At 34.2% G+C, this 57,671-nt stretch carries 59 protein-coding genes, 1 other RNA gene and 3 pseudogenes (2 of these 63 only partly in view); 10 read left to right on the top strand and 53 right to left on the bottom strand.

Annotation, left to right across the window (positions count from 1 at the left end):
• On the bottom strand, positions 1-188 hold the start of the coding sequence (locus AAE962_RS04680; RefSeq protein WP_343288766.1) for an alanine:cation symporter family protein. Its footprint begins 1,138 nt before the window's first position; the window shows 188 of its 1,326 coding nt (coding positions 1-188); it begins with the start codon at positions 186-188; the stop codon falls past the left edge of the window.
• Between the two features lie 654 nt (positions 189-842).
• Here AAE962_RS04680 and AAE962_RS04685 point away from each other — a divergent pair.
• The gene (locus AAE962_RS04685) at positions 843-1,016 is read left to right on the top strand and encodes a hypothetical protein (protein WP_343288767.1); all 174 of its coding nucleotides are present in this window, start codon (positions 843-845) and stop codon (positions 1,014-1,016) included.
• Between the two features lie 18 nt (positions 1,017-1,034).
• Positions 1,035-1,730 carry a hypothetical protein gene (locus tag AAE962_RS04690; RefSeq protein ID WP_343288768.1) on the top strand — a complete coding sequence of 232 codons (696 nt, stop codon included), beginning with the start codon at positions 1,035-1,037 and terminating at the stop codon, positions 1,728-1,730.
• A 144-nt stretch (positions 1,731-1,874) separates the two neighbouring features.
• Here the strand turns inward: AAE962_RS04690 and AAE962_RS04695 are convergent, their stop codons facing one another.
• From AAE962_RS04695 to AAE962_RS04705, 3 genes are all read right to left on the bottom strand, one after another.
• Positions 1,875-2,378 (bottom strand): protein-disulfide reductase DsbD domain-containing protein, encoded by a 504-nt coding sequence (locus AAE962_RS04695; protein WP_343288769.1) that lies wholly within the window; start codon positions 2,376-2,378, stop codon positions 1,875-1,877.
• Positions 2,379-2,665: 287 nt separating this feature from the next.
• Positions 2,666-4,324 carry a chaperonin GroEL gene (gene groL / locus AAE962_RS04700; protein WP_343288770.1) on the bottom strand — a complete coding sequence of 553 codons (1,659 nt, stop codon included), beginning with the start codon at positions 4,322-4,324 and terminating at the stop codon, positions 2,666-2,668.
• Positions 4,325-4,413: 89 nt separating this feature from the next.
• The gene (locus AAE962_RS04705; RefSeq protein WP_343288771.1) at positions 4,414-4,704 is read right to left on the bottom strand and encodes a co-chaperone GroES; all 291 of its coding nucleotides are present in this window, start codon (positions 4,702-4,704) and stop codon (positions 4,414-4,416) included.
• A 113-nt stretch (positions 4,705-4,817) separates the two neighbouring features.
• Here AAE962_RS04705 and AAE962_RS04710 point away from each other — a divergent pair, with 113 nt between their 5' ends.
• Positions 4,818-5,615 carry a folate-binding protein gene (locus AAE962_RS04710; RefSeq protein WP_343288772.1) on the top strand — a complete coding sequence of 266 codons (798 nt, stop codon included), beginning with the start codon at positions 4,818-4,820 and terminating at the stop codon, positions 5,613-5,615.
• Between the two features lie 879 nt (positions 5,616-6,494).
• Here AAE962_RS04710 and AAE962_RS04715 read toward each other — a convergent pair.
• From AAE962_RS04715 to typA, 21 genes are all read right to left on the bottom strand, one after another.
• Complete coding sequence (locus AAE962_RS04715; protein ID WP_343288773.1) at positions 6,495-7,343, bottom strand: ankyrin repeat domain-containing protein; 849 nt, start codon at positions 7,341-7,343, stop codon at positions 6,495-6,497.
• A 72-nt stretch (positions 7,344-7,415) separates the two neighbouring features.
• Positions 7,416-8,948, bottom strand: coding sequence for a hypothetical protein (locus tag AAE962_RS04720; protein WP_343288774.1), 1,533 nt, complete (start codon positions 8,946-8,948; stop codon positions 7,416-7,418).
• An 8-nt stretch (positions 8,949-8,956) separates the two neighbouring features.
• Entirely contained in the window at positions 8,957-9,508 is a 552-nt protein-coding gene (locus tag AAE962_RS04725; RefSeq protein WP_343288775.1) for a hypothetical protein, read from the bottom strand.
• A 49-nt stretch (positions 9,509-9,557) separates the two neighbouring features.
• Positions 9,558-10,100 (bottom strand): hypothetical protein, encoded by a 543-nt coding sequence (locus AAE962_RS04730; protein WP_343288776.1) that lies wholly within the window; start codon positions 10,098-10,100, stop codon positions 9,558-9,560.
• Positions 10,058-10,618, bottom strand: a complete 561-nt coding sequence (locus AAE962_RS04735) for a hypothetical protein (protein ID WP_343288777.1) — start codon at positions 10,616-10,618, stop codon at positions 10,058-10,060. Before AAE962_RS04735 ends, AAE962_RS04730 begins: the two co-directional genes overlap by 43 nt.
• Complete coding sequence (locus tag AAE962_RS04740; RefSeq protein ID WP_343288778.1) at positions 10,605-12,278, bottom strand: hypothetical protein; 1,674 nt, start codon at positions 12,276-12,278, stop codon at positions 10,605-10,607. The genes AAE962_RS04735 and AAE962_RS04740 overlap by 14 nt, the downstream gene beginning before the upstream one ends.
• Positions 12,263-14,074: a hypothetical protein gene (locus AAE962_RS04745; protein WP_343288779.1), complete on the bottom strand. Its 1,812-nt coding sequence runs from the start codon at positions 14,072-14,074 to the stop codon at positions 12,263-12,265. Before AAE962_RS04745 ends, AAE962_RS04740 begins: the two co-directional genes overlap by 16 nt.
• Positions 14,068-14,340, bottom strand: a complete 273-nt coding sequence (locus tag AAE962_RS04750; protein WP_343288780.1) for a hypothetical protein — start codon at positions 14,338-14,340, stop codon at positions 14,068-14,070. Before AAE962_RS04750 ends, AAE962_RS04745 begins: the two co-directional genes overlap by 7 nt.
• Complete coding sequence (locus AAE962_RS04755; protein WP_343288781.1) at positions 14,297-14,458, bottom strand: hypothetical protein; 162 nt, start codon at positions 14,456-14,458, stop codon at positions 14,297-14,299. Before AAE962_RS04755 ends, AAE962_RS04750 begins: the two co-directional genes overlap by 44 nt.
• A 292-nt stretch (positions 14,459-14,750) precedes the next feature.
• A complete protein-coding gene (locus AAE962_RS04760; RefSeq protein WP_343288782.1) occupies positions 14,751-15,404 on the bottom strand; it encodes a hypothetical protein in 654 nt (217 codons plus the stop codon).
• Positions 15,405-15,565: 161 nt separating this feature from the next.
• Positions 15,566-15,817, bottom strand: a complete 252-nt coding sequence (locus AAE962_RS04765) for a hypothetical protein (RefSeq protein ID WP_343288783.1) — start codon at positions 15,815-15,817, stop codon at positions 15,566-15,568.
• A 13-nt stretch (positions 15,818-15,830) separates the two neighbouring features.
• Positions 15,831-16,508, bottom strand: coding sequence for a hypothetical protein (locus tag AAE962_RS04770; protein WP_343288784.1), 678 nt, complete (start codon positions 16,506-16,508; stop codon positions 15,831-15,833).
• On the bottom strand, positions 16,505-17,902 hold the full coding sequence (locus AAE962_RS04775) for a hypothetical protein (RefSeq protein WP_343288785.1): 1,398 nt from the start codon (positions 17,900-17,902) through the stop codon (positions 16,505-16,507). Before AAE962_RS04775 ends, AAE962_RS04770 begins: the two co-directional genes overlap by 4 nt.
• Entirely contained in the window at positions 17,902-18,126 is a 225-nt protein-coding gene (locus tag AAE962_RS04780) for a hypothetical protein (RefSeq protein ID WP_343288786.1), read from the bottom strand. Before AAE962_RS04780 ends, AAE962_RS04775 begins: the two co-directional genes overlap by 1 nt.
• Before the next feature lie 30 nt (positions 18,127-18,156).
• Positions 18,157-18,330 carry a hypothetical protein gene (locus AAE962_RS04785; protein ID WP_343288787.1) on the bottom strand — a complete coding sequence of 58 codons (174 nt, stop codon included), beginning with the start codon at positions 18,328-18,330 and terminating at the stop codon, positions 18,157-18,159.
• 95 nt (positions 18,331-18,425) lie between these two features.
• Positions 18,426-18,737 carry an integrase core domain-containing protein gene (locus AAE962_RS04790; RefSeq protein WP_343288788.1) on the bottom strand — a complete coding sequence of 104 codons (312 nt, stop codon included), beginning with the start codon at positions 18,735-18,737 and terminating at the stop codon, positions 18,426-18,428.
• Between the two features lie 320 nt (positions 18,738-19,057).
• Positions 19,058-19,300, bottom strand: a complete 243-nt coding sequence (locus AAE962_RS04795) for a helix-turn-helix domain-containing protein (RefSeq protein WP_343288789.1) — start codon at positions 19,298-19,300, stop codon at positions 19,058-19,060.
• 243 nt (positions 19,301-19,543) lie between these two features.
• A complete protein-coding gene (locus AAE962_RS04800) occupies positions 19,544-19,846 on the bottom strand; it encodes a transposase (RefSeq protein ID WP_343288749.1) in 303 nt (100 codons plus the stop codon).
• A gap of 9 nt (positions 19,847-19,855) precedes the next feature.
• Positions 19,856-20,014, bottom strand: a complete 159-nt coding sequence (locus AAE962_RS04805; protein ID WP_264336959.1) for a hypothetical protein — start codon at positions 20,012-20,014, stop codon at positions 19,856-19,858.
• Between the two features lie 99 nt (positions 20,015-20,113).
• On the bottom strand, positions 20,114-20,389 hold the full coding sequence (locus AAE962_RS04810; RefSeq protein WP_343288748.1) for a transposase: 276 nt from the start codon (positions 20,387-20,389) through the stop codon (positions 20,114-20,116).
• A 121-nt stretch (positions 20,390-20,510) separates the two neighbouring features.
• Positions 20,511-22,340, bottom strand: a complete 1,830-nt coding sequence (typA, locus tag AAE962_RS04815) for a translational GTPase TypA (RefSeq protein ID WP_343288790.1) — start codon at positions 22,338-22,340, stop codon at positions 20,511-20,513.
• 222 nt (positions 22,341-22,562) lie between these two features.
• On the opposite strand from typA, the gene gltX reads away from it, so the two are divergent.
• The gene (gene gltX / locus AAE962_RS04820; RefSeq protein WP_343288791.1) at positions 22,563-23,912 is read left to right on the top strand and encodes a glutamate--tRNA ligase; all 1,350 of its coding nucleotides are present in this window, start codon (positions 22,563-22,565) and stop codon (positions 23,910-23,912) included.
• Between the two features lie 207 nt (positions 23,913-24,119).
• Here the strand turns inward: gltX and holA are convergent, their stop codons facing one another.
• The 5 genes from holA to AAE962_RS04845 form a co-directional block, all read right to left on the bottom strand.
• Positions 24,120-25,139: a DNA polymerase III subunit delta gene (holA, locus tag AAE962_RS04825; RefSeq protein WP_343288792.1), complete on the bottom strand. Its 1,020-nt coding sequence runs from the start codon at positions 25,137-25,139 to the stop codon at positions 24,120-24,122.
• A 5-nt stretch (positions 25,140-25,144) separates the two neighbouring features.
• A complete protein-coding gene (locus AAE962_RS04830; RefSeq protein WP_343288793.1) occupies positions 25,145-25,327 on the bottom strand; it encodes a hypothetical protein in 183 nt (60 codons plus the stop codon).
• 114 nt (positions 25,328-25,441) lie between these two features.
• Positions 25,442-26,251 (bottom strand): metal ABC transporter permease, encoded by an 810-nt coding sequence (locus AAE962_RS04835; protein WP_343288794.1) that lies wholly within the window; start codon positions 26,249-26,251, stop codon positions 25,442-25,444.
• The gene (locus tag AAE962_RS04840) at positions 26,245-26,592 is read right to left on the bottom strand and encodes an Mth938-like domain-containing protein (protein WP_017532635.1); all 348 of its coding nucleotides are present in this window, start codon (positions 26,590-26,592) and stop codon (positions 26,245-26,247) included. The genes AAE962_RS04835 and AAE962_RS04840 overlap by 7 nt, the downstream gene beginning before the upstream one ends.
• 3 nt (positions 26,593-26,595) lie before the next feature.
• Entirely contained in the window at positions 26,596-27,462 is an 867-nt protein-coding gene (locus AAE962_RS04845) for a 4-(cytidine 5'-diphospho)-2-C-methyl-D-erythritol kinase (protein WP_343288795.1), read from the bottom strand.
• Between the two features lie 74 nt (positions 27,463-27,536).
• Between AAE962_RS04845 and AAE962_RS04850 the strand changes: the two genes are divergently transcribed.
• Entirely contained in the window at positions 27,537-30,401 is a 2,865-nt protein-coding gene (locus tag AAE962_RS04850; protein ID WP_343288796.1) for a UvrD-helicase domain-containing protein, read from the top strand.
• A 51-nt stretch (positions 30,402-30,452) separates the two neighbouring features.
• Here the strand turns inward: AAE962_RS04850 and AAE962_RS04855 are convergent.
• From AAE962_RS04855 to dnaG, 8 genes and pseudogenes are all read right to left on the bottom strand, one after another.
• Positions 30,453-31,776: pseudogene (locus AAE962_RS04855) on the bottom strand (IS4 family transposase).
• A 172-nt stretch (positions 31,777-31,948) separates the two neighbouring features.
• Complete coding sequence (locus AAE962_RS04860) at positions 31,949-32,350, bottom strand: cytochrome c-type biogenesis protein CcmH (protein ID WP_264337199.1); 402 nt, start codon at positions 32,348-32,350, stop codon at positions 31,949-31,951.
• A complete protein-coding gene (locus AAE962_RS04865) occupies positions 32,334-33,347 on the bottom strand; it encodes a hypothetical protein (protein ID WP_343288797.1) in 1,014 nt (337 codons plus the stop codon). Before AAE962_RS04865 ends, AAE962_RS04860 begins: the two co-directional genes overlap by 17 nt.
• A 6-nt stretch (positions 33,348-33,353) precedes the next feature.
• Positions 33,354-33,701 carry a ferredoxin family 2Fe-2S iron-sulfur cluster binding protein gene (locus AAE962_RS04870; RefSeq protein WP_007302681.1) on the bottom strand — a complete coding sequence of 116 codons (348 nt, stop codon included), beginning with the start codon at positions 33,699-33,701 and terminating at the stop codon, positions 33,354-33,356.
• Positions 33,702-33,926: 225 nt separating this feature from the next.
• Positions 33,927-34,067, bottom strand: coding sequence for a hypothetical protein (locus AAE962_RS04875; RefSeq protein ID WP_343288798.1), 141 nt, complete (start codon positions 34,065-34,067; stop codon positions 33,927-33,929).
• Complete coding sequence (locus AAE962_RS04880; protein WP_410543824.1) at positions 34,061-36,160, bottom strand: DnaJ domain-containing protein; 2,100 nt, start codon at positions 36,158-36,160, stop codon at positions 34,061-34,063. Before AAE962_RS04880 ends, AAE962_RS04875 begins: the two co-directional genes overlap by 7 nt.
• A 267-nt stretch (positions 36,161-36,427) precedes the next feature.
• Entirely contained in the window at positions 36,428-37,732 is a 1,305-nt protein-coding gene (locus tag AAE962_RS04890; RefSeq protein ID WP_343288799.1) for a Na+/H+ antiporter NhaC family protein, read from the bottom strand.
• A gap of 98 nt (positions 37,733-37,830) precedes the next feature.
• Positions 37,831-39,564 carry a DNA primase gene (gene dnaG / locus AAE962_RS04895; RefSeq protein ID WP_343288800.1) on the bottom strand — a complete coding sequence of 578 codons (1,734 nt, stop codon included), beginning with the start codon at positions 39,562-39,564 and terminating at the stop codon, positions 37,831-37,833.
• 145 nt (positions 39,565-39,709) lie between these two features.
• Between dnaG and ubiG the strand changes: the two genes are divergently transcribed.
• The 3 genes from ubiG to tsaB all read left to right on the top strand — a co-directional run bounded on the left by ubiG (position 39,710) and on the right by tsaB (position 42,692).
• The gene (gene ubiG, locus AAE962_RS04900; RefSeq protein WP_343288801.1) at positions 39,710-40,876 is read left to right on the top strand and encodes a bifunctional 2-polyprenyl-6-hydroxyphenol methylase/3-demethylubiquinol 3-O-methyltransferase UbiG; all 1,167 of its coding nucleotides are present in this window, start codon (positions 39,710-39,712) and stop codon (positions 40,874-40,876) included.
• 107 nt (positions 40,877-40,983) lie between these two features.
• On the top strand, positions 40,984-42,114 hold the full coding sequence (locus AAE962_RS04905; RefSeq protein ID WP_343288802.1) for a cation:dicarboxylate symporter family transporter: 1,131 nt from the start codon (positions 40,984-40,986) through the stop codon (positions 42,112-42,114).
• Positions 42,114-42,692, top strand: coding sequence for a tRNA (adenosine(37)-N6)-threonylcarbamoyltransferase complex dimerization subunit type 1 TsaB (tsaB, locus tag AAE962_RS04910; protein WP_343288803.1), 579 nt, complete (start codon positions 42,114-42,116; stop codon positions 42,690-42,692). The genes AAE962_RS04905 and tsaB overlap by 1 nt, the downstream gene beginning before the upstream one ends.
• Here the strand turns inward: tsaB and AAE962_RS04915 are convergent.
• A pseudogene (locus tag AAE962_RS04915) lies at positions 42,689-43,272 on the bottom strand (AAA family ATPase). The gene tsaB and the pseudogene AAE962_RS04915 overlap by 4 nt on opposite strands.
• 235 nt (positions 43,273-43,507) lie before the next feature.
• Between AAE962_RS04915 and AAE962_RS04920 the strand changes: the two are divergent.
• A complete protein-coding gene (locus AAE962_RS04920; protein WP_343288804.1) occupies positions 43,508-44,218 on the top strand; it encodes a class II aldolase/adducin family protein in 711 nt (236 codons plus the stop codon).
• A gap of 168 nt (positions 44,219-44,386) precedes the next feature.
• Here the strand turns inward: AAE962_RS04920 and AAE962_RS04925 are convergent, their stop codons facing one another.
• Positions 44,387-45,031 (bottom strand): heme exporter protein CcmB, encoded by a 645-nt coding sequence (locus AAE962_RS04925; protein ID WP_343288805.1) that lies wholly within the window; start codon positions 45,029-45,031, stop codon positions 44,387-44,389.
• A 108-nt stretch (positions 45,032-45,139) separates the two neighbouring features.
• On the opposite strand from AAE962_RS04925, the gene AAE962_RS04930 reads away from it, so the two are divergent.
• A complete protein-coding gene (locus AAE962_RS04930; RefSeq protein WP_343288806.1) occupies positions 45,140-45,523 on the top strand; it encodes a TraR/DksA family transcriptional regulator in 384 nt (127 codons plus the stop codon).
• Here the strand turns inward: AAE962_RS04930 and AAE962_RS04935 are convergent.
• The 13 genes and pseudogenes from AAE962_RS04935 to AAE962_RS04995 all read right to left on the bottom strand — a co-directional run.
• A pseudogene (locus AAE962_RS04935) lies at positions 45,513-45,847 on the bottom strand (IS5 family transposase); the annotation flags it as partial. The gene AAE962_RS04930 and the pseudogene AAE962_RS04935 overlap by 11 nt on opposite strands.
• Before the next feature lie 104 nt (positions 45,848-45,951).
• A complete protein-coding gene (locus AAE962_RS04940) occupies positions 45,952-47,166 on the bottom strand; it encodes an ankyrin repeat domain-containing protein (protein WP_410543825.1) in 1,215 nt (404 codons plus the stop codon).
• A 257-nt stretch (positions 47,167-47,423) separates the two neighbouring features.
• A complete protein-coding gene (gene ispG / locus AAE962_RS04945; RefSeq protein WP_343288807.1) occupies positions 47,424-48,704 on the bottom strand; it encodes a flavodoxin-dependent (E)-4-hydroxy-3-methylbut-2-enyl-diphosphate synthase in 1,281 nt (426 codons plus the stop codon).
• A 16-nt stretch (positions 48,705-48,720) separates the two neighbouring features.
• Positions 48,721-49,347 carry a TRP75-related protein gene (locus tag AAE962_RS04950; protein ID WP_343288808.1) on the bottom strand — a complete coding sequence of 209 codons (627 nt, stop codon included), beginning with the start codon at positions 49,345-49,347 and terminating at the stop codon, positions 48,721-48,723.
• A 173-nt stretch (positions 49,348-49,520) separates the two neighbouring features.
• Positions 49,521-50,036 carry a hypothetical protein gene (locus AAE962_RS04955; RefSeq protein WP_343288809.1) on the bottom strand — a complete coding sequence of 172 codons (516 nt, stop codon included), beginning with the start codon at positions 50,034-50,036 and terminating at the stop codon, positions 49,521-49,523.
• Positions 50,037-50,155: 119 nt separating this feature from the next.
• Positions 50,156-52,267: a DNA translocase FtsK gene (locus AAE962_RS04960; RefSeq protein ID WP_343288810.1), complete on the bottom strand. Its 2,112-nt coding sequence runs from the start codon at positions 52,265-52,267 to the stop codon at positions 50,156-50,158.
• Complete coding sequence (locus AAE962_RS04965; protein ID WP_343288811.1) at positions 52,268-52,546, bottom strand: YggT family protein; 279 nt, start codon at positions 52,544-52,546, stop codon at positions 52,268-52,270. It abuts the gene before it with no gap.
• A 72-nt stretch (positions 52,547-52,618) separates the two neighbouring features.
• Positions 52,619-53,761 (bottom strand): hypothetical protein, encoded by a 1,143-nt coding sequence (locus tag AAE962_RS04970; protein WP_343288812.1) that lies wholly within the window; start codon positions 53,759-53,761, stop codon positions 52,619-52,621.
• Positions 53,762-54,274: 513 nt separating this feature from the next.
• A complete protein-coding gene (locus AAE962_RS04975) occupies positions 54,275-54,703 on the bottom strand; it encodes a ClpXP protease specificity-enhancing factor SspB (RefSeq protein WP_343288813.1) in 429 nt (142 codons plus the stop codon).
• A 14-nt stretch (positions 54,704-54,717) separates the two neighbouring features.
• Positions 54,718-55,052, bottom strand: a transfer-messenger RNA (tmRNA) gene (gene ssrA / locus AAE962_RS04980).
• Between the two features lie 333 nt (positions 55,053-55,385).
• Positions 55,386-56,399 (bottom strand): Obg family GTPase CgtA, encoded by a 1,014-nt coding sequence (gene cgtA / locus AAE962_RS04985; RefSeq protein ID WP_343288814.1) that lies wholly within the window; start codon positions 56,397-56,399, stop codon positions 55,386-55,388.
• Complete coding sequence (eno, locus tag AAE962_RS04990; protein ID WP_343288815.1) at positions 56,387-57,661, bottom strand: phosphopyruvate hydratase; 1,275 nt, start codon at positions 57,659-57,661, stop codon at positions 56,387-56,389. Before eno ends, cgtA begins: the two co-directional genes overlap by 13 nt.
• Positions 57,658-57,671, bottom strand: the 3' end of a protein-coding gene (locus tag AAE962_RS04995) for a WPE palindromic element domain-containing protein (RefSeq protein ID WP_064085314.1). The gene runs 304 nt beyond the window's last position; 14 of the gene's 318 nt are visible here — the last part of the coding sequence; its start codon lies beyond the right edge, outside the window; its stop codon occupies positions 57,658-57,660. The genes eno and AAE962_RS04995 overlap by 4 nt, the downstream gene beginning before the upstream one ends.

A 57,671-nucleotide genomic window follows, 5' to 3' on the forward strand; every position in this document is an offset into this window, starting at 1 on the left:
CCCCCTAAGATTGTAAACAGAGCAGCTATAGAAGAAAACTTATTTTCTCCTCTTTTAGGTCCAATAAGTGAAAGGGCATACGGTAATCTAAATATCTGCAACCATTTTAGCTTAACCGATAGGTAAACACCAGCAACTAGTATGAGTAGTATTGTTGGCAGTAATAAAACAAACTTTACTGTATCCATCTGTAAAAGAGAGATTTTTACTTGAGTATATAGAAAAAGTTGAAAATACCTAACCTATTTTCTATGTATGATTTCGGTTCCATTATTCTAGCACCTCTTATTTTGTCATCCCAATCACAACTGATTGTAATATGGTATACAATGTTCATACAATGTCATTCCAGTCTGAAATCCAGCTTTTAATTCAACCATCACAAAAAATATTGTGTTTTTACATAATACTTTTATACTTACCAACTTAGTGTCTAATCTGGATGCCAGAGTTCTTTGTTGCATAGCAGGAGAAAAAGTAGCGATTACTGACAAAATTCATTATAAAATAGCCATTTAGCCGCTTAAGGATAAATATATCATAAAAAATGAGAGTCAGTAACCAAGGTGAATATAACAAATTTTTCCAAGAAAGAGGAATATTTTCATTTAGGCAAGGTGTTGATAAGAAGTTTAAGCTACAAGAGCATTAAATATAGTGATGAAGCACGAGAATATCTAAATCACACATATTGAGAAGCAACCTTCAACAAGTGTAGATGGAGCACAAGCACAATCTTTAGCAGGTGAAAAGAAACAACTATAGTTTTCGTTATTTTTTAGTGTTGACCTTCTAGGTCAACACTAATATATACTTCTATATAGTTAATGTGTGGAGGTAATGTGGTAGTAGATAATACAAAAGCAGTTGATAATCACGATTATTTTGATAAAAGTAATCGTTTTTATTTGCGCTTAAAAGATGCATTTTTTGAAAATGTGAGCCCAGGTAGTAAAGTACCTATATACTCTGAAGATAAGAACGAAGAAGTTAGTACTGATGACGATGAAGTGTAGTTTAAACACTTTTCTACTGTGCTTCCTAATGAAGAAGGGCAGGAAAAGTATAGATATGAAGTTAATGGCAGGTATGAATACAAACATGCTAATAAGTACGATAGCAAAAATATTATAGGCAAAATTGCTCAGAAAATTGCAAAAGATGTAAAGGAAAGTATAAAAGACAATACTTTAGAATATATAGGAATTAAAGAAAGTAGAAAGAAAGGTAAAATTAAGCCTGCACTGAGAATTATACTCGGCGATCTTACAAAACCAGTAAATGTAGTTGATATTCTAAATAGTGATGCATGCACGAAATATGGTGTAGATGGAATTACATTATTACTGCCTAGTAAAAGCAAGTGTGAAACAAGAGGAATACGCTGCAGAGTTGATGAAAATGGAGTAAGAATTTATGAAGTAGCTAATGGCTCATATTATATGACTTTAAATTGGTATGCTGAAGGAAAAGAGTGTAAGATGAAAATCAGCATTAGTGATGATGGTTCTGTAGAGTTTATTGAAAGCAATGATGTCACTTGGGATCAAATAGCTGTACATAAAGAGGTAAAAGTAGGTAGGCAATACGAAGCAAAAACTTTATATGAAGCATTGTCATATTTAAGGCGAGAAGACTCTGAAATAATCAAAGGATTTTATCCTCGAACAAGTGTGGAAAGTATACAAATTACTACAGGAGTTAATCAAGCAGCTCTTTCAGAGTTATAATTTTCGTTATTGATTGAAATGAAGTCTTTTGGGCCCAAAAAGGCTTCATGGTCGAAATTTTTGGAGAGGTCTTTATTGAAAAATTCAGGGACAAGAATAACATTTTTAAGATATTGTATAACTATCACTTGCCCGCTGGGAGCTCTATTTTTCATACCATTCATTGATGAGTTTATTGATATCGTAATCCATAAAATCCTTTAGTGGTTGACTGGTTTTTATCTCGGCATTTTTAGGGATACACCTATCTTTACATATTGCGTACTTTATATGAAAGTTAATATCAACGTATTCCTGATTTGGAATGATATTAGTTTTAAAGGGAAATAACACCATATCTTCATATATGTTACTAACAAATGTAACTTCCCTAACTTTATCTTCATGTTCCTTGGGAGTAGGCCAATGAATATCTATATTTGATATGTTACCCTGACAGTCAAAGGAAGTAGGAAGGCCGAAATCTCCAGGATCTTTGTAATATATATGCCAACCTGGTTTTATTGTAACCTTTATTGCGCCTTCAATGGTAAGGTTTGCTTTATTTACCTTACCAATGAGCAGATCAAATTTTGCAACTTCTTCTTCAGCGCACAATTGAGTGCAAGAAAAAAGTAAAAGTAGGATTGAGTATATACGTATTTTCATAAATACTCTATTTATAAAGAAAATAATTTAAGTTCTATCTATTATAATAAAAATATTATATAAATCATTTGTTAATATAATATTATGCTAATACAAATATAATAGCAATTATAACTTTCATATATTATTTTTTTATTTTTAAGCAGTTATAATATTAAAGAGACGTAACAAATATAAATAGTAGTGGTTTTGCATAGAAAATCACAAATTTATTTCCTTTATAAATGTAAGACTTTTTAGAACTAGAAAGATACCTTGGAGCAAGTTGCTCCAAGGCTCTTGTTTACTTAGAATCCACCCATTCCGCCCATTGCTCCTGCACCCATAGGTGATGAAGCATTTTCTTCTTTATTTGGTAGATCAACTATCATAGATTCAGTAGTAATAAGTGCGCTTGCTACAGACACTGCCGTTTCAAAAGCAATACGAACTACTTTTGCAGGATCAATTACACCAGCTGTTGATGCATTAGCGTAGTTCATAGCCTCAACGTTGTATATAAGCTCTTTATCATTCTGCTTAATCAAATAGTCAATTATAACAGCAGATTCAAGACCAGCATTTTTAACCAATCTTTTGATTGGAGCACTGAGAACTTTTTTGACAATGTTGATACCTATTTGCTCTTCATAGCTTGAAGCTTTTAGCTTATCAAGAGCAGATGCAGCGTAAAGAAGTGCAACTCCTCCACCTGGAACTATCCCTTCTTCAATTGCAGCTCTTGTTGCATGAAGTGCATCTTCTACTCTATCTCTACGTTCTTTTACCTCTACTTCAGTTGCTCCACCAACTTTGAGTACAGCAACACCGCCTGATAATTTTGCTAAACGCTCTCTTAGCTTTTCTTTGTCATAATCAGAGGTTGAAGTTTCAATCTGAGATTTAATCTGGTTAATTCTAGCATTTACTCTGTTTTGTTTGTCACAGTCGCTGTCTTCACTAACAATTGTGGTATTGTCTTTAGTGATTTTAACATTTTTAGCAGTACCAAGATCTTCAAGAGTCAAATCTTCCATCTTGATTCCAAGCTCATCTTTTATGACATACTTAGCACCTGTTAAAGCTGCTATATCTTCGAGCATCTCCTTTCTCCTATCACCAAAACCTGGAGCTTTTACTGCAGCAACTTTTAGACCACGTAATTTGTTGATCACTAAAGTGCTTAATGCTTCACCTTCAACATCTTCTGCAATGATAAACAAAGGTTTACCAGACTTAAAAATAGCCTCAAGAATAGGAAGTAAAGGTTGAATAATATTAAGTTTTTTTTCTGTAATCAGCAAATATGGATCATCAAGCTCCACGCTCATCTTTTCATTATTTGTAACAAAGTATGGAGAGAGATAACCACGATCAAACTGCATACCAGTTGTAAGTTCAACTTCTAATTCTTTTGAACCCTTACTCTCTTCAACAGTGATGACGCCTTCTTTTCCAACTTTTTTAACAGCATCAGCAATGCTATTACCAATATCTTTATCACCATTTGCAGAAATTATTGCAACTTGTGCAACTTCATCCATTTTCTCTAAAGAAATTGTGCGAGACATTGATGTAATTTCCTTTAATATCACATCTTTTGCCTTCTGTATTCCATTTTTGATACAAATACGATCATTTCCAGCTGCAATTGACTTTGAAGCTTCCATTATCATATTGCTAGTCAGTATTGAGCATGTTGTGGTACCATCACCAACTTTGTCATTACACTGAGAAGCACTTTGAGCAATGGTGCTTACTATCGCAGAGTGTAATGGTTTTTCAGGCTTTATACCTTTCATTACCTTATAGCCATCCTTTGTGACCTCTGGTCCACCATATGGCTTACTAATTCCTATTGTATTTCCCCTAGGCCCTGCAGTTGCTCCCACCGTTGAGTCAACCATTGCTGCAACTTCACGAAAGGCTTCTTGCAAATGTTCGCCTGATACTACTATGTTAGCCATTTTTATCACTCCTTAAATTAATAAAAAATTTAGAATATTAAAATACATAATGCACTATATAGCGCATTAGTTTAGTAAAATAGGGATACCTACTTGATAACAGCAAGTAGGTCTGACTCCTTCATCACGACATACTTTTCATTGTCATGCTCTACTTCTGTGCCAGCCCACTGCCTGTAGAAAACCTTATCACCAGTTTTTACAGTTAAAGCTATACGCTCTCCGCTTGAGTTGCGTGAACCACTACCAATTGCTATAACTTCACCTTTATTAGGCTTCTTTTCAGCACTTGATGGTAGTACAATTCCACCTTGTTTTTCTTCAGTAATAGGCTTTATTAGCACATTATCATCTAATACATTCAAATTTACACTTGACATTTATGTTTCCTCATTAATAGATTAACCTACAATTCTATGTAGTCATCTAAAGGTTACATTTCAAGGGCTGGAGTTAGTAAAAGTGTATAATTTAAGGTTTGAACAGAAGTTTTATGGGTTACATACCGCTAGCAAACCGTAGTGTAATATCTTTATACGGACCAGATACGAGAGATTTTCTTCAGGGTATTATAACAAATGACATTAATAAACTAAGTAGCCAGCAGGCAATTTACTCTTTATTACTCAACCCTCAAGGAAAATATATGTACGATTTTTTTCTCATTGAATATGGTGGATATATTTTCTTAGAGTGCGAAAATGTGCACTTACAGCAAATTATCGAGAAACTAGATTTACTTAAAACTTATTTGAGAGTGAAAATTAAAGACATTAGTGCACTATATAAGGTTGGAGTTTTGTTTGATGCTAAGTTGGCGGAGTGTAGTAGTAAGTCACAAGTTATTTTTCAAGATCCAAGGCACAAGCTGCTAGGAATGAGGATCATACATAAAGATGAAATAAAAGAACCGGTTGGAGATTTTATTCAGTATGAAAAAGTTAGAATTACAAACCTTGTCCCAGATGGAGCAAAAGATATGGTGCAAAATTCATCATTTCCGCTGCAATATTTAATCGATAAGATAAATGGTATAAGTTTTAATAAAGGGTGCTATATAGGTCAGGAAGTTGTAAATCGAATGAGCAGACAAGAAAAATTCAGAAGGAAACTTTACCTTGTTGAGGGAAAAAATGCACTTCCAAATATTGGCACTAAAGTAATCAATGAACATAATGAAGAAGTAGGAGAACTACGCTCTAGTGTTGACAATATTGGACTTGTATTGCTTAATACTGGAAAAAGCCACGCAAATTTATATGTCGGTGGAGTTAGCATTAAGACGTTATAAAATATCTATTCGAGTTTGAAAGAAAAGAAACAAACAATGAAGCAACCAAGCTGATATAGTTATGCAAAAACTAGTATAATTAATTGCTATTTTAACACTTTTTTGATAATAGACAATAAGAAGGTAAGGAATGGTATTTAAATTAAAATTTTAAACATTCTTAAAGTAATGCTTTAGATACTTCAAGGTAAAACTTTTAAAGTAATACTTGAGTATTTTTAGATATTAATCTGGAGGTTCAACAGGCACTTTTTTATGCTGTTTAAGAAGAGCAAAAATTGCATTTTCTCTTGCTGAAAGCTTGTGTTTCTTATATTTTCCATAATATACATTATGTAATTTTTGATGCTAATAAAAATATCTGCCAATCTTTTAAACACAACCTATCGAATCTCCGGATTAGTACTTAAAAGGAACTATTAAAGTACCTCTTTAAGTATTAAGAAGCACTTAAAATTTCAACTACGACCCTCTATTTGTCTTTTCTTAAAAAGCGTTAAGATATTTATCAATTGAGTAAGTTTTTCTGTAAATATTTCAATCTAATCATACTCTTTTTGATGTCTTTTTTGATCTTTTTCAGAGTTATCCACAGTTTTTTTATTCTCAATTATATATATATTAGTATTTGGAGATCATATTTATTATAGATCTCCAAAGTACTCAGAAATGTAAAATTATATACTCTACTAGGTTATCAACTTAGTTATTAACAATTCTGTGAATAACTACAACACTTAAACAAGAGAAAGGTGCCTTTGCTCGAGCATGTTATGTATATCGTAAGACAAGGTATCTAAATACCCTTAACAAGATTTTAGATACCTCAAAAAATTTGGAGAAAAAAGGAAGAAGAAACTTCTTCCTTTTTTTACTTAACTACACTACCATACTTGCCGCTATATTAGCTTCTTGTTTTATAGTGTCAAACCCTTTACAAACGTAAACGGTATCTACACAACTCTTAGGCTTTAAAACATCATATGTAATAGAACAAATCGTAGCTCCAACTAATAATGCAGCGACTAAAGCTATACCAATTATAGTCGGCAATACCGTTAATGCAGCGCTAGTACCAAAATACAATCCTAACCCAATTGCTAATCCAGCTATAACACCACCATTAGCTTCTTGTTGTGCAATATCGTTTGTAGTTTTGCCATTCTTATCTCCTAATGTAGGATCAGCACCTGCTTCTAATAGAACTTGTGCCGCTTTTTTGTTGAAAAGCTTATCTTTATATAAAGGGGTCCTTCCATGGATATCTTGACTATTAACATCAGCACCTGCTTTTAATAGAGCTTTTACTACCTCTAAAGAGCCGTGTACAGCACGATGTAAAGGAATTTCTCCACATCTATTTTGCTTATTAACATCAGCACCTGCTTTTAATAAAGCTTTTACTACCTCTAAAGAGCTGCGTACAGAACGATGTAAAGGAGTGTTTCCATATCTATCTTGATTATTAACATCAGCACCTGCTTCTAATAGAGCTTCTACTACCTTTTCGTTACTATATTCAGCTGCTATCTGCAATAATGTTAATTCATTAATATTATATTGATCTAACTGGTAGAAGATAAATCGGTGATTTATGTCAAATCCTTCCTCTTTCCACTTTTGATATGCGCCACAATCTTCTGTGTGTAACCACTTTTTCAGTTGTTCAAGTAAATCACTTCCATCTGAGTGATTTAACACACGTTTAAAATCTTTAAGCTCCAGCATATCAACTCTCCTACTAAAAATAATAATATACTTTAATTATTATATATTTAAATAATAAAGTCAACAATTTAACTAAGTATCACAAATACTCAAGCAAGAAAAAGGTGCCTTTGCTTGAACAGACATGCTGTTATTCTTTAAAACTGCATAATTATACATATTATCAGGAAAAGGTATTCCCAGGCGATTTCTCTCAGGAAACCACATGATAAACTCACTGAGGACATCAGCGATATCATCGGTAAATTCAGTTTCAGTATGAATCTTTTCAAACTCATCAAATATCAAATAATGAAAATCTCTTTCCGCTTTCTCAAGAAAGATATGACCTTGCTCAACAAACTGACTGCAAGACTGAAACACTTCCATCTTTGACCTCGTTCTTCTTGAGCCTAAAATAAGTGTGTTTGGCAGTAGTGCTCGGAGATCTGCAATAACCTTAAATCCGATCCCATGTTCTTCCACAACTACTCCATGCAGTCTATTTTCATATTTACTGAGAAACTCATGAATATCGTGTTCAACTGTGCTTGGATCAAGTTTTTTTGCCAACAAGTCTACCCACACTCCACATCTTTTTGGCTGAAACTCACTTTTCGTAAAGAACGGCTGAAACACTCCCACTGCTGTTCTATCAAGTGTTTTCAGCGAACCACTATTTAGGTCAATAAATGCTACCAGATCTTTTTCACCAATCTTTTCATAAGCAAAATCAATTTTCTTAAAATATTTTTCATTAAATATTTGCCATTTTGGTTCTGGAGGATCTTGCATGTATTGCGACTGATAGACATAAGGCTCTGCTTTTTCCTTAATTCTTAGCTCCTGCATCGGTAGTCTGTTTTCATCAATGCTGGTGCCATCTTCTAGCACTGCTGGAATGATGATCTTTTCAAAGTATCGTTCTGACTTCTTATCCAAATAACCAAAGATGTCGTAAACACTGATTCTCTGCCCAATCACCAAAAATGGTGTGTCAGCAGTGTTACGCCTTGAAGTAATACATTGCTCAAACTTCTGACAAGCACTGATCAGTGACACTCGACTATAAGCGCAGCTTGCATCGTGTAGATCATCAAGAATAATGCAGCCACCATATCTGCGACCTTCATCAAAATCAAGTGAGCTGTACCCTGCTCCAGTACCGGTAACGTAACCTGAGATTGAAAAGCCATTAACAAAACCTCCTTCCTTAGTTCTGATCACTCTTGTGCTTCTGCGCCCAATTATTTTCACGTTGGGAAAGACTTGTCGATAAAATGAAGATTCAAGAACAATGTGCAGTTCGTTCATCTTCTCACGCATTAAATCCAGTTGATGAGTGATGTACATAAATTTTGCCCTAGGATTATTGCCAAGGGCAAAAGCTACATGAAAGATAAAACCGAGCGTCGTCTTAGCGCAACGTGGCGGTATGTTCCACCACTGGCTATGTGCATTTTCAAACACCAAGCGATTAATGCTGCTAAACAGCAACCACAGATAGTTTTTGCTACCATTCTCCCTCTTTAAATTAAGCCGAATATTAAATACTAGTAGCATGCCTTGAAACGCAAAGAAACCAAAGTCTTTGCGGCATAAAATAGTATCTTCTTGATTTAACATCTTTGCCTTTACTTTTCAAAGTAAATAAACCACCTATAATGAAAGCTGCCATAATAACTAGGTAAATACATTTTGACGGCGTTATCTAAATTTGGGCTATCTTGTACTTCATCCATTTTAGAATCAGGTTGTACATTGACATCCTTTTTTTGTATTTTCTCAACTATAACATTTGTAAATTTATTCATTAAACCAAATTCAAATGCAGCTGTTATTAAGGATGAACCAATTGTAACAGCACCTGTAGCTAATAAAAGCGGTATAGAAAAGCAAGTAATACATCCTACAGCAAGACCAACTGATATTGAAGAGAAAAAAACAGCAAGTACGGGAATAATTTTATCATTTCTCTTATTCGCTGATAATTCTGATATAAAATAATAAGAGAAAACAAATCCTAAAGCTATTGCGAGATGTACAACATTAACTGACGGCCCTACCAATCCATAAAAAAGGCCAACTTTATAACCTTCGATTCCAGAGAGGACACAGAAAGAAATATTAATTGCTATATAAGATACAACTTTTTTATAGGATCTATTTTCTTGTGAAGATAACATAGTTCAACTCGATAAATAATAATAACATATTAATACAAATAGAAAAAAATCAAACCAAATTCCTACCAATACCCTGACCAAGTCCACCGAGCATCTGATTCATAGCTAGCCAGCGATCATTTATAGATTTTCCATAGGAAGTGGAACTGCCGCCTAAGTTCTGACCAATCTGTGCACCAAGACCATGCGCGCCAATCAGGCTCTGCATTCCCCCTAAAGATGAACTGATAAAATCATTTAACCCTTTAGAAGCAAGATCAGAGTTTAAACTTGCAACTTTCGATAAACCATAGCTTGAGCGATCAAGTCCACTGGCACGTAAGTTGTTACCAAGCGCAGTGTTCATTTGATTGCTGACGAAACGGTGATAAGGACTTTCTTTATACTGCGAAGCTATTTGGTTAATAAATCCTCCAGGTCCACCTTTCCCAAGGCCCCCAATGAATTCATTGTATCTGCCATACAAATCCTTTTGCATCGCAATGTTATTTTCAAACTGGCGATTAGCTTTAGAGCTACCAAAAAGCAAGTCAAACAAATCTCCAAACATTATTCCTCCTTTTCTGCCGCCACGTTTGTTGGCATTATACACGGCGGTTCCGCAGCAAAGAGTCCCGCAACGCTATCTGCTGTATGATCACATAGCCGCGAAACATTAAGCATTTTTTTAATACGTTCTTTTACAATCTCCTTACGCGCTGAACCAAAACATCTCACTTTAAGTGAGCCACCAAGATAACGTTTAACTTTGCCCGGCCAATGCATACAAAACAGTCCTTCTGCTATTATTTGCAGCTTTTTGTAATACGACATATGGCTACCTTTGATGTATTTCTGCTGAAAAAAATACTGATTGTCCTCAAGTAGTACTAAATCGAGCTCTGGACTCTCGTGAAGTAAAAGCGCAATCACTCCTTGATACTCATAACTAATTTGGCGCAATGTCTCTCCATTCAGTTTCCATTTTTCCACGCCTAAAACATAGCTGCCACAATGAAGTATACTATCTTTGATATAAGCAAAACCATTACTCTTACCAAGATCAATGCTCAAAACATTTTCAGGCAGTTTTTTTGCAAGCGAAAATTTTTTAACCTTAAGCTCCGGCACTTTTCTCCCTCAGCATTTTTTCCTCATGCGCATTGCGCATCTCTTCACGTATTACTGCGAGCTTCTCAGCGAGAAGATCAACCTCTGCTTTTAGCTCAGCAATTCTTTCTTTTGACTGTATTTCAAGTAGTTTAATCTCTTGCTCACTTGGCTGCTGTGCCTGTTGTTGCACCTGTTGTTGCGCCTCTTGCTGTTGCTGATTGCCAATGCTCAGCACTTTTTCCCGCAAAATCTTACTGCTCACCGTATCTTGATTGAGCAGCATCTCTCCTAAAAGCTCGACACTGATCTGCTGATTATTCGGACCAAGATACTGCATAACATGCAGCATCAGTTCATTATCCTTCTCACGTTGTTTTTCTAAAGATTCACTTATTTTAATTTTGACATTTGTAGCCCTGCTAAAATTAATTAAACTAGTTAAAGTCTCATCATCTTGTGCCAATTTGTAAGGTAGTAAGGAAAGCAGAACGTTTCCTACCTGATTGAGCGTAATTTGATGGGCGAAATAATAGGAAGTGACACTACCTTCATTTTCCCTCAATTTGTCACGAAGTGCGGCAGCAGATGAATACTTGCTGTCTTTTACAATATTGGTAGTGTCACTCCAAATCTGTGAGAGCAAACTAAGAGCCTGCTGCATTAATACCCCTAGGTTCGGATCATAACCAACAGGAGGTATCACTATAGGCTGTATACCATCTACCGTAACATACTCGAGTAACATCTCACGAGGATCAGCAAAACGCGGAGCTTTGCTGATTGAAACACTTGCTTGCGGCATTAAAAAGCGATTTTGAAAATACTTAGCTCCATAGTTCATCATCGCTATACAGTGGTTGTAGGTCTTCTGCGCATAATGGCACATCACTCCAAGCGGTCTTGTTACCTCACGATTCTCAATAAAGTGAGAGCAGCCACCATGAAATACCAGTGGCAGATGTCTATGGCCGTGCAGCTCTTTGCTTTCAAGAATTTCTTCATTCGTAAACCGATAGAAGGTTATGCCATCATTTTTTTTTAAATAAAGATCGGTAACTTCAATGTAAGGAACAGTGTCTTTATCCTTAAATTCTAATCGGTCAATTTGCGTATAGCCCATCTTTTCTAAGCTGGTTTTGTATAAACGATGAGTAATACCACAGTAACGACCATCGCCCTTGTGGGGCTCGTTACTGTGGGGATCAAAAAAGAAACTCTCTGTACCATTTATTGCCCTGATTTTAAATGTCAGTTCATCATCTTCAACATCAACATTGTTGTAACCAAAACCGATATAAAGCGCTGAATAGCCACCGATAATTGCTTCTTTGAGCGCTTTGCTATATTCCACATAGTGATCTTGACTAAAGATTAAATCAGTGATTGAGCTGTGCATAAACTGCATCACCTCAGGGTCTGGACTTTCACCATTTACCTTCAGCTCTAGGTCATATTTTTTGCCACGTACAGTGTTTAAAATCTTCTCAGCCATTGCAAATGTGAAGTTAAAGACTATTGGTTCTGCACCAACCATAAGCAGCTCTCGTTTTTCATTTTCAGTATATTGCTCTCCCATGACCACGAACTTATGCTGACGCCGCGCTTGCTCAATATTCTGGCTCCAATAATCAAACCAGCTATTTCGGAGCCTGGTTAAATACTCTAATCGATTAGCCACTTCATCGCTCCTGGTGTTAATGCTTTAGCACCCACTTGAGTACCACTCATTCCTGCTCTTTTGAGCATCTCGGCAATAAAACCACTTTGCTCTTCGATGATTCTTCCTTGCAGAGCCGCCATTAATTCCAGTGTTACTGAGTCTTTAGCAGAGCCAAAAGAATACTTAGCAAACAGCTTGGCAATTTGCTTATCAGCAAAGCCATTTAGACCTATTTCTGCTAAAAGCAATCGCAGAGCTCCTGCAGACAAACTAGTCAATCCTCCTATTTTATTAACAAACTCCATTACTTTTTCCGAAGTAACAGGTTCTATATACCTGTTTCTAATCATATTTGAATTTTCCAGTAAAAAACCTCTAATCACTTGGTCTTTAGTGAACACTCCACTGTCAATCGCAATCTTTGCTGGCAATTCGCTAAATATCTCAGCTACTTTTCTCACGTTTCCTTTTTCAAGGGCACTGCTTGCCCAACTTAAGAGCCCCATCGTTTTGCTGACATTTGCCCGCAGCGGTAAAAAACGCTCTTCTAGCTTGCTGATAACCTCTTTAACCTGATTTTCTGGTATGCCATGTTTTTCCGCTAATTTATAAGAATTTTCTCTCAGTCCCGATAATATATCGGCAAACTCTTTAGCTTTGTAGCTTCCAGCTTCACCGTAAAACTTGCTCTCTAAATCCTCGATAATCTTTCTTTGAAAAGGATTATTGTTCTCCTTAGCAGCACTTTTTAAATATTTGCCTACATCTTTCACTCCTATATTTTCTACATCTTTCACAGCGGTATCAAAACCACGACTAACTACCTCTCTTAGTGGCTCTCTCCCCGGTTTAAAACGACTGCTCACTCCTTTTAAAATCTTACCTAGCCCAGGAGCAACGGCGTGGCCTATATCAATTGCAGGTATATCCTCCACTGTATCAACAGCCGCATTTGAGTACCAATCTTTGTCTCCTGCTATTCCCCGCTCAGCAGAAGTGCCAGCATATGCTCCACCAATACCTCCTATAAGTCCGCCAAGAAATATTCCAACTGGTCCAAAAGATACTCCAGCTTCTGCTCCTATCATTATCGCCGGAACACTTGCTATTATCTGCAATCCCATTTCTCGCAGAAAATTTTTTTTCACCTCTTTTGGTTCTTCATTTATCTCAGCATAACCTGAAAACTTAATCAAAGAACTCAGCTCATCATCACTTAAACCTTCAATTTGACTATCAAGTTTTCTTATTGACTCTTCCTTGATAGTTTTTTCTATTTGTGGATCTTGCATCAGCTCATTTAGCTGAGTCTCATTTAATCCTCTAACTTTCTTTTGAATGTCCCCTGCTCTAGATGTAAGTTTTTCCTTTGTTTCACCAAAAAACTTTCTCCAATCCTTAGCTTTTAGTTTGTTGATATCAAATTTTTCCTTGAAGGACTTCACCGAATATTCAGTCATCGGCAAACCCTCAATCTGCATGATTGCCGGTAGAAGTTCACCTTCTAAATAGCGAGCAAATTCATTGCTAGCATTAAGTTTATCTTTACTTCTAAAAAGATCGGCAATTGAATTGCCACTAAGTAGTATAGAAAATCTAGAATCAGGTAGAGCATTTTCAGCAGCATTTAGTTTCTCATTCGCCAGTTCCAGTGCTCTTTGATACCTCGGCAGATTTGAGATATAAGCTTTTTCCTCAGTTGACAGTTCCATCCGCTCTTTCTGCCATTCTTCAAAGAGTTTACGATGATGTAGCTTCTGTTCATATTTGCTATCAAGCGCGCCTCTGCCAAGACCACTTAAGAGCCCTAACATTTTTCAAAGTCTCCTCGATACTCACCAACAATGTCATCTATAACCTCTCCACTTCTTGAAAAGATACTTTCGCTTTTTAACTTATCATGCGCAAAAACCAGATTCTTTAGCTCACCACCATCAATCTCATCACAAACTCCAAGGCCATTTAGTATTAAAGCATGCTCTAAATGCTTCATTTTCTGCTCTTTATCAAGAGAGTTAATGACATTTACTAGCTCCTTATTGATCGCTTCCCGAATTAGTCTTTTCGTCCCTTTTTCCATTCTTCTCTTTCACCCTCTTTAAATGCTCTCTCCACATAATGTTCAAACGTTCAGTTAACACCTGAAAATACACACCTTTTGGCGCTATCAAATCGTGGTCAAATTCGTTCTTTTCCATAGATCCTCTTTAATAAAAAACTGCTTTTGCACTGTTTAAATTCAAACTTAAAATGTACTAGTCCACTGTTAATGCCAAAAAGATTGTAATTGAGCTTGATCATCTTTTCTCTGCTGTCTTCAAATTCATCGGCAAAAATTGTCACCCGATAATCTGGCTCAAGCGCAAAATCTCTCTTGTAGGAAATAAACATATCGACAAATATTTCCGCTTTTCCCTCATAGAAATACGCAAATGTTAATTGCTCGGTAATGTAAGGTTTATAGGGTGGAAAATAATCAGTAGTTATTGCTCAAGTGAAAGTAATTTCTCCTGCCCTACTAGTCCTGCAAACCTTTATATTGTCCTGTACCAAGAGGTAGTAAACTCTGGTCTTAACATTAATATAGAAACTCGGGTTTTGTTCTTTTAGCAGCGTCCAAATACCTAAATTAAGGTGTAAACAATAAGAAAATTTAGGTTTATTTAAATCTCCTTTTGGCAAATTAAAAAACAATACGTAATAAGTATTGTTGTTATAATTGAACATGCTACTAACCACGTAGCTAACGATGCTCCTATCTTTCCACAGAGGAGCATTATCGAGCACTTTCATCTCCTGTCCATCAAAAGAAACAACCGCAAACTTGCCATCAATTGAGTGAAAAGCGCCAATTAGGTAAGTTCCATCGTTTTCTAAAGTACGTTTGCTAACTAGTTTAAAGGGCACACTCAGTTCTCTTTTTTTGGTCAGTGGAAAAAGTCCATCACTGCTTGGTTGTCCATACCACACTTCCATGCCATTTTCAGTGAAAATACAGAGATTATTTTTGATAACACCAAGTCCTACTCCTTTGCCAGGATAGGAAATAATCGTAAATGCTTCCCACTTTTTAAAGTCAGCTAAATCACTGGTGTAAAATATTTCTCCTTTATCTTTGCTGAGTAAATAGATAGTTGAGTTCATCACCGCAAAATCTACGATATCTTTGGGTTTTATTTCGCCTTTTGTCAGATCAATTTCAGTAAATGTTTAATCGACCAGCTTATAAAGCTTTCCCGAGATCAACCAAAATTTATAGTCGTTGCAATTGCACATCGAAGGACGATCGTCTTGAGGAACATTTGCTAACCTAAAGATCTCTTTGTATTTTTTTTCTCTAAATCAACGTGATAAATTGTCAGCAAAAAAACAGCACTTACTATGGCAAAATAAATAGTGGAATCATTTCCATAGTAAAAACCAACGATAACATCACCATTTGCAAAAGGAACATCAAAAACTGGAGAAAGTGCTGGTCGTAGCCGCAAACCTTCCGGCGTAGCCAAAAAGTTCTCCACGCTAAAATCATCAATAGCATGACCATACTTAACGTCCATGAGGAGCGGAATTTCAAAACTCATCATTAATCCAAATAGATTCCTTGATACTTTGACTGCCGACACTGCCACCAGCAGACAGCCGATCTTTAATCTCACGATACTGCTCAGCAAAACCTTGCGGCAGTGGAATATTAAGCCGCACTGATAGCTTAAAAGCTGTCGCATATTTGAGAAATTCTCTCTTTAGTCCATCAAGACCAACTATCTTGTAATCAACATCTTTGAAATGAATGAGATATTTTGTTGTTACCTTAATCTCTGGCAAAATTTTAATCTCGCGGCACGCATCACGAGTGAGCAGCATATATGATGGCACCCATACCTTGCTCAGCGACAATATATTGCGCAAAGAGCGTCCACTGCTACTCTCAATCAGCTCCATCACATGGAAATTTTTGTAGCTAGTTAGATTAACATCAAACGCTGGATTTTTCTTATTACAATCATCAAATAAAAAACCACCACCAACTGTTTGGCCGGGCTCTAAAGTAAACTCCTGGACAACATCAGAATCAAGACAATAGTAATTTTCATGCAGTTGATCAAAAGCCTCAGAAAAGAGTCTCTTTACTAAATCAAGTGTCCCTAAATGCTCAGAGTTATCGCGACGCGAATTGATTCCCAGCATTCCTTGTATGTCTACAAGTATATTGGAAAAACTATCGTCATATGTCTTAATTTCACTCATTCCTCTTTCTCCTTCTTCTCATCTTTAGCAGGAGAAAGATTTTTTATCGTCTTAATGTAAGTCTCTGGTTTTGTTGATTTCGCTGGCAGTATTAAAGTGCCAACAAAAAAGTTAAAATAATCACTATAGAGATACGCCATTAATTCACCAATCTCTTGTGGATGCCGCTCCAGCACAAATCTACTCTCCGTCGCAAACGACATTGAGTTACTCCTTGTTGGTCCAAAAGCAGCATTAGGAGCCGATATTTCCTTATAGTTATATTTGCTGGTAGAAGGTGCAGGTACCGTTGACAGCTTAAATATCGAAGCTGGTTGCCACCATAAAAACGCCTTACAGTGATCTCCCACAACTTTTCCTTTTGCGCCTTTTAGATAATCCTCATTTACAACATCAACACCATAAGTAACACCAGGTGAAACTCTTACAGTTTTTTCATCCGTATCCTCCATCACAGTAAGTGCGATTGGCACTCCAGATGGTATATCTTTTCTATCTCTAGCTAGCCACTCTTTATCCTCTAGCTGAATAATATCTCCTTTTTTAAACGAACCTTCAGAAAAAGTTGCAGTCATAGCGTGGTATTCATCAATTGCTTTATCGATTTTTTCGAGCGTGATACTTTCCTTTTTCGCTGCATCACCTGCCTTATGAAAATAAGTTGAGGTATCAATGTAAATCTCAGCTAAATCAAACATCAGTGACGACAGCATGTTCTTAGTATCACTAAGAAACATATCGCTCTTCGGTGCTTGTGTGTAATTTAGTCCAGACTTGCTGCGGAGTAGTCCCATTGCAGAGTTTGGCATTGAACCAACTAGCCTTGAAGTTCGCATTACACCACCATTGAACCGAATCATGTAATCTACAAGGAGGCCCATATACCCTTCGATGCAGTCATACATACTATCTTCAGTAGAACCAGCGCAGATAAACGCTCGTGATGCTATCGTTTTAAACTGATAATCATTGATCTGTTTAATCACTTTCATCAGAAGCTCATGATAAGCACGTTCACCACGCTCCATGAATGATGTTAAACTGGTTGGTGCACTGCTAGGAAACTGATCACGATTAAACAAAAATTTCACATCATCATGGTCAATTTTCGCTGCTCCAGAAACACGCTTATAGTCAATTCTCATGGTTTTTTGCTTCACGGTATGAATACCATCTTTTTCATCCATGAACCTATCATCACTGATTAATCCCCCCTCTGTAGAGATAAAAGGAGGCTGAATTAAAAAGCTATCCTTTCCCGAGTAACGATTTGGAATATCATCAGCACCAGAGCCAGTAAAAGCTAAGAGTGGACTTGAAAAGAGTACTATCTCAATTAGCCGTTGTGAGAGTAGATCTGTTCTGTAGTATGTTGAATCAGAGGTAATACTCATCAGTAACCCCTAGTTCTAAAATAGTTTTGTACTTCTTTAAACTCTTCTTCGAAGATACTTGGAACATCGCTATACTTATAATTAGTGGGTATCGCAGTTGCTTTACTGCTTTTGTGTAGCCCCTCTTTTAAGCTGCCAACTTCTTCCTTAAATTTAGACAGTGGCTTACTTCGCAGTTCCTCTCCTAACTCACCATCTTTTGCAATATCAGCTAGTTTTTTCACAAAAGAAGTTTTGTTATTACCTTTTGCAATCTACTCGTTAATATAACGAACTTTACTTACAGTGAGTGTATCGCAAAAATCTTGTAGATCTTGATAATCTTCACCACTTAGAACCTTTTCAGCAAACTCCTGATTGGCTTTGACCATCTCTAGAGTTTGACGATCATCATCACTTATTTTATATCCCTTATTTGTGTGATTCATAGAGGTTATTACAATTGACTTGTCAGATTGAGTCTGAACTAGTTGGCTTGTTAAGAGATTTGCATTTTTGAAGTGATTGTAGTTTCTGATTGTGTTTACAATTTTGCATGACAAACGACTCTTTTGATAAGATATAGTTTTTCACTTAAGCAAGGAATCGTATTTTCCAGTTCCTTATATTTTTCCCAAGGAGTTTTTCCTTGAAGAGCGCTATGAGGGCGGTGTTTATTATAATACTCTTCCCAATCCCTAAGTTTAATTTGCAATTCAGAGCTCTTGATGGTAACGATACTGTAAAACTCATCTAAGTCTGTACGCTGTGCTCTTTCCACTTTACCATTTAAGTGTGGAGAAAACGGCTTAATAGGACGAAATTTAATTTTCCATTCCTTCAAACATTCTTGCACCTCATAAGCAAAAAATTCTTGCCCTCTATCAGTTTGAATCCTTTGGCAATGGAAAGGTATTCTTTCTCTTAGTTGTTTTAGGAAATCTAAAGTGTTTTTTGAAGTACTTCTTGAATATAATGCAACAATTTTATAACGTATCTATAGCAGTATATTGATAAAGCCCTGACGATATTTTGCACACATCCATCTGCACACGCTCTCCAGGTACTTTACAGTTATAACGCTTGACATGTTTGCGATAATGACGTTTAACATGCAGAAGACTTACACTATGTTTTTTGAAAATTTTGTGTATAGTAGCCAATGACAAGGATAAATCATATAGACGTCTTAACTCGGTTTCTTGCCCCTAGCTTTCTAGTTTGTCTTAGATGAAGAATAAGCTGCTCATCTGATTCATTGATCTTTTGCAAAGGTGAAGTTTTAGGCTTACTACTGAGATCTACTAATCCTTTTTCACCTAACTCTTCATAACGTTTGTACCATTTACGTAAGGTAAAACGTGAAATACCATAATGCTCTTTCCTGCATGACCCAACTTTTTGTATAGTTTTATCCAACTCAGACGTAGTTTAACCCTAGATTAACTAATTTATCCTTTGCAATTGTAATAAGGTCTATAAACTACTGCAAATCCAAATTTCTATTTGACCTTATATTCTTATTGTAATAACATCTATGAATCACACAACTGTCATTCAAATAGCTGACACTGGAATGGCTTTATTGCATCACTCTTCGGATAATAGGTAACGTGGAATGAAGCTATCTCAAATTTAGCCATGCCTATATCAGTAATTTTGTTAAGCAAATAACACTTGAGCTCTCTCACGATTAACCTCAGATTTGTTTCTAAAACTAAACCAAAATGTTTGCTTCAGTCGCGAGAAAAAACTTTCTATATAAGATCTCTTCCCATAATTTATCTCTTTTTTCCACCTCTTCATACCATCTTCATCATATGACTTTATGAGCTTGATTGTAGAATTTCTCTCATCAATATAATCCAACTTTGGATGCTCTACTGCATTATTTTGCGGAGGAATCCTTGTCTTTATGTCAAGCTCATCGCACAGTTTGTATAACTTCTTTCGATCTGTCTGCATATAGTGTGCTTATATTATATTAACATCAATCCTTGCAATAAGATCACATGCTCCATAGTGGTCAGAATAAACTCCACCACTGTATTTTGCTGCTATAACTTTTTTGCTACCTATCTCTAGCATTACATCTTGTTTGCTCATAGCGGCGATACTTTCTATCTGTACCATTTGCCTTGCTATGACCTGGAATATTATTGTACTATCTATGGCAATCTCAATATCTTCTGTATTATTTTTATCATGTCTTCAATTTTGATGTTAAGTTTTTTAAGCCTTCTTGAGGCCTGTAATAACTTGCAAGTTTTGCTCAAGGTACCCTGCTATAAATCCCGCTGTTTGTCTCAGAGCTATTCTAAATAAATAAGTTATTATGTGAACCAGAATCACGACCTTATCGCTATAAATGTAGTTGCCAACAGCCATTTTTGGACCTTTTTCGTACCAATTTTCTATGGCATCATTGACGTAATAAAAAATATTTCCCCTCTCTTGGAGAAATTTGTTATATTCATGGCAGTTACTGACTATCATTTTTTGCGGCATATTTTTCTTTAGTAGGTTAAATGCTTGTCTTATAGTGAATTTTGTCAGTAACTGCCAGCTCTTTTTATTTGACCTATGCAACAAAGCCCACTGGAATCCTGATTTTTATCAGGAACGTTGATTACTCTTTATTCTTCGCCCTTCCTGCACGTTTACGCTCATTTGGATCAAGGAACTTCTTACGCAAACGTATAGATTTTGGAGTTACTTCTACCAATTCATCATCGTCTATATATGCTATCATATCCTCCAGTGTCATTATTTTTGGTGGAGTAAGCTTTATAGCTTCATCGCTACCTGAAGCTCTTACGTTTGTTAATTGCTTACCTTTAAGTACATTTATTTCTAAATCATTGTCACGACTATGCTGACCGACAATCATACCACAATATAGCTTATCTTGTGGCTTAACAAACATAATTCCCCTATCTTGCAGATTGAAAATTGCATACGCTACTGCTTCGCCTTTTTCTGTTGAAATTAAAACCCCATTACGCCTTCCGGAAATTGAACCTTTATGTGGAGCATAACTGTGAAATAAACGGTTGATTATACCAGTGCCGCGAGAATCAGTTAAAAATTCTCCTTGATAGCCAATTAATCCCCTTGATGGCACTAAAAATGTCAACCTAGTTCTGCCACTACCAGAAGGTCTCATGTCAGTTACTTCACCTTTTCGAAAGCTAAGTTTTTCCATGATGATTCCACTATACTCATCATCTACATCAATTACTACTTCCTCTATAGGTTCAAGTTTTTTGCCATCTTCTTCTTTAAACAGCACTCGAGGCCGTGAAACTGAAAGTTCAAAACCTTCCCTTCTCATATTTTCAATCAGTACCCCAAGCTGCAACTCACCACGTCCACCTACTTCAAATGCTTCACCACTTGGAGCCAAAGTTACAGTAATTGCAACGTTTGTTTCTGCTTCTGCATATAAACGATCTTTTATAACAGTTGAGGTAAGTTTTGTTCCCTCTTGCCCAGCAAAAGGTGAGTCATTAACGCTTATAGTAATCGCCATTGTTGGCGGGTCAACTGGAGTTGAGCTGATCGCAGTTGTAACTTCTGGTGCTGCTATAGTGTCTGAAACTGAAGCTTTCTCAAGTCCTGCAATGGCAATGATATCACCAGCTACAGCTTGCTCTACTGGAACGCGTTTTAAGCCAGAAAATGAGAGTAACTTAGTTAATCTCCCTCGCTCAACCACTTGACCATCAAGATCAATTACCTTAAGATCTGAGTTAACTTGCGCGATTCCTTGGTAAATCTTTCCTGTCAATATTCTGCCAAGAAATTTATCAGATTCAAGTAAAGTAACTAGCATAGCAAAAGGTGCATTTTGATCATAAACGGAAGGTTTTATGTAATCTATCACCGTTGAAAATAATGGGCTTAAATCTTTTCTCTCATCAGATAGCTCCTTAGCACACCAACCATTTCTACCTGAAGCATAGAGTACTGGAAAATCTAGTTGCTCGTTGGTTGCATCAAGGTTAAAAAATAACTCATATATTTCATTTAGTACTTCATCAATTCTGCTGTCTGGTCGATCAACCTTATTGATTATCACAATCGGTTTTAAATTTGCCTTTAGTGCTTTTGAGAGCACAAATTTTGTTTGTGGCATTGGACCTTCTGCAGCATCAACCAGTAGTAATACACCATCTGCCATGCAGAGCACCCTTTCCACTTCTCCACCAAAATCCGCATGTCCTGGTGTATCAATAATATTGATTTTCTCATCACCCCACATTATTGACGTACATTTTGCAAGTATTGTAATCCCACGTTCACGTTCTTGATCACCACTATCCATCACTCGTTCTTGAACTTCTTGATTCTCACGAAACGTGCCACTTTGTTTTAACATGTTATCAAGTAAAGTAGTTTTTCCGTGGTCAACGTGTGCAATTATTGCAATATTGCGGATTGATTTAAATTCACTCATTTCTTATCATTTCAAATTTAATTTAATAACAAGTATACGTATAATATATTTAGAGTAAATAACTAAAGCCTTGCTTTCAGAGTATTTTAGGCAGATCATGGAACTCTAACAAAAAGGTTTCATGTTCGCTATACTTTGTAGCAACTAACACCAAGACAAAGAAGAATCTTGCTTTAGCAGTACATTTATATAAAATTAAAATAAACTAAAGTAATCATTAAAATGCTAACAAGATTCGCTCCAAGCCCAACTGGCTACCTACATGTAGGAAACATACGCACTGCACTCATTTGTTGGATGTACACACGTAATCAAAATGGAAAATTTTTACTACGTTTTGATGATACTGATCTTGAGCGTTCAGATATCAAATATGTAGATAATATCATAGAAGACCTAAAATGGATTGGCATAAATTGGAATTCAAGTTTTAAGCAATCAGAGCGTTTTGAGCGCTATAACGAGGTGTTCTTACAGTTAATGAAAGAAGGTCATATTTATGCATGTTATGAAACAAGAGAAGAATTAGACACTAAACGAAAATTGCAGTTAAAACAAGGACTTCCCCCTATTTACAATAAAGGTGCGTTGCTTCTAACTGAGCAAGAGAAAATTCGTTATGAGCAAGAAGGACGAAAACCACATTTCAGATTTAAATTGAATAGAAACGAAATTGTAAAATGGAATGATGAAGTTAAAGGTGAAATAAATATTGCAACAATTCACATTAGCGATCCTGTGGTAAAAAGAGAAGATGGAATTTATACATACATGTTACCTTCTGTTGTTGATGATGTTGACTTTAATGTAACCCATGTTGTACGCGGGGAAGATCATGTAACTAATACCGCAGTTCAGATCCAAATTATTAAATCATTAAAAGCGAAAATTCCTATATTTGCTCACCTTCCCCTACTACATTTTGATGATAGCAAGATATCTAAACGGAAAGGTGGGTTGGATATTAAGTCCATAAGAGAAGATGAGATTGAGCCAATGGCGCTAACTAGCTATTTAGCAAAAATTGGCACATCTGATCCGATAGAAGCTCATGTTGATATGCAGTCTTTAATTAACTCATTTGATATTAAAAAATTTAGCTCAGCATCTGCACAATTCAGCTTGAGTGAAATGTATAAGCTAAATAGCAAAGTGCTGCAACAAATGCCATTTGAAATGGTGCAAGATCGTTTAAGTCAAATTGGCTCAGAGTTTTGGTATTTTATAAGGAGTAATATAGAAAAGTTTTCTGAGGTGGCCAAATGGTGGAAAACATGCAAATTTGGTATAGAGCCTGTGGTTCTTAATAAAGAGTTTATAAAAATAGCGCTAAGTTCATTGCCTAAAGGTGATTGTAATGAAAACACATTATCAGAGTGGGTTAAAAATATTCGACAGACAGTTGATATAAAGGCAAAAGATCTATTTATGAAGTTGCGCCTCGCTTTAACAGGAACAGAAACAGGTCCAGAACTCGCTAAATTATTAATTTTTATCGGTAGAGAGAGAATTGTTGCAAGGTTAGAAGAAAATCATACAAAAGGTTTAAATGCACCGAATGTATTTGAATGACACCAATAAGCATTGTTCAGGAAATGTGAAAATATTAGATTTCTTGTCATTCCAGTTTCTGCTCCTGTCATTCAAGTAGCTGACACTGGAATCCATAATCTCGCCAAAACGTTGTATTTTAAAATAACTTCTACACATATCCCATATTTCTGGATCCCAGTGTCAGCTACTTGAATGACAACATTTAGTTGTTTTTTCTCGTCTACCTTATTTTACTACTCTGCTGAACGAATAACACCAATAGTTAATCTCATGCTGAAAGATCATTTTATGGTCCAAGTCAGTTTTTTTACAAGTCACTTCCAAGCTCATTAAATTTTCTAAGATCTTCTTAAGTTCTGAAAGTTGCAAACTTTTCAAATGAGATTTAAAACTCTGCAATTGTTTGAAGAACAATGGAGGACTCAGCTGGTCAATTGCAGCTTGTTCATTCATTCCATTTTGTATTAACAGCAAAACGCTTTCTAGCCGTAGAAAATAATTTGATATAATACGGATTAATGCTATCGGTGAAAAATTCTCTTGTAATATCAATACATCGGAAATTTTGATGAATTGTCCCATGTCTTTACTCACTATTGCAGAGTACAGATTATCAAGTGTAACATAATCATTGCCGGAGGTTGAAAAGCATAGATCTATATCAGCAAGTTTAAGATCTTTTCTTTTTCCTAGATATAAAACTAATTTTTCAATCTCTGAATATATAGGCAGTTTGCTATGATTAAAATAAGACTGCAAGTGGTAGATTATCTCACTTGTGCACTCTATATCATTTTGTTTCAAGTAACTTGATATAATATCACAAAGATTACTACCGCTGTCCTTATAGAAGGTAATGACACCGAAAATTTTTGAGCTTTCCATATAACTTTTAGTTGTAGAACTATATGGAAGATCATTTGCTATCATTACTATATAATGATCGCCTATATTATGATCCAATATGTTTCTTAACTCTTTAGATATACTTCCACTGACATTTATCAGCTTAACTAACCTTTTTTTAGTAAAGATCGAAATGTTTGCCAATTCGGAAAATAACAAGCCAGGCGACTTATTCACTACTGCAAAATCCATCACCTGAACTGAATACTCATTCAAGTTGGCAATTATTTCCTGTACAAAAATATCGACCTTACTATTGTCACTCCCATGAATTAATACACCACTTAAAGTATCGGGTTTCTCAAGGAATTTTTTAACTTTAGATGGCGTGATTCTCATGCAATCTATATTATATTATCACTACTTGGTGGTACATCATTTGATTGCACATCAGTTTCCAACAATTCTGAGCTTTCTTGATTTGCTGTATTCTGCATATCATCAGACACTTCTTTCTTTCCCGTAACATAATTATAAAAATCTTTTATAGGCTTTCCTATATATCTAGAAAAAAATCCTTCGGCCATATCTTTCACTCCACAAATTAACAATTAGCACATAAAAACAACGTAGCAAAAACTACTTTACGCTCAGATAGTTACACTCATTTGTTAATGAATTATGAACTTCCGAGACCAAAATTAAGTCGATCTACTTAACACCAATCTTATAAAATAAGCAATGATTAAATACACAGATGCGATAAGTATAATTGCAGGTCCAGTTAATAAGTCAAAACTTGCAGATAATATCAAACCTGATACTCCAGAAATCACAGAAAAAACTGTTGCAACAATAATCATTTGCATTGGAGTTTTTGAAATGAGTCTTGCTGATGCAGCAGGTATTAACAAAAATGCAGCAATGAGTAATATTCCTATTAATTGAGCAGAAATTGCAATAAAGATAGCGAGTATAATCAAAAATTCTAGCCTAACAAAATTAACATTTACTTTCTCAACTGTTGCCAAATCTTGATTAATCGAAATCATCAGCCAATAGCGCCATCTAAATATTAATATCAAAGTAACTATTACGGAGGTTAGAAAAATTGATATTATATTACTTTGGTCAATCATTAATATGTCACCAAAAAGTGAGCTAATAATACTATTATTACCTGATGGAAGAAAAGACATAAGTATTAAACTCGATGATAAAACTACATTGGTAACTATGTTCAATATCGTATCAGCAGAGTATAATTTATTAAAATTAAGAGAAAGTAGTATAGCAAACATAATTGCAATGAGAATTATACTTACCGATTGGCTGATATTAAAGATCAAAGCAAGTGCAATACCAAGCAATGAAGAATGGGACAAACTATCACCCAAATACGATAACCTTTGCCATATCATAAATGACCCTAGAGCTCCTGTGACTAGGCTAATCATAATTACCGCAATTAGACTGTTTATAAAAAAACTCTGTGTAAATATCTCTAACATGCTATCAGATAACTGACAACAAATCTATCTTCAGATATTAAAACGTTATGGGTTCTGCATGCAGAACCCGTCGTCATAAATTCAAAATTTAAATTCTTTTGCTCCATAAGATAAGACTTCATTGAACAATCGCGTATCTTACCAGTACCTATTATCAAAATCTCTATTTCCTCTGTTAAAAAAGATTTAAAATACTCCTTGTTATTTATATCACTTTCTTTCAATTTAATCACCTTTTCAGGAAAAATTATAATTGAGCCATGATATTCTTGATTATTTACCCAAAATCTTTCTTCCCTGTAACCATCTATAAGATTTTTCTTCTTGGAAATTAAGGGCATAAATCAAACCATTAATTCCGTGTCGCACACCCACCATTCTGGATATTCCTTTTTGATATTTGCCGCTGCAGCTTTTGCACTTTCTTCACTATCAAACATTCCAAAACACCCTACACCACTACCTGACATACGAGAAAGTATAGAGCCTTCTTGTGACTCTAGTGTTGATATTACATTCTGAATTTCAGGTACAAGACTTATTGCTGCTTCTTGCAGGTCATTTTTTGTCTCTTTAAGAAGCTCTAACAAATTCTCCTCAGTGTTATCACTACACTTAATTGGATTAGAGAAATCCTCTTTATACTTGGAAAATACTTCTGATGTATTCAAAAACTTTTTTTTTGGTTTCACAAGTACCAGACTTATGGGTAAAGAGCATTGTTTAATGGGACATAATTCCTCACCAACACCTCTAACAAAAACTGGCTTACTATCTACACTTGCAGGCACATCAGCACCAACGCTTAAAGCTATATCACTTAAAATTTGCCTATCAATATCCCACAGCTCTCCTAGCGTGCGTATCACAGCTCCAGCATCTGAGGAACCACTACCAAATCCTGCAGCAATTGGTACATTTTTTATAACCTTTACAGTGACTTTAGTTCGTATAGGAGCGTACCTAAGCAGTAGACTCAATGCTTTCGTTATAGTATTATATCGATAATTTATTTTAAACTCAGAGTTTACAAATTGAACTGTAGAGTTATCATATCTAAAGTTTTTTTCTCCTACTTTTATCTCTAAAAAATTAGAAAGTTTAGCAAAGACAACCAAACTTTCAATTAAATGATACCCTCTTTCTTCTCTATTTATAATATGTAAAAAAAGATTGATCTTTGCAGGAGCCTTTACACAAAAACTTTCCATCTGTATATCTTCACTAACACTATCTTATTTACTATACTTGAAATGCCACTTCAGTCAAACTTTATACACTCCTAATGAGATCAAATGCCATAAATCCTAACTTCTCTGTATGGGTAAGTGCATCAGCTGGTACAGGTAAAACAAAGATCTTAATAGACAGAGTATTAAGACTTCTATTAGAGAATAAGAGAAATATTCTCTGCTTAACATTTACCAATGCTGCAGCAAATGAAATGGAGGATCGCATTTACAGTACACTTAGTAAGTGGGCAATATGTCCAGAGGGTATATTGGTCGCAGATTTAGAACAATTAGCCCAGTGTGTGACCAGAGAAAATAAAGATTATTTAACAAGAGCAAGAAGGCTTTTTTCTGAACTGGAAAATCTTGGTCTTAATATTCAAACTATACACGCCTTTTGTTACAAATTAATCTCTAGCTTTCCTACAGAAGCTGGTATCGCTCCAAATTGTACGTTGAGCGAATGTAAAGAATTGCATTCTATCGTATTTGAAAAAACGCTTCATAACGAAACTGTGCAGGACGATATAAATATCATTGCAGCTGAAATTGATGAAAATAAGCTGCGTGATTTGCTCTATACCTTATGTATAAAGAGATCAGCTCTAGAAAATAATTTAGGGTATATCAAAGATAAACTAAGTGCCCCAGATAAGATTCACGATTTACAGAGTGAAACGATTGAGCAGATAAAAAGATTAGCTAAAATATTAATTGAGGGCAGCAAAAGAGATCAGAGTTACAGTGCGATACTTTATGATTGGTGTAATAGCACAAAATCGTCCGTACCAAATGTTGTCATCCAAGTAGCTGACACTGGGATCCAGAAAAAAAGAAATATGGATCCCAGTGTCAGCTACTTGGATGACAACAAGATAGAGAACTTAGCTAAAGTATTTCTCAAATCAGAATCGTACGAAAAAAAGAGCATATCATCCATTATAACAAAGGGTGCTTTGGAAAAATTTGAAGACGTAGAGCAAATGATAGAAAGCATTCAAAATGCATTGTTTACCCATGTAAAGGATATAAATTCTTATCAAATATTCGCAAGAACCAGTAGTTTACTTAGTATATTTAAAGTATATGTTGATCTATATAATAGTGAAAAATCAAAGAATGCACTGCTTGATTATGATGATATCATCAATTTAGCAACAAATCTCCTTAGCAATCCAGGCTATAAAGATTGGATATTGTTTAATCTAGATCAAAAAATAGACCACATTCTTGTTGATGAGGCGCAAGACAATAGTATCAGTCAATGGAAAATTATAACAAATCTCTGCAATGAATTTTTTACCGGTGGTGACGAAAAGAGAACTTTATTCGTTGTTGGGGATGTAAAACAATCTATTTACAGATTTCAAGGAGCAAATCCCCATCTATTTAATTACATGCAGCAATATTTTCACACGAAAACCGGTGGCAGAGATTGGGTATCATGTCAACTTGAAAAGTCATTTCGCTCAACTCCAGAAGTTTTGATGCTTGTAGACAGAATATTTAACAATTTTCGTGAAGAAATATCTTTCAATGATAACAAGATAAAACATATTCCATATAGAGAAACCGATCAAGGATACATTGAAATTTGGCCATTACTGCCAGGGTATGAAGAGAAAGAGCAGCAAGCCTTACAAATTCATTTAACACAGAGGAAAGAGTATGTAGTAACGGATCGATTACTTGCTCAGGCAATAGCTCAAAGAATTCACAATTGGTTAAACGAAGGGCGTATTTTAGTCGCCAAAGATCGCCATATAGAACCAAGGGACATTATGATTTTGGTACGGCAACGAAATGCGCTAGTTGACTACATAATAAGTGAACTAAAAAAAGTAAATGTACCAGTTATAGGCCGAGATTATTTTAGAATTATGGATTACATAGCTGTGCAGGACTTAATAGCTTTGGCTGAATTCCTCCTCCTTCAGGCAAATGATCTGGCTCTTGCAAATGTTTTAAAATCACCGCTATTCAACTTTACTGAGGATGATTTATTCAAGATTGCATATGATCGTAAAGAACATTCGTTGTGGGAAAAACTTCATGATTATCATGAGATTACCTCGAATGAATTAAACTATCTGATTAATTTATCTAAGACAGAATCCCCTCTTACACTATTCACGCATATATTGCGCACAGGCAAAAAGAAATTTGCTTCAAGGCTAGGTCTTGAGTGCTTCGAGATTCTAGACGAATTTATGAACCTCGTATTGCAATTTGAGCACCCATCTCTTCAAGCATTTGTTCAGTGGATCAAAGAAAATAATCCTGAGATTAAAAATGATATGCAATCAGAACGCAATGCTGTACGAATAATGACAATTCATAAATCAAAAGGTCTACAAACTCCAATAGTGTTTTTAGTTGACACAAATACAGTGCCAAGAAACAGCGAAAGTATTTTGTTTGATACAACGGAAGCACCATTTTGGTGTGGCAAAAATAATAATGCTTATTGTGATCAAGTAAAAAGAGAGAAAAAACTAGAGGATTATAACGAATATTTGCGTTTGCTGTACGTGGCACTTACGCGTGCTGAAGATGAATTATACATTTTAGGCAAAGAACCAGTGCAAAAGGGCTCTTGGTATGATCTAGTTATTCAATATGGAGCATTATATGAGAGGAAAAAACTATACTTACAGCCGATATTTAAAGAAAAAATTGAAGTGCTATGCATGAATGCAAACTACCCTTCTATTTATAAAAAACATGATTATTTTGATGTTCCAGTGATTTCACCTCCATCAAGCCTATCAATGTCATTGCAGCACGTGACGCTGGAACCTGGAGAAAAAAAGTCTTGGATCCCAGATTCATGCGTCAATGTTAAACAAAATACCATAGAATTCAAGAAGAGAATTACTAGACCCCAAAAAAAGGTAAGTCATGCTAATATTATTTGAAAAGGATAAGTTAAATTTTAAGGGAGTGTTAAATAAACCATAAGCGTCAAGTTAAGAAGCAAGTGTTAGAAAGTTCAATGAGCTTAGTGTGGAGACTCTAATTTTTCTATACCTGTCTTTCACAGAAAATTGTGACCAGTCTGTGGTAAGCTTTTTTAGGAAGATTCTCAAATTATTAATTCTACTGCTTAATGCTAAAAATAACTCCCTAATTCTTCTTTTTAGTTCGATGAATGCCTTTGTTAGACTAAGTTCTGTGTCCTTTTTTAGTTCTGTACAACCAACTATTCCATGAAATATAAGAACTGCACATAATTTAGCATATAATTCACATAATACCCTATATGGCTTTCCTTTCAGTTTATCAAGTCTTATATGGCTCTTATATAATTTGAATAATAGTTCAATTTGCCATCTTGCTCTGTAAATTGTTAATACCTGTTCAGCACTAATTTTATTCTCTGAAACATTAGTTATGAATATTGACCAATTCAATAACTTTTGGTTCCTTTTAGAAGATGTATACCCATGTGATTTTGCTAATCTATTAGCCTTTCTTCTTCTGGCCATGGACTGTTCTTCAGTTAGCTTTTGACATATAATTCTTACTTTAACTTTTGTCTCTTTTCCTAACAGCACATCATTTTCTAGAAATAATTTATCCTCTAAACATTCTAATAACTCTATTTTTTGATTTGTTTCTATATCATATATATTGGTATCAACGACTTATAAAATAAGCTCCTGTTTCATTGAGTTGCTTAAAAGAACTTGGCACAAAATAACCCAGGTCAGATATTAGCAAATCGTTGTTTGATATACTGCTTAAATACCTTATATACCCATGGTCTGACCTTATTCCCTCTGTTATGTTAAGTTGGGTTAATGTTTGATTTAGGTAATCAAAAACTAGTTGTAATTTTATTACAGATTTAGTATTGCTTTCATAACCACTGTAGCTTGTGCCATATCCTTTATACATGTTTTCCATACTATTATGTAGGCTAATATAGCTACTGTCCAATAACTTAACACTTCTAAAGTGCTTCAAAATTCTACAATTAATTTGCAAAATACCTTTAAATAACATTAAAGATTCATTATACATCCTTTTCATAAATTCCACTGCTTCCTCGGTAAATCTAAAGTCTAAACCCTGTTTTGTCATCTCTATCGAGTCTTCATTTAATAATTGACACATTGTTTCTATGCTACAATTATCAACCCCTATATTTCCCAAGACCATGGCTTTTATAAACGATGAACCTCTTAGCTTTCTCTTTCTTTTTATGAACCCTGTTCTAATTGAGATTTTATCTGCTTTTTCATTAAAAAATTCTTTGAGCTTTTTTGATAAGCAAGTTATTTTATTCATTGGTTCTCTCACTAAAAGTATATCTGGGAGAACTTATACCTTATTATTCTATCTCTTTCATACCTTTATTTCCTTAACTTGACGCTTATGGTTTATTTAACACTCCCATCTAAACTCAAATGTTCGTATAGTAGCTACTTGCATTTGTTATAAACTCACTTTTACTCTATAGTTATCTTTTTACTACCTTATCTATTTTCTGAACTGATTTTCGTATTAGAAAACATCCAATAAGAAAAATTATAAGAGGAATAAACCATAAAATGTAGGTACTAGATTTTACAGGTGGTACAATGATAATTGAATCTCCATAAGAATTTTTTAACTCTGAAATTATTTGCTCGTTAGTATATCCATCACTGATCTTCTTGCGAATTTCCTTGCGCATACCATATGCAACTTGAGACTCAGATTCGGATAATAATTCACCAGAGCATACAGGACACTTTATTACTGTAAATAAGTTACTTGCTCGCTCTTCCATGCTTTCATCTCTTAGTTTATCATCCAAAGTAAAAGCATTTATGCTTAAATGAAATATCAATGTAAAAAGTAAGCTAATTACTATTCTCATTTTTGGTGAATTGAGTGATAAAATCAGTAGTGGATAATTTTCCAATAAAGCCTGAACCTACATTATTGTCGTACTTTATTGAAAATTGAATGTCGTTATTAGTGATTTTTTCTGATAAGGAAGATATTGATTTTTCCAATTTATCTGCAGTCTTTGAATCATTAGTCACAAACGAAATTAATTCTTTATAATTTGATATGGCTACATTAATTTTATCTTCAAATGAAGATGTAACTAAATTGTAATTACTTACTCCACCATTCGCAGCAATAGAAAAGTTATTACTCTCAATCAAAAATTTTTCTATGTTGAAATTAATCTTAGAAGCTGAAATATGGTTTACAAATTCATAATATAATTTAGCGTCGACACTAAGGTAATTTTCAGGACTTGCAGTATTTTTATAACGGTAAGTATAAAAATCAAATTCTAGTTTAGTATTTTCATTCAGTTCTTTATCAAAGTGAAATTGAATGTAATTACTTTTATCATTCACTTCAGTTATAACACTTTGCTGATTTTCTAAAATATCACATTTTAATCCATAATCTTCGTAACGAAATGTATCTATATAGTCTATTACAGTGCTATTTCTGTTGAATTTTAATGAAGATAGTAAATCATTTAGTTTAACAACAAAGTGGCTACTCACGTGTGTGTGACACTTTATATTCTTTTTCTCATCACTACGGACAGCAATGTTGACTTCATTGCTTGGTATATAGATATATACTGACTTATCAAATAATCTGTTTTTTATCACTAAAGCTTCAGATGAAACAGTTAATTGCTCATTAGAAAATTTTGGATTCGTTACACGAAAAACTAGGTTAAAAGGAAATACGCTAAAATCATGTGAAATATCAACTTTTTCGTCATTAATGTAATCAGTTAAAAGACTTTTTACCTTAAATGCAGAAAAATACCAAAAACCACCATACGCTAGAGGAATAAACAAAGGTAAGAAGATGAGAATATAGATAAAAATTTTACGCATTATCCTTTATTTATCTAATGATATATTTCTTGTACCTCTGGGCACGGTTACGCACAAACCGTCAATATCTTTTGTGATTTTTATTTGGCATCCAAGCCTCGATGTCTCTGTTAAACCGAAAGCTAGATCCAGCATGTCATTTTCCTCATCAGATATAGGATTATGTGTTTCTACAACATCATAAAATTTTGAATCAACAATCACATGGCATGTAGAACAAGCAAGAGAACCTTCACATGCACCTTCAAGCAGATCTGGATCACTTCTATGAGCTAAATTAAGCAGAGTTTCTCCCTCTGCAGCTTCATAGCTTTTCTTACTTCCATCAGGTAAAATAAAAGTAACGGATGGCATACTATTAAAATCTCTACTAACTTCTCTATATTCTACAAATAATAACTATTATTTGCAAACTCTTTGCAATTCTATCGCCTATCTCTTGTAATCTGTATTCCTATTAGGAAAGTAAGACAGATACCACCAGCATTTCACATCATTGCAAGTATGGAATTCTCTTAGCTTGAGATATTACTAAATTAGCATTATTAAACTTGATCTGCCATTTCTTCTGATCTTAAGTTATGATTTTACTAATGCCATTTGATTAACTGCAGCTTCAGCATTGCTATCTTTAAGTAAATTTGCAGGACTACTATAATAATATGTGATTGCAGCAACAACAAGACAACAAGCTCCAATTCCTATCCCTACCGCTAACATTCCTGAACAGACTGCACAATGGCTACTCCTAAAGCACCTCCTACTATTGCCAACATAGAAGCAACTATGATAGAAGTATTACGACACTTAATACGAAGCTTATTTACTTTATCTAATGCAGGAATACCATCTTTATATTTTAGCTCTCTTATATTTTCACATTTGTTAAGCAACTTCCAAGCATAAATTAACCTTGAAGCTTGACCATAAAACCCCTTCTCAACATATTCAACCAAGAGATCAAACGAAGTTTCACCTTGGTTATTTTTAACGTCAAATCTTGCACCTACACTCGTAAGTGATTCAACTTTGCAAAGCATTGACTTATCGGAGTGCAAGTTTCTTAAAGCATGATGTAGAGCTGTATTACCACCTTCATCTTGATAGTCAACTTTATTTCTATATAAAAAGCAACCAAAAATCTTTTTATTGCAATCGCTTGTAACGATATTTTTTAAAGTAATACTTGAAATTTTTATGTTATTTTCAACTAGGAGATCTAGAGCTTCTTTATGGTTACATTCAACAATAGTATCTACTAGTCTATTCAACTCAGGAGTACCATTTAGACCTTCTGGTATAACTTTATGTTTGCCAAGTAACCTAACAACTAAATCTAAGCTTCGCATAGTTTTACGTTTGTCCTTCCCTAGAAAAAACTCAAAAGCATTATCGCACTCAGAACACTCATTAACATAATTAACCAAGAGATCAAACGGAGTTTTACCTTTTTTATTTTTAACATCAAGCCTTGCACCTTTACTCAGAAGAAATCTAGCAAAACTTTCGTATTCATAATGGTTATAACTAACCTCTTTTAAGGCATAATGTAAAGCTGTGTTACCGTCTTTATCACTTAAATTTGAAATCTGTATGTTATTTTTGGCCAAGAGGTCGAAAATTCCTTCGAAACGATACTTGTCAGCAAGTTCTACCAGTCCATTTAAGGAAGAAGTACCTTCTAGCTTCTTCAGCTCATTGGGTTCATAACAACTAAGAAACTCCTTAACATAATTCAAGCTTTCTATTATTTTAGTTCTAGAACATTTTTCAGCATAGTTAACCAAGAGATCAAACGGAGTTTCACCTTTTCCATTTTCAACATCAAGCCTTGCACCTTTACTAAGAAGTGACTTGACAAAACCTTGGTATTTCGATTCATCTAAATCCAACCATTTTAATGTATGATGTAAAGCTGTATTTCCTTTTTCATCTTTATAGTTGACATCTAATTTATCTAAGTATTTATTAAAAAAATAATCAAAAAACTTTTTAGATTGGTATTTAAAAACATAGCTTAAGATGTCATTCAGTGATATTTCTATCCTTTCTTCAAAGAGCTTGAAAATTTCCACACGATCGTACGCAATAGCAATTTGCACTAGAGATGTAATGTCACCATCAGCAATTTCAACTTTCCTTATTATAGAAGAGCACTCTTCAAGTTCACCTGATTCGATCTTTTCCAACAAGTTCCTAATAGTGAATATATAGCCCTCGTCGTTTTTTAGTTTTGTTACACTTTCGGTTAATTTTTCAATCAATTCATCTTTGCCTACCTCGCTTTTTAGTTCAATGATCTTGTCTACTTTTTCTTCTCGCTCTTTTCTTAATTCTTTATGTTTAAAAAAAAATATATTACGTATATCGTTAAAACTTTCTATTCGATTCGCTTGTGCAATGAATTCAAAGTACTCTTTTTTCATCTCATGTATTATTTTTTTTATTTCATCTCTTGTTTCATAAAACTTTCTCATTTCTTTTTCCCATGACCACTCCCTCTCACAAGTTTGTTGACTAACATCCTCTCCCCTATCGTACCTAGCTTTGTTTGTTTGGTCAGATAAAATTTCGTATGCTACTGATATTTTCTTGAATTTTTCCAATTCCTCTTTAAGTTCAGCCATGTGACCTTCTTCCGACTGTGATAGTAGCTCTCCATCCTTCTTTTTTTTCTCTAACTTATCTAACTCTTGCGCTTCCTTATGCAATTTATCTGGATGAAGCTTAAGTGCCAATTCGCGATATGCTTTTTTTATCTCATCGTGAGTAGCACCTCTTTTTACTCCCAATATTTCATAATAATCAGGCATTTGTTTCTCCACTATTTTTATACATTTTTGATTATACCACTAATACCACATCTTTATGAAAGCACGGTACTGACATATAAACATTTTAGCAAATATTGTAATAATTGTCAATTTATTAACAAATTTAGTGAAAATTTGTAGAAAAATGAGTTGTGAAAATGAAGGTTTAGAATTATTCCAACAACAGATTAATTTATATATTAATATTGCTCAACTTTACAGAATAATCAGTTAGCATAATTTCCACAAATCTACAGAAGAGTTGTGTTATATTTGTGGTAATTGAGGAGCTACAACCGCATGACGTCTACCATTAATAACTATTTCACTTATTGCAACTGCTGCAAAAACAAAACAATAATATACTTTTGTTAGTACAGCAATAGGTGAAAGAGAGGCAATGCTGCTTGCTAGTAATATTTGAGAACCATAAGGTAAGATACTTTTTGTGATCGCAGTAAATATCTCTAATAAATACGCACTACGGTGTGGTGAAATGTTATATCTCTGTGCAAGTCTTTTCGCAATATTACTAGTTAATAAAATAGCAACAATATTGCTGGAAACCAAAATAGTAAACATAGATGATATTCCTGCAATCATAAGTTCAGCTTGACTTCTTGTGAGATTCACCTCATCGGTGAATTTATCTATCTTTTTCTGACTATATTCGTACATTAAGTGGCTTAATCCACTACTGAAAAGAATAAATATCATTACCTCATTCATCTTATTAAAACCCCTACATATATCATGAGAATAATCAATAATAGAATAATCAAAAAAAGCTATTCCTAATATTCCAGCAACAACCATATTAACAGCTAATGTTACCAGTGTGTTTATTTCAAATAAACCCATAATTATTAAAGATATATAAGGGATAATTTTGACTATGGATAAATAATTCAGACTTGAGATAGAAACAACTTCTGTACTATTTGAAATTATTACTAGATAAATAAGTATTATAAGACCTGTAACAGATCCTGTCTTGAAAGTGAGTTTTATTTTATCCTTTACTGAAGCTCCTTGTGAAGAAGTAGCAGCAATAGTAGTGTCAGATATCATTGAAAGGTTGCTGCCAAACATAGACCCACCTATCACAGCTCCAACGCCCACCGCACAATCAAAAGCTCCATTTTGTGCTAGATTCACAGCTATTGGTGTTATAAGTGCAATAACTCCGATTGATGTGCCTATTGCACTTGCAATAAACGCAGAAATTAAAAACATTCCAGGAAGTAATAATTGTGCTGGAAGAAAGCAAATAGTTAAGCTAGCAATAACATTTATACTACCAAGCGATTGAGTAACAGTAGAAAATGCCCCAGCAAGGAGAAAAATCAAACACACGGTAAGAGTAGTTTTATTCCCCATACCTTTTATAAGAGTATCAACGCTATGCTGAATTTTGTTTTTATTGAATAGAATAGCAAAAAATAATGCTGGTAATAAGCAAACTAACGGTGAAATTTGATGAAGAGGATTACCAAGTCCGATAAAAGAAAAATAAATACCACTTCCAAGGTATAAGGCTAGAAAGATAATAAGAGGAAGAAATGAAAACACTTATCGTAGTTGAACAAACCAGAAATATACTATAATAAGCTATTTTAAGCAAATACTAATACAGTGTTTTTCTAATAATTTTGAACATCTTAAGCCATCTACTTTTGAATAAATTCCATTTGCATTTCTTGTATACTATCCTCTATTTGCTTTATTTGTTCTATTAGCCTTTCCTCTAAGTCAAAATTACCGCCCAGCCTTGCTTTAATTTTTTCTTCTTGTAATACATTTAATTCTTTCCGTAATACTATGTTATTCCAGACAGTTTCTGCCGATCTCTTCTCACTTAATTGACTATTTAGTACGCTAGTTTTTTCAAATATAAACTTTATAACACTAGACTCCTGTAGCAGAATTTCTTTATTAAAGTTGCTCTCACTAGTTACCATATTAATTACGCACTGTTGTAATTTTTTCATCTCATTAGTAAATTCGAAATGAGAAAATTGCTCAAAAAATATAGGACGGTTCAAAATTTCAGGAAATTCTACGGCTATACGCAAAATTATGGCCTGATTTTGCTCTGCTTCAATTAGCTCTGGAGATTTATTGTAAAGATACTCACCTTTTGTTGCTTTGCTATTAAAAATCAGCTTTTTAAAGTTTCTTCTTAATTCACTGACCTTATTGTAAAAATAATCTCTATAATACCTTCTAATACTTCTGTTACCGATAGCATTGACATATTTCATGAACTTGTGCTCAAGAATTGAATATTTTTCCGGAGCAAATTTTTCATAATTTTGCAAATTGCTACCAATCATGTGATGCCATAAATATTCAGAGTGCAGTTCTGTTGAGCGGTTAAAAGCGGATAGTACATCTTCCGTCTTATATTCTAGTTCATTGCATATATCGTATGGGTCCTTGTTGCTTGGCAAAGTCACGAACTTCAATGTGTATCCAGGCTCCAGTATCGGAAGAACAAGTTCTGCAATTCGAATAGCAGCATGACATCCAGGACCATCGCCATCCATACAGATATAAATTTCTTTAGCAAGTTTCCAAAGATTTTTTATCTGCTCTGCAGAAATTGCGGTACCAAGAGGAGCAACTGTATTGCTAATTCCCGATTGATGTAGTGCTATTACATCCATATATCCTTCAACAACAAATAGATGCTGTTTTTTGCGTATTTCACTCAAAGCAAAGTTTAATCCATATAAATTTTCTCTTTTCTTAAAGAGCTGACTCTCTGGGCTGTTTAGATACTTCGGCTGTTGCTCAGAGTTCAGCGCACGTCCGCCAAAACCAATAACTTTGCCCGTGATGTTGTGTATAGGAAATATCAGCCGATCATAGAAATAATCACGAAAATTCTTATTTATTAACCCAACATCGATCAAAATCTCGTCTTTAATACCAGAGGAGTTCAAATATTCCTTCAAGCCAGAACTTGGTGCATAACCTATCTTAAATTTATCTATGATTTTGAGTGAGATCTTGCGCTGCCTTAAATAAGTCATAACACCTCGATTTTTCTGCGCGAACCAATTTGCAGCTAAATTCAGTGCTGAAAACAGTTTGTGATTTTCTTTAGCAAAGCTGAGGTTTTTGGGTAACTCAACACCTGCAAAAGATGCCAATTTTTCCAACGCTTCCTTAAAACTTAAGCCCTCAGTTTGTGAAATAAATTCAAACGCATCACCATGAGCTGAGCAACCGAAACAGTAATATAAGCCCTTAACATTGCTGACCGAAAAAGATGGAGTTTTTTCGTTATGAAATGGGCAGAGTCCAACAAAACTATCTCCTCTTTTTATTAACCTAATTTTTTTTCCTACTATGTCGGACAACAATAATTTTGACTTTATAATATCTATATGATCCATTTTACCGAATGAGTAGTGGTAGGATAAAAATTATATAGAATTTATGCATATCTGACTCGAAATTTATTCAGAAAGATCAGGAGAGCTTGACAAAAAGCTCAAAATAAATTACCCATATAAATACCCTTAAGTTGCAATTTCTTATATGTCAGATGTGATATCAGTTGCTTCAGACCACGCAGGTTATGAACTAAAATCAGAAATAAAGACTTACTTGGAAACTTTAGATTATACAGTGATAGACCGTGGCTGCACTGCTGAACAAAAGAGTGTAGACTACCCTGACTATGCTGCTGAAGTTGTAGAAGATATAACAAACAAAAAAGCAAATTATGGAATATTAATTTGCGGTACAGGTTTGGGCATGAGTACTGTGGCAAATCGTTTTGAAGGAATCTACGCTGCTTTATGTAATAGTGTTGAGATCGCAAAATTAGCTCGCGAGCATGGCAACGCGAATATACTGTGTCTTGGTGCAGGGTTTACTGCGAGTGGATTAGCAAAAGACATAGTTAAACAATTCCTCGAAACAGAATTTTCAAAAGAAAGTAGACATAAAGAACGCCTTGATAAACTTAGCAATATTAGCAAGAAAAAAACCACAAAAACTTATAATGAAGATGAAATATCAAAATTCGCTAAAATAGCAGGTGAATGGTGGGATGAGAATGGCAAGTTCAAGCCATTGCACATGATGAATCCTGTGAGAGTATCATACATCGTTGAGAAAATAAAAGAATTAAAAAAATGCGATTTAAAAGAACTATCATTGCTCGATGTTGGTTGTGGTGGTGGCATTTTGTCAGAGTCAATGGCGCGTATTGGTATTAGCGTTGCAGGAATAGATGTATGTGAGGAAAACATAAAAGTGGCACAGTCGCATGCGAAGAAAGTAGGGTTAAATATAGAATACACACACACTAGCATTGAAGAGCTAAGCAATGACAAGAAGTATGACGTGGTTTTGTTGATGGAAGTGGTTGAACATGTCGATAATTTAGAGTTTTTCATGAAAAAAGCAATAGAGCTGTTGAAGCCAGAAGGGCTAATTTTTATATCGACGATAAATAGAACTATTAAATCCTTCTGTCTTGCAATAGTCGGCGCAGAGTACATATTAAACTGGCTGCCAAAAGGCACACATAATTGGAATAAATTTCTCAAGCCATCAGAAATTACAAATCATCTAAGGGAAAACAATGTAACACTACAAGATATGACTGGTATGGAATATAATGTAATAAAGCGTGAATGGAACTTGACCAAAGGTGTTGATGTTAATTATATACTTTGTGGAAACGTTGTAATTTGAAATCTCATTCAAGTACTAGAAGGTAATGCAAATATTTTAGGCAGTTTTACTTTACTTAGCAGCTAATTTATCATATGTATTTCCATAGGATATCGCTATATTAGAATATGTTACAATTACTAACCTTACTTGCTGTTATCACTTCTGTTGTATTTTTTGGTCATCTAGTTCCAATGGAAGTGAAAACCTTCTTGTATTCAATAAGCCTTAGTATAAAAGAGATCTTACTATTTATAATGCCTTTTATTGTTTTTGCATTAATCTTTAGTAGTGTTAACAATCTTAAGCAGTCGGCTATAAAGTTTATATTCTTACTTATTATAACGATTTTCTTGTCGAATCTAGCTTCAAGTTTAATAGCTTATTCTGTTGGGCATTTCATCACACAAAACACTTATTCAATACAAGATATAACATATGAAGAAACAATTGTTCCTTTATGGTCATTTAGGATACCTGCATTGCTTTCTAATTTTTATGCCCTTGCTTGTGGATTTGTGTTAAGCATATTAGTGTCCACAATATTACCAAAAAAAAGCAAAGAGCTCTCGAACAAAATGTTAGATTTAACTCTCTTTATTTTGAAGACATTTTTGACGCCAATTATTCCAATGTTTGTACTTGGTCTTGCTTTAAAAATGGAACATGATCAAGTTTTACGCATAATATTTAAGGATTACTCAATAATTTTTATTATTATATCATCTGCAACCTACCTTTATGTTTTTCTCTTATATGGAGCAGCAAATTCGTTCAAGATCACAAGCTGGATAGCTAGTATAGGTAATATGATACCAGCATTTATTACTGCAATGAGCACAATGTCTAGTAATATAGCTATGCCGCTTACTCTTGAAGGAAGCAAAAAAAATGTAAAGCAGCATGATATAGCATCGTCTGTTGTGCCAATAACCGCTAGCTTTCATTTAGTAGGTGATTGCTTTTTTATTATAATACTATCAATGATAATGACTTTTGGTGGTGCATTGTCTGCAACAGACTATGTGACTTTCCTTCTCTACTTTCTGTTATTTAAATTTGCTATTGTTGCAGTTCCAGCGGGAGGGATTATGGTAATGTTGCCCGTTCTTGAGAAGTATCTTAAATTCTCCCCAGAGATGCTTTCATTAATTACAGCATTGTATATAGTGTTTGACCCAATAATAACTTCAGCAAATGTTATAGGTAACGGTGCGTTCACTATGATGTTTACAAAGCTCTATGATAAGCTTAAGTGATGTCCATTCTAGCAATTAATACTGTAGGTGCTGGTAGTTCAATAGCAGTAATTGATTACGATGGTAATTGTTTTGTAGAACGCAATTCTGCAAACAATAGTCATGCAGAATCATTTTTTCAAATACTGAATACTTTATTTTGTAATCATAATTACAGCTACGATAAAATAGACCATTTAGCAGTGATAGTTGGACCAGGAAGTTTTACTGGAATCAGAGTTGGTATATCAACTGCACAAGGTATAAATCTTGCTACAAATAAGCCGTTATATGGGGTTAGTGCGCTGGAAGCTCAAGCATATGCAATATCGCTACTTTGTGCAAATAGCAAAAAAAATATTAAAGCTATAATCGAAGATGATCAAAAGTTTTATACGCAGTTATTTGATTTCAATTTGTTACCGCTATCAAATACTGCTGTAGTAAGTGAACTCCAGCCTGAAACGCACTGCATTACATATATGGATTGCAGTTTACCAAAGTTGGATGCTAGCCATGCAGGGCTATTAGTCCGTTATAGACTAAAAAATAAACAAAAATTAAATGGAGTTGAGGCTCTATATTTAAATGAGCCTTAGTATATGAAATCGTTGCCTATTGGGTAAACACTATTAATTCGGCCAAGTTTGTACATCTGACTTACTATTTCTTCTGCTACTTCTTTTATACTCATATTTGAATTTTCTACCTCTATAGCATTTTGTGGTACAAATAAATCTTCCTCCCTAAATTTAATACTATTTATATTAGTAACCTTCCTATTTTTTCTTTGCTTTTTTGATATATTACGCTCTTGTAATATCAATGGATTGCACCTAAGTACTATAGGGAGGATTTTTGTGCTCATTTTTTTACTAAGTTCTACTACTGAGTTATATATTATTATGTTGTAATCATTATTTTTAATTAATTCATCAACAAATATATAATTTTTTGAGTCAATAGGATAGGCTTCTATTGACTGAAACATAACATGTGTAGTGTTATATATTCTATCTCGATCTTCTTTGGAAGTTTGATTATATTCAAGTCCACTTACAATTACTGCATTTATCATACTAGATAATACTATTGCTGTAGAAAGTTTACCACTTCCTGGAAGACCAGTGATATATATGAAAATTTTGTTATCTGTTTTTTTATGTCAATATTTACCATGTTATTTTTAATATTAAAACCTACACTTATAATAACATAAAAACGAGGCTTTAAAACATATGAAATATTACATAAAAAGTCGTTTTTATAGTTAAAATACTATTTAATCTAGAAATGTAATCTCTAATCACCTAAGGCAAATAAAAGTGCTTAGTATTTTAATGTAGGTTCACCTTTTAGTTTGTAATAAACTTTTTTTCACGTATAAATCTTTAGAAAATTTTAGTCAAGAGCTATGTTATTAACAAATAGTGAGTTGAAAAGAGACCTATTTAACGCCTATCAAATTTTATCTTATCTTAAATTAGATGATCATACGTATACTCATCTCTCTGTACGTTCTGAAGATAAAAAGTCATTTTATGTTTATCCGTTTGGTATACGTTTTTATGAAGTAGATGAAAGTTCATTGATGAAAGTATCGTTTGATGGGAATATAATTGAAGGCAAAGAATATCAATATAATAAAACTGGCTATGTAATCCATGGCTTCATTTATCAAGCAAGGAAAGATATTGAAGCAATTTTTCATCTACATACACCTTCTATTGTAGCAGTTTCTTCTCTCAAGGATGTATTACTCCCAATAAGTCAGTGGGCGCTGCACTTTTATAATAAGGTATCTTACCATGATTATAATTCCCTGGCACTTGATGATAAAGAAGGAAAAAGATTAATAGCTGATTTGAAAGAAAATTTTGTAATGTTAATGCGCAATCATGGATCTATAACATGTGGTCAGACTATACAAGAAGCAATGTTTTATACGTATCACTTAGAGCAAGCTTGTAAAACTCAATGCCTGACGCTAGCAATGAATAGGGAGTTGTCAATTCCAAGTGAAGAAATTTGCTCAAAAGCCGTAAAGGATCTTCTGTCTTTCGAAAGCAATCTTGGTGAGAGAGACTGGCACGCATGGGTTAGGTTGATTAAAGGTAAATTATAAAAGTTTCTGACTCTTCGATAGATATTAGATTTCTTGCATAACCAGCCAGTCTCAAATCCAATAATGGTTTCATACGCTGTAATTCATGCAAGAAGTCTAATGTCTCCATCTCTACTTAAGTTAACACCCTTAACTAAGCAGATACAAGTAAATAACTAGTAAGTTTTTTCAATCCTGCTCCACAGCAAATTTTAATGCTATGTGAGTAGTTATAGTGCTGTTAACAATTAAAATGACAAAAACTAAGATGGTGATTAGTAGTGTATAAATATTCAAGGATAAATTTTCAAATTGAGTTAGCAATTTGAAATATACAAAAGTTGGCATTATCATTGGCAAAACAAGAATTTGCGACACTCCTGATGCTAAGTTATTTCGACCAATCATCAATGCATTTCCAGTAGCTGAAATATTAATGATTATCAGCGTATTAAATAATAAAGACACTCCAACTGCTATTGAATGTTCAATATTATTGCCTAGAATTGCAAAGCTGAACATGAAAGAAATCACTGAAATCGGTAACCCAAATAACAACCAGTGAGCGAAGATTTTATAAGCAACTATCATCCTAGAAGAGAGTGGCTGTACAAAGATTTGCTCTAATATTCCATCATGATAATCAGATGTAAATAAATTATTTGTAGAGATCTGCAAAACAAATGTAGCACATATCCATGTTAATGTTAATATGACTTCTTGTTTACTGTTGTTTTCAAGTGTATATGAAGATAAACTTAACATTATAATAAAAATACATACTATATAAGTAAGATTATTATTTATTACTAACTTTTTTACCGAACTAATCATACCAGGATTTTAAATGTTTATTATAAATTATATTGTTTACTTTGAGGGTAGTATAATTTTTTGTGTTTACAAGTTATATAAGTTTTAATATATTTTATTGATAATGCTATGGAAAAATTAATAAAAATAAAGTTACCAGAAGATTACGTTCCTTCAGAAAATGAAGAATATATGAACGTAAAACAACTGGAATACTTTAGCTTAAAGTTACAATCAATATTCTCTGAACTGGAGAAACAAGATCTAGAAGATAGTAGTATTTATTCTGATAGAGATAGTGAAAATGGAGAATTAATTAAGCGCCGAAAAGATAGAAAAGAAAAAATTAAGGAGGCGTTGGAAAAAATAAAATTAGGCATTTATGGTTACTGCGATGGAACGGGAGAAGAAATAGGAGTCGAAAGACTTAAAGCTAATCCGCTTGCTATGTATTGTATTGAAGAACAAGAGAGAATAGAAAAAGAAAAGAACGTTTATAACATTAATGATTAGAAATTGTCCGGGAATTCAAGCATATTTCTCTCCTTAACATAACTCTACTCATAGCCACATATATGAAATTTTCAGTGAGTAAATCTTATTCTTTCGATAGTCTTCTATTCCTAAAGCAAAAGTCCTTTCTACAACCCACCTTCTTGGCTGTACTTTAAACCCCTCATTGGTAGTAGCTAAGGCGGTGTGTCTTTGTTGACTTAGAACCTACATGAAGGCCTTTTGACAATCTCAATATCCATACCATATTCTTCCTTTATATGATTTTTAAATTTTCTCCTTGGTATCCCATCACATTTTTTTAACTATAGTATATTTTTTTCTTACTTTCCTGTATGATACTCTGGAATAGCTTTCTATTCTTGTCCATTCCCTTTGACTTAGGTCTGCTTGGTGCTTTTTTCTCGTCTTTACCCAGTACTAAAACTTTAGATATTATAGCCTCTTTTACTAATCTCTGGACAAGCTCTAGCTTCGGTAAACTCAGTAGAAGGTTCTTTTGCAAAAAATGCAGCATGTACAGCATTTTTAATAAAAAAACATGCGGCAAGTGCAAATATTGCTGTCGGTACATAGCGCAAAGGAAAAGCTATACTAAAAAAAGTAGTAGAAGCGACGATTAAGCAACAACAAGTCAGTATCGTTTGATCACGTAGATAACGTCTATCAACTCCACCGTATTCAGCCATCAACCCTTTAACTTTATCATTGCTACCGTATGGCAGAGTAAGCGTTTTAATCAAATTCATTACACCATTATTAGTGAAATATGGAGCACACTCTATAACTCTGGAGCCATTAACCTTCTGATTAGGATCTGCACCATACTTTAGAAGCAACTCTAAATATTTTTCGCGTTTATCGTTGTCACAATTGATTGCTTGATATAATGGACCTCGACCATTTTTACCTAACATATTAGGATTAGCACCATATTTCAAAAGTATTTCCATAGTATGATCATCATCACACAAAAGCGCTTCAAACAAAGGATTTTCACCATTTTTATCTACCATATTAGGATCAGCACCATATTGTAACAATAACTCTACAATTCTGCTGTCGTCGAGAACCATATAATAGTATAACGAAGCTTCATTATGTAATAGCTTTATATTAGGATCAGCACCATTTTCTAAAAGAAGTTTCAAAATACTATAATTTCTTGAATCTTTAGCTTGCATTAAAGCAATAGATAATGGAAAGTAAATACAAATAAGTTCTTCATTGATGTAATCACCAAATCTTCCATCTTTACTGCTTTTGAATTTGGAAAAAAGCTTTTCAAGAAACTTTATATCCTGATTATATAGAGCCCTACTTAAGTAAAACCTCAAATCTCCAGGCGAATTAATTTCATTTAAATTTTCGTCAGTTAGATTTTTAACCCCTTTTATATTTTCCTTAGTGAGAAATTCATATGCATTACCTAGCTTTTTAAATTTCTCCTCATTTTGTTTCTTTGCAGCTTCTGAATGTTTATCAGGATGATATTTTAAGGCTAATTTTCTATACTCTGATTTAATTTCTTGTTCACTGGGCGCATCGCTTGATTCAAAACCTAATATTTTTAAAGCTTTCTTTCTACTTACAATAAATTCCCCACTGAAATATGTTAAATTAAACGTAACCCAAAATTTCAAAAAGTAAGGCTTTTATGTCAAAATTGCATCTATTTCATAACTGTACAAATATTGTAGATCAGGAAACTTCAGTCCTTGATACTGGAATAACATCTCTATAATACTCCGGGCCAATCTAAATATTAAGAAATTTACCATATAAAAAAAGGCAAAAGAAAACCTATTAGCTATTATCTATTTTTTAAATTTACGTTCTTTATTGTCTCATTTGACGTTCACTAAACAGAATGTAGTCTAAGTACAAACTTGTGAAAGGCTTATGTGTAATGCTTCTCCACATAATCACTAATAATTTCCTTAAATTCTTCAAAAATATTATCACCTTGTAAAGTTTTGAAATATTTGCCGTCTTTGTAGACTGCTGAAACAGGTTTTTCTCCGTATCCAGGTAGGCTAATCCCCAGATTTGCATGTTTGCTCTCTCCAGGACCATTTACTATGCATCCCATAACAGCAACGTTCATATACTCTACACCAGAATTCTTTTTCTTCCATACCGGCATATGAGTTTTTATGTAGCCATTTACTTCCTTAGTTAATATACGAAAACGATCGCTACTTGTGCGTCCACAACCAGGACATGAACTCACCTGAGGGTTAAAGTAGCGCAAACCTATAGACTGTAGTATTTCCTGACATACTACCACCTCATTAGTGCGTGATTCACCAGGGCGCTGAGTTAAAGAAGCCCGGATAGTGTCTCCAATACCATTTTGCAATAAATAAGTAAGCCCTGCTGTGGTATTTACTACGCCTTTGTTACCCATACCAGCTTCGGTTAAACCCAAATGCAGCGCATAATTATAAGATTTTGCAAGTGCCGTATAAACTAAAATTAAATCCTGCACTCTACTGACTTTACATGAAATGATTATTTTTTCTGCACTCAGGCCAATCTCTTCAGCTTTTTTTGCACTACCAAGAGCAGACATTACAAGCGTCTTACGTAATATAACATCAGAAGTTTTTGGATTACTAGACAATGAGTTTTCATCCATTAATTTTTGTGAAAGGTACTTATCAAGACTACCCCAATTTACTCCAATTCTGACAGGAAGATCATGCGTTATTGCATACTCTATAATTTTTTCAAATTTTTCATCACGTTTATCACCAAAGCCTATATTACCTGGATTTATCCTAATTTTACCCAGAATTTTAATGTTGTCTGGATAATCCTGAATCAGCCTGTAGAGCTCATATTGTCCACAGCCTACTAATATCTTACCATCAAAGCCTTCTTTATTTATTTCCTCTACTATATAAGGTATTGCTTTTGCTACTTCCTCTGAGTTCAAAGCAATTCGCACCAATTCTGAACCTGCATGCGCTAGTTCTATTACTTCTTTTGCATATTTCTGAGCACTGCTTTTTATGTTGTCAGAATCTATATGTGCACCAAGTGCCATGGATTGAACAACTATAGGATTATTTCCACCTATCTTCACTTGTCCAACTTTTACAGTATGAGTTTTATGCCTGGAAACCGGCGATGACTCATATGCATCATCACTCAATGTCAGTTCTCTATCTAGCATATTATTAATCGTGACACTATTTTACTGTGTCAACTACACTGCCAAATGAACTTGAACCATTTAAACTATTTTGTGGTGTTCTATTTAGATCAGTAATAGAATTATGAGAGCACGTTCTTCTTGATGGACTTTCTTTTATAGTAACATTTATAGGGGAAACTTTTTTTTCTCGTGTTGAAGTAACTTTTTTCCCTTTTTGTTGTTCACTTTTATGCTGCTTACTTTCATACTGAGAAACTGGCTCTTGATCTATAAATACAGCACCCTTTAAACGTGCAAGATTAATACCATGCTGATTGATCATAGCATCCTCCCCATCTTCAACTATGCAAGCTCCCACGTTGTTTGGCTCGTTATCAAGGCTAGCAATTTTTTTTTCTTTTAATTTTTTGATTAGATCTTCTTTATTTATAGCTAGATCTTGTAACTTTCTTTTCTTGAGAATATCCCTACGCTTTTCATATAGTTTATATGAATCAGCAAATTCCTCATCTGCATGAAAATTTGTACCACCAGGATTACCAGGAGGTATGTACCTTTTACTAAGCTTCACTTTAGACTTAGCTTCAACATTATGTACAGTAAAGAAACTAGAAACCAAAAGTATTAATATAAATAAAACTTTAGAAAAGATCTTAAGCATACTATAGTCAATATTGTGCTTTAAAAGATACCAATTAATAAACTTCAAGTAAATCAGAATCTCTACTAACTTTATAATACAAACATCTTTCTAAAAAATTTACTACCAAAACCTGCAAAATCTAAAAGAAGTGGAAGGTGTTACAAATTTTGTAACACCTTTTCAAGAAGAGGTTAGCACTTTTCTAAGCTATTATTTAGTTTTTCAGCACTATCGACACTAAACTTCTCATTTGTTGGTGTATCTTTAGATGAGTCGTTTTTCTTTTCCCTATCAAGCTTAACTCCTTGATAAATACAGAATGCAACGAAACTAGTTACTGCTATTGCAGCAACAGCACTGACTATGGCACAAATTAGTAGTGTTTTTTCTTGATCTGCTACTGTTTCTATCAAATCTTCAATTTGTCCCGTGTGATCAGATACTGTTTTAGATAGTCCTGGGTTTTCCTCGTCCCCTAGTACGATTTTTCGTACATCTTCAAACTGCTTAGTACCAACCTTGTCTCCTAATGCACTAAAAACTTTTCTAAACTGCTCAGTATCTATCGTTTGATCTCCTTGCAATGTTTTTAATGCACTGAATACCTTTTGAAACTGCTCAGCATCCATCTGTTGAAGTTTTTCTAGTGCTTCTATTTTCGGTTCATTAGAACCGAATAACAAATCATGAAACCAATTTGTTGACATTTTTACCCCCTAGCTAATTAATATATTATAATTTTACATTTCCAATGTTTAAATTATTATTAAATTAACTATCATTATAAATTGGTCTTAAAATAACTTTCTTTGGTTTAAGTTAATGGTTATTCTACCAATATCTCTCTCTTTCCTGAGTAACTCGGAGCACTGACAATACCTTCTTTCTCCATTCTTTCAACAATATTTGCAGCTCTGTTATAGCCTATTCTAAGTTGCCTTTGAATGTAACTAGTTGAAACCTTTTGATCTCTCTGAATAATGGCCACTGCTTGATTGTAGAGGTCATTTTCTTCATCATCTGTTTCACCTTCTGATTCCGCAAAAGAATTTTCATCTTCTCGAGTGATTTCCTCCATGTAGTTTGGCTCACCTTGCGTTTTCAGATGATCAACTATATTTTGCACCTCATCATCACTTACAAATGGACCGTGAACTCGAATAATCTTGCCACCAGAAGCCATATAAAGCATATCACCCATACCAAGCAATTGTTCAGCTCCTTGTTCACCAAGTATTGTACGGCTATCTATCTTAGAAGTAACAGCAAAACTAATTCTCGTTGGAAAGTTTGCTTTTATCACACCTGTTATCACATCTACAGACGGGCGTTGCGTTGCCATTATGATGTGTATTCCTGCAGCACGAGCCATCTGAGCTAAACGTTGAATAGAGCATTCTATATCTTTGCCAGCAACAAGCATTAAATCTGCCATTTCATCTACAATCACCACAATATACGGAAATGTCTCCATTTTAAGTGGTATTTTTTCAAACAAAGGTTTACCCGTTGTTGAGTTAAACCCAATCTGTACAACACGTTCCAATTCTATTCCGCTATTCATCGCTTCTGTAATTTTTTGATTATAGTTTATTACATTCCGCACATTTAAATATGACATCATACGATAGCGATTTTCCATCTCTTTCACGATCCACTTAAGAGCAATAACAGCTTTTTTTGGCTCTGTTACCACTGGTGTTATTAGATGCGGTATTGGATCATATATTGAAAGCTCAAGCATTTTTGGATCGATCATTATCATCTTGCATTCATCAGGACTTAGTCGATAAACAAGCGACAGAATCATCGTGTTAATTGCAACCGACTTACCTGACCCTGTAGTTCCGGCAACAAGCAAGTGGGGCATTTTAGTCAGATCTGCAATAACTGGTTTTCCGCTTATTTCCTTGCCAAGCGCAATTGGAAGATTTAAGTTTGCATTTTGGTATTCTGGCGATTCAAGTAAATCACGCAGCATTACAATCTCTCGCTCCTTGTTTGGCAATTCTATTCCCATAGCATTTTGTCCACGAATTATTGAAATACGTGCAGAAAGTGCACTCATTGAACGTGCAATATCATCTGCAAGACCAATCACTCTTGCAGATTTTGTACCTGCTTGTGGTTCAAGTTTGTATAAAGTCACAACCGGTCCATAACATACACTTATAATTTTTCCTTGCACGCCAAAATCACTCAGCACCTGTTCGAGCAGAGATAAATTCTTATTGCTCTCTAATGCATTCAACTGTTTTCTCTGCATAGATTCTTCTACTTTAGAAAGTAAGTGAATGCTTGGAAACTCAAACTCGCTAGAAGGTGGTTTAAAAATCTCTTCAGTAGCTTTTTTCTGTCTTTCTTTTTGTTGTTGTCTAGTGGTTCTATATTTTCCCTCTATTACTAATGGTGCTATTGAATAATCAGTAGTTTTACGTAACCTGAAAAACAGAATCTTTGCAAAAAGGGAAAATATTTTTTTACATAGGAAAAGTAAAGAATAAACTGCTCTCTTCCAACCAATCAATCCTACAATACCTACCGATGCTACTACTGCAAATATGTAAGATTGAAAGTTATTAATTAGTGCATTACCAACCATTCCACCGTGCATGTACCTAGCAGTGATACCGAGCGAAAGTTGCGAAAATATAGCATATATTGCTACATTGATTAACGTTAAGTAAAGAATTTTCAGCAATGATGCTCTAAAAATTAAAAAGTAAACTATGGTTGTAGCTATTGTAATACTAGCTAGTCCAAGAAATTGAACCAATATATCAGCTAAATATGAACCTACTATTCCACCTAAATTTGTTACTTCCTCATTTGTAGCTGTGTTTAAGGATTGATCTTTATAATTATAGCTAAAAACCGATATATATATATACATTAATAGTGAAAAGTATATCGCTGATTTTAGGTATTTTTTTAACATCTACTTAAAGTAGTAAGTAATTGTATATTTTACAAAGTGAATTGCTATTATCAATATCATCACGGATAAATCTAATCCATTTAATGGTTTTATATACCTTCTGATAACCTTTAGTGGAGGATAAGTGAGTCGGTTTAAAGTTTGCATTATGTTACTTACAATCTCATTATACATGTTAACCACATTAAATTTAATCAACAAATCGAGAACAACTGAGCATATTAGAATGAAGCTGTAAAGATCAAGTAACAGGTTAAGTAAGTATATGATTGGATGCATATTACTAATTTATACTAAAACCTATTATGTGTAGTGATAGATATAAAATCAAGCCCACGATAATTTTCATACTTAAACAGGCATAAATAATAACTGATTAGTCTGTTTATCAACAGAAATGTCCACTACTTGCTGCCTTGGATTTCCTTTACTGTAAAATTCTTCAATTTCCTGCAGTGCCAATGTTACATCTCGAAGCAAAATTGATGTTTCACAGCTATTTGGAACTTGCTCTCTAAAATATCCACTGGATGAATAATAATAGACGGCAAGGTTTATCAAATCAAGCACATCATTTCGTTCTAATTGTGCAATGCCTGTTTTAGAACAAAAACCAACCACTCCAATATTAGCATCAAAAAATATGTATCTATTGTTTTCTCCCTTATATATTAGCATAGCATGCCCTTCTTTATTTAGCTTTCCATCTTTATAATAATAACGGCGGCGGCAGCTAAACATTATATAATGCTCTGATTCTGTATTATCTAATGCATGCTCAAGTTGCTTTTGAGAAATGTAAGCTTGTTTTTTTGTTTTAGGATCAAAGGAAAATTTTTGTTTATTACGCAAAGTATTCTCATACAAAACGAAACTTTTACTCTTTTTAGCATCATAAAGACATAAAATAGGCAAGCACTCCGATAGAACTAGTATCAAATGTAACTGCCGTTCTTTTTCTCCCTTGCCATTAAGGTAATCTATAATGTCTTGCTCGGTTATTTCATTCTTTAGTCTATCAAAAAAACTTGAAAAGTCTTCTCTACTTTCTAGCTTCATAGAAACAATTAAGTTACTTAATGGGTTACATAATCCGTTTTGAGGATTAAAGCCTAGAATTTTTCTGTACCATCCACTCAATGTTGGCATATTCCCTATGGCTTTGGAAATATGTCGATTTAATTTAAATATGATGCCATCTTCTCCCTTAAATTTTTGTATATACTCTTCATAAGCCGACTTTACCTGAGCATATGATATTATTTCTGTGTACTGATATTTCCCTTTGCTGTCTTTATAAATTCCTTTTATATTACAAGCAATGCCATTCTCTATATCTTGCGTGATAACAAAGTCTTCAATTTCAATAGTTTGGTTTAAAAATTCTGCAATATCTCTTTTTGAAAAAGTTCGATCAAAGGCTTTTCCATTAGCGTCTTTAAAAAAGACTCTGACTTCATCTCCCTTGAGAAGACGAATTTTTGATATTTGCAATCAACAAATATCGTTGACGTACTCTTTTATATACGTTGACATTACTGCTACCTAATATTTTAATAATATATTAAGTATAACATAAGATATTTAAATTTTAAAGATTTTTATTAAAATTTAATAAGATGTTGTAATCTTTGATTCCAAGTGAATAAAAAATTTATTGATAAATTAACGGAGAGATGTGTACTTTATGAATAGCTTTTTGATCATGTTTATTACATGCAGGATAAGTGTTCAGGTACGTATGAAACCAGCGCTTCTTTTATTATCACCTCTTGTTACCTAAATAGCCTCTGTTCAAGTAGCCCCTTTGTTGTCATCCCAGTGCCTAGACATTGGGATCCAGATTGGCACTAAGTTGGTAAACATGAAAGCGCTTTACAACGTTTTTTATGTGAAAGCCAATGTTAGCTACTCAAATGATACCATTTGTTATAAACTCACTTTTACTCTATGGTCTTGTCGATATCCTGAACAGATACAATATTTTTTATTTATAAAATGAAGTAACTACTTATCGTAAAGTTGATCTATAGATATGATACTGCCATTTGACGATTTTTCAGCACATTCTTCATCTTCGTATTCTTTATCAGAATCAACGCTAAATAATAAAGTATCTCCTGAAATTTTATCATGAAACTCACTAATAGCAAAAAACGGCACAGTGACTTGTTCTTGTTTTCCACGAAAGCTCAAACTGACGCTAAACTTATCCTCCAAAACTTTTAGACTATAAAATTGGTGCTGTAATATAATAAGCATTTGAGTAGGATATGATTCTTTCAAGTAGTCTGGTATGACAACACCATTAAATCGCGTAAAAAACAGTATCTCTAAGTGAGGAGTAAAAACATTATCTAATATAGTATCTAGAGCCTTTTTGATAACTTGAAATTTAGCATAACTAAGCGACTTTTGATAATATGTTTTATCCATATAACCCTTACATGTTTGGGGGAACTTCTGTTACCCGGCGTTCCCTAAACCGTGCTTATAGCAATGAAGTTATAGTGCCTAAATTAAGCAGCTAATGCAACATTGTCTTCAGCAGCAAAGTTATCGTTTGCATCTAAATTGTGAACTCTTAGCGGTGGTATCTAACCGAGCAAAGGTACCATCTTTACTATGCATGTCGATCCTTATTCGCCCCCGTATCAAAAATATGGTGGAGGCGCCGAGTACTGCCCTCGGGTCCAATACACCTATTACAAGGTAATTTTATTGCCATAGTGTATAAAAAATACACATGTTTATTATACAGTAGTATTGAATAAATGTCAAGTTATTGAACTCCAAATTGATTGGCAACTAAAAAACTAATATAAAAATTACTTCGCCTATTTATCTAATCTTAGTATAATCACAGTAGAGGTATTTTTAGAGCTCAAAATCTATCTTCGTCTGCAGACTTTTCTATTAAATAATCAAACTAAGTAAAAATGTAGCGTATCTTCTTCAGCGCAAATATGTGCACACATATGCTTAATCTCTGTCGTATGTGCGTTGCATTTTTTCTGTTCTTTATTAATAAATATGGGAAATTTTATGCCTAATTCTTAACACAAATTGCTCTAGTTGAAAGAAGTGACATTAGACTTGTGGTAATTGAACGGGAAGCTCATGCCTTAAAAGGATCATACACATCAATTTCTTTAGTTTTCACTTTCTCGTTTAATAATCTCAGAATGGGCTGTAAATCATCGTTGACTGATAAGCACAGTACTTCTCTATCAAGATAATTGGCTAAATGATTCTTCTTCTCAAGAATCTCTGCTTCCTCTAATAAGTCACATTTGTTTAACACGACAGTTTCTTCCTTCTTAATAAGGTCGCTATTGTAAAGCTTCAGTTCATTATGTGTACAATTATAAGATGAAATAATGTCATCATGAGTTACATCAATTAAATGCAGTAAAATTTTGCATCTTTCTATGTGCTTTAAAAATTTGTGCCCGAGCCCAATTCCAAGATGAGCATCAGCGATTATTCCCGGAATATCTGCTATAACAATTTCGCTATAATCCACTTTTGCTACACCTAAATGTGGTATTATAGTAGTAAATTCATAATCGCCTACTTTCGTATAAGAATTCGAGCAGCGGGTTAAAAATTTAGATTTACCTACATTTGGCATACCAATAATGCCAACATCAGATAAAACTTTTAGCTTCAATATTATATTTCTTTCTTCACCGTGCTGACCATGGGTAAAATGTCTTGGTGCCCTATTAGTAGCAGATTTAAAGTTAGTATTTCCAAGCCCACCTTTTCCACCTTTCACTACTTGAAATTCCATGTCAGGTTTATCAAGATCTACTATTATTTCCTCACTTTCTTCATCGATTATTTGTGTACCAACTGGAACTTTAAGTATAATATCTTTTCCTGCTGTGCCAGATTTATCTCTACTCGTACCACTTTTTCCACTACTCGCTTTAATATGTCTTCGACAACGAAAATTAAGCAAAGTGTTGAGATTTGCATCACTGATGAAAATTATGTCTCCTCCCCTGCCCCCATTACCACCGTTTGGGCCACCAAATTCAACGAATTTTTCTCGACGAAAACTAGCGCAGCCATCGCCACCATCACCTGCTTTTAAATATAATTTAACTTCATCTATGAAATCCATGCCAACCCACGATAATATTTAGCATTTTCTCCTAATGAACTTTCTATTCTCATCAATTCATTATACTTTGCAAGCCTATCAGAACGCGACAGCGAGCCAGTCTTTATTTGCCCACAATTCGACGCAACTGATATGTGGGATATCGTTGTGTCTTCTGTTTCACCTGAGCGATGTGAAATAATAGCCCTGTAGCCATTTAATTTTGCCATTTCAATAGCAGCAAAAGTTTCCGTAAGTGTTCCTATCTGGTTTGGCTTGATTAGTACAGCATTTGCCATTTTCTCCTCTATTCCTTTACTTATTAGTTTACAATTTGTAACAAATAAATCATCTCCAACCAATTGAACTTTATTACCAAGTTTTACAGTAAGTAATTTCCAACCTTCATAGTCGTCTTCATTCATTGCATCTTCTATAGAAATTATTGGATATTTGCCTACAAGGTCAAAATAATACTGAACCAATTCCTCTGAAGTGAGTTCTCTGTTTTCAAATTTATAAACTCCATCTTCATAAAAAGTAGATGCAGCAACATCAAGACCAAGTGCAAAGTGATTTTGCATTGAATAACCAGCAGATTCCACAGCCTGAATTATCAGATTAAGAGCTTCTTCAGTGCTTCCAATGTTTGGTGCAAAACCACCTTCATCTCCTACATTTGTACTATAACCTTTTTTCTTAAGAATACTGCGCAAGTTATGAAATACCTCTGCAGATATTCTTATTGCTTCACTGAAAGTTTCAGCACCAACAGGAAGAATCATAAATTCTTGAAAATCGAGTTTATTATCCGCATGTACTCCACCATTAATGACGTTAATTAGCGGAACTGGCATCTGCTTCTCCCCTACGCCCAAATATTTATATAACGGTGTTTTGAAACTGTTTGCTGCTGCTTTTGCAACAGCAAGAGACACACCCAAAGTTGCATTTGCTCCAAGTTTAGATTTATTTTTTGTTCCATCTAGTTCAATTAAAACTTTATCAATTGCACTCTGGTTTGCTGCATCCATGCCAATTATTTTATTTGCTATCACTTCACTCACAGATTGAACAGCTTTCAGCACTCCTTTACCACAATACCTTTTTTCATCTTGATCTCTCAGCTCCAATGATTCTAGTTTACCGGTCGAAGCCCCAGAAGGGACAGCGGCTCTACCTGTTGCTCCATCACATAGTTCTATTTCTACCTCAATTGTTGGGTAACCCCTGCTATCTAAAATTTCTCTTGCAAATACACTGCTGATCGTCTTTTTCATCATGCTAAACCTC

Source organism: Wolbachia endosymbiont of Encarsia formosa, assembly GCF_039540065.1.
GTDB lineage: Bacteria > Pseudomonadota > Alphaproteobacteria > Rickettsiales > Anaplasmataceae > Wolbachia.

What these genes read in the sequence shown, in the direction of transcription:
- holA (WP_343288792.1), bottom strand. Translation starts at nt 25,139, where the DNA reads ATGAGAATCACGCCATCTAAAGTTAAAAAATTCCTTGAGAAACCCGAT.
- AAE962_RS04850 (WP_343288796.1), top strand. Translation starts at nt 27,537, where the DNA reads ATGAGATCAAATGCCATAAATCCTAACTTCTCTGTATGGGTAAGTGCA.
- AAE962_RS04755 (WP_343288781.1), bottom strand. Translation starts at nt 14,458, where the DNA reads ATGGAAAAGAACGAATTTGACCACGATTTGATAGCGCCAAAAGGTGTG.
- AAE962_RS04835 (WP_343288794.1), bottom strand. Translation starts at nt 26,251, where the DNA reads ATGTTAGAGATATTTACACAGAGTTTTTTTATAAACAGTCTAATTGCG.
- gltX (WP_343288791.1), top strand. Translation starts at nt 22,563, where the DNA reads ATGCTAACAAGATTCGCTCCAAGCCCAACTGGCTACCTACATGTAGGA.
- eno (WP_343288815.1), bottom strand. Translation starts at nt 57,661, where the DNA reads ATGATGAAAAAGACGATCAGCAGTGTATTTGCAAGAGAAATTTTAGAT.
- AAE962_RS04865 (WP_343288797.1), bottom strand. Translation starts at nt 33,347, where the DNA reads ATGCGTAAAATTTTTATCTATATTCTCATCTTCTTACCTTTGTTTATT.
- AAE962_RS04805 (WP_264336959.1), bottom strand. Translation starts at nt 20,014, where the DNA reads ATGGTACAGATAGAAAGTATCGCCGCTATGAGCAAACAAGATGTAATG.
- AAE962_RS04875 (WP_343288798.1), bottom strand. Translation starts at nt 34,067, where the DNA reads ATGTTAGCGGTAGGGATAGGAATTGGAGCTTGTTGTCTTGTTGTTGCT.
- AAE962_RS04830 (WP_343288793.1), bottom strand. Translation starts at nt 25,327, where the DNA reads ATGGCCGAAGGATTTTTTTCTAGATATATAGGAAAGCCTATAAAAGAT.
- AAE962_RS04840 (WP_017532635.1), bottom strand. Translation starts at nt 26,592, where the DNA reads ATGCCCTTAATTTCCAAGAAGAAAAATCTTATAGATGGTTACAGGGAA.
- AAE962_RS04955 (WP_343288809.1), bottom strand. Translation starts at nt 50,036, where the DNA reads ATGTCAACAAATTGGTTTCATGATTTGTTATTCGGTTCTAATGAACCG.
- AAE962_RS04715 (WP_343288773.1), bottom strand. Translation starts at nt 7,343, where the DNA reads ATGCTGGAGCTTAAAGATTTTAAACGTGTGTTAAATCACTCAGATGGA.
- AAE962_RS04785 (WP_343288787.1), bottom strand. Translation starts at nt 18,330, where the DNA reads ATGAATCACACAAATAAGGGATATAAAATAAGTGATGATGATCGTCAA.
- AAE962_RS04905 (WP_343288802.1), top strand. Translation starts at nt 40,984, where the DNA reads ATGTTACAATTACTAACCTTACTTGCTGTTATCACTTCTGTTGTATTT.
- cgtA (WP_343288814.1), bottom strand. Translation starts at nt 56,399, where the DNA reads ATGGATTTCATAGATGAAGTTAAATTATATTTAAAAGCAGGTGATGGT.
- AAE962_RS04845 (WP_343288795.1), bottom strand. Translation starts at nt 27,462, where the DNA reads ATGGAAAGTTTTTGTGTAAAGGCTCCTGCAAAGATCAATCTTTTTTTA.
- AAE962_RS04760 (WP_343288782.1), bottom strand. Translation starts at nt 15,404, where the DNA reads ATGAACTCAACTATCTATTTACTCAGCAAAGATAAAGGAGAAATATTT.
- AAE962_RS04950 (WP_343288808.1), bottom strand. Translation starts at nt 49,347, where the DNA reads ATGCTTAAGATCTTTTCTAAAGTTTTATTTATATTAATACTTTTGGTT.
- typA (WP_343288790.1), bottom strand. Translation starts at nt 22,340, where the DNA reads ATGAGTGAATTTAAATCAATCCGCAATATTGCAATAATTGCACACGTT.
- AAE962_RS04920 (WP_343288804.1), top strand. Translation starts at nt 43,508, where the DNA reads ATGTTATTAACAAATAGTGAGTTGAAAAGAGACCTATTTAACGCCTAT.
- AAE962_RS04775 (WP_343288785.1), bottom strand. Translation starts at nt 17,902, where the DNA reads ATGAGTATTACCTCTGATTCAACATACTACAGAACAGATCTACTCTCA.
- groL (WP_343288770.1), bottom strand. Translation starts at nt 4,324, where the DNA reads ATGGCTAACATAGTAGTATCAGGCGAACATTTGCAAGAAGCCTTTCGT.
- AAE962_RS04720 (WP_343288774.1), bottom strand. Translation starts at nt 8,948, where the DNA reads ATGTTAAATCAAGAAGATACTATTTTATGCCGCAAAGACTTTGGTTTC.
- AAE962_RS04800 (WP_343288749.1), bottom strand. Translation starts at nt 19,846, where the DNA reads ATGCAGACAGATCGAAAGAAGTTATACAAACTGTGCGATGAGCTTGAC.
- AAE962_RS04960 (WP_343288810.1), bottom strand. Translation starts at nt 52,267, where the DNA reads ATGTTAAAAAAATACCTAAAATCAGCGATATACTTTTCACTATTAATG.
- AAE962_RS04975 (WP_343288813.1), bottom strand. Translation starts at nt 54,703, where the DNA reads ATGGATAAAACATATTATCAAAAGTCGCTTAGTTATGCTAAATTTCAA.
- AAE962_RS04770 (WP_343288784.1), bottom strand. Translation starts at nt 16,508, where the DNA reads ATGAGTGAAATTAAGACATATGACGATAGTTTTTCCAATATACTTGTA.
- ubiG (WP_343288801.1), top strand. Translation starts at nt 39,710, where the DNA reads ATGTCAGATGTGATATCAGTTGCTTCAGACCACGCAGGTTATGAACTA.
- AAE962_RS04880 (WP_410543824.1), bottom strand. Translation starts at nt 36,160, where the DNA reads ATGCCTGATTATTATGAAATATTGGGAGTAAAAAGAGGTGCTACTCAC.
- ispG (WP_343288807.1), bottom strand. Translation starts at nt 48,704, where the DNA reads ATGCTAGATAGAGAACTGACATTGAGTGATGATGCATATGAGTCATCG.
- AAE962_RS04765 (WP_343288783.1), bottom strand. Translation starts at nt 15,817, where the DNA reads ATGGACGTTAAGTATGGTCATGCTATTGATGATTTTAGCGTGGAGAAC.
- AAE962_RS04745 (WP_343288779.1), bottom strand. Translation starts at nt 14,074, where the DNA reads ATGTTAGGGCTCTTAAGTGGTCTTGGCAGAGGCGCGCTTGATAGCAAA.
- AAE962_RS04870 (WP_007302681.1), bottom strand. Translation starts at nt 33,701, where the DNA reads ATGCCATCCGTTACTTTTATTTTACCTGATGGAAGTAAGAAAAGCTAT.
- dnaG (WP_343288800.1), bottom strand. Translation starts at nt 39,564, where the DNA reads ATGGATCATATAGATATTATAAAGTCAAAATTATTGTTGTCCGACATA.
- AAE962_RS04710 (WP_343288772.1), top strand. Translation starts at nt 4,818, where the DNA reads ATGGGTTACATACCGCTAGCAAACCGTAGTGTAATATCTTTATACGGA.
- AAE962_RS04750 (WP_343288780.1), bottom strand. Translation starts at nt 14,340, where the DNA reads ATGGAAAAAGGGACGAAAAGACTAATTCGGGAAGCGATCAATAAGGAG.
- AAE962_RS04930 (WP_343288806.1), top strand. Translation starts at nt 45,140, where the DNA reads ATGGAAAAATTAATAAAAATAAAGTTACCAGAAGATTACGTTCCTTCA.
- AAE962_RS04925 (WP_343288805.1), bottom strand. Translation starts at nt 45,031, where the DNA reads ATGATTAGTTCGGTAAAAAAGTTAGTAATAAATAATAATCTTACTTAT.
- AAE962_RS04695 (WP_343288769.1), bottom strand. Translation starts at nt 2,378, where the DNA reads ATGAAAATACGTATATACTCAATCCTACTTTTACTTTTTTCTTGCACT.
- AAE962_RS04705 (WP_343288771.1), bottom strand. Translation starts at nt 4,704, where the DNA reads ATGTCAAGTGTAAATTTGAATGTATTAGATGATAATGTGCTAATAAAG.
- AAE962_RS04810 (WP_343288748.1), bottom strand. Translation starts at nt 20,389, where the DNA reads ATGCCGCAAAAAATGATAGTCAGTAACTGCCATGAATATAACAAATTT.
- AAE962_RS04965 (WP_343288811.1), bottom strand. Translation starts at nt 52,546, where the DNA reads ATGCATCCAATCATATACTTACTTAACCTGTTACTTGATCTTTACAGC.
- AAE962_RS04860 (WP_264337199.1), bottom strand. Translation starts at nt 32,350, where the DNA reads ATGAGAATAGTAATTAGCTTACTTTTTACATTGATATTTCATTTAAGC.
- tsaB (WP_343288803.1), top strand. Translation starts at nt 42,114, where the DNA reads ATGTCCATTCTAGCAATTAATACTGTAGGTGCTGGTAGTTCAATAGCA.
- AAE962_RS04725 (WP_343288775.1), bottom strand. Translation starts at nt 9,508, where the DNA reads ATGTTATCTTCACAAGAAAATAGATCCTATAAAAAAGTTGTATCTTAT.